Source organism: Sandaracinaceae bacterium (assembly GCA_016706685.1).
Lineage (GTDB): Bacteria > Myxococcota_A > Polyangia > Polyangiales > Houyiibacteriaceae > JADJJE01.
Genome location: JADJJE010000022.1, coordinates 1 through 57,671, shown reverse-complemented (window position 1 = coordinate 57,671; position 57,671 = coordinate 1). Strand labels below are relative to the sequence as shown.

The 57,671-nt window shown below is 70.6% G+C and carries 41 protein-coding genes and 1 tRNA gene; 22 read left to right on the top strand and 20 right to left on the bottom strand.

The window, feature by feature from the left end:
* Positions 1 to 3,651 precede the first annotated feature (3,651 nt).
* The 3 genes from IPI43_24125 to IPI43_24115 are packed head-to-tail and all read right to left on the bottom strand — an operon-like array spanning position 3,652 to position 16,633.
* Positions 3,652 to 7,719 carry a hypothetical protein gene (locus IPI43_24125; protein ID MBK7777177.1) on the bottom strand — a complete coding sequence of 1,356 codons (4,068 nt, stop codon included), beginning with the start codon at positions 7,717 to 7,719 and terminating at the stop codon, positions 3,652 to 3,654.
* Entirely contained in the window at positions 7,716 to 15,005 is a 7,290-nt protein-coding gene (locus IPI43_24120) for an SDR family NAD(P)-dependent oxidoreductase (GenBank protein ID MBK7777176.1), read from the bottom strand. Before IPI43_24120 ends, IPI43_24125 begins: the two co-directional genes overlap by 4 nt.
* Before the next feature lie 5 nt (positions 15,006 to 15,010).
* Positions 15,011 to 16,633 carry a PfaD family polyunsaturated fatty acid/polyketide biosynthesis protein gene (locus tag IPI43_24115; GenBank protein ID MBK7777175.1) on the bottom strand — a complete coding sequence of 541 codons (1,623 nt, stop codon included), beginning with the start codon at positions 16,631 to 16,633 and terminating at the stop codon, positions 15,011 to 15,013.
* 244 nt (positions 16,634 to 16,877) lie between these two features.
* Here IPI43_24115 and IPI43_24110 point away from each other — a divergent pair, with 244 nt between their 5' ends.
* Positions 16,878 to 17,555, top strand: a complete 678-nt coding sequence (locus IPI43_24110) for a TetR/AcrR family transcriptional regulator (GenBank protein ID MBK7777174.1) — start codon at positions 16,878 to 16,880, stop codon at positions 17,553 to 17,555.
* Positions 17,555 to 18,499, top strand: coding sequence for a sterol desaturase family protein (locus IPI43_24105; protein ID MBK7777173.1), 945 nt, complete (start codon positions 17,555 to 17,557; stop codon positions 18,497 to 18,499). The genes IPI43_24110 and IPI43_24105 overlap by 1 nt, the downstream gene beginning before the upstream one ends.
* A gap of 286 nt (positions 18,500 to 18,785) precedes the next feature.
* Here the strand turns inward: IPI43_24105 and IPI43_24100 are convergent, their stop codons facing one another.
* Positions 18,786 to 19,115, bottom strand: coding sequence for a hypothetical protein (locus IPI43_24100; protein ID MBK7777172.1), 330 nt, complete (start codon positions 19,113 to 19,115; stop codon positions 18,786 to 18,788).
* A gap of 68 nt (positions 19,116 to 19,183) precedes the next feature.
* Here IPI43_24100 and IPI43_24095 point away from each other — a divergent pair, with 68 nt between their 5' ends.
* Positions 19,184 to 19,456 carry a hypothetical protein gene (locus IPI43_24095; GenBank protein ID MBK7777171.1) on the top strand — a complete coding sequence of 91 codons (273 nt, stop codon included), beginning with the start codon at positions 19,184 to 19,186 and terminating at the stop codon, positions 19,454 to 19,456.
* 19 nt (positions 19,457 to 19,475) lie between these two features.
* Here the strand turns inward: IPI43_24095 and IPI43_24090 are convergent, their stop codons facing one another.
* From IPI43_24090 to IPI43_24075, 4 genes are read right to left on the bottom strand one after another with little or no spacing between them, the layout of a single operon-like run.
* Complete coding sequence (locus IPI43_24090) at positions 19,476 to 19,952, bottom strand: flavin reductase family protein (protein MBK7777170.1); 477 nt, start codon at positions 19,950 to 19,952, stop codon at positions 19,476 to 19,478.
* A gap of 59 nt (positions 19,953 to 20,011) precedes the next feature.
* Entirely contained in the window at positions 20,012 to 20,893 is an 882-nt protein-coding gene (locus tag IPI43_24085; protein ID MBK7777169.1) for an alpha/beta hydrolase, read from the bottom strand.
* A complete protein-coding gene (locus tag IPI43_24080; GenBank protein MBK7777168.1) occupies positions 20,823 to 21,893 on the bottom strand; it encodes a response regulator in 1,071 nt (356 codons plus the stop codon). The genes IPI43_24085 and IPI43_24080 overlap by 71 nt, the downstream gene beginning before the upstream one ends.
* Positions 21,894 to 21,905: 12 nt before the next feature.
* A complete protein-coding gene (locus IPI43_24075; GenBank protein MBK7777167.1) occupies positions 21,906 to 23,219 on the bottom strand; it encodes an AgmX/PglI C-terminal domain-containing protein in 1,314 nt (437 codons plus the stop codon).
* Positions 23,220 to 23,308: 89 nt separating this feature from the next.
* On the opposite strand from IPI43_24075, the gene IPI43_24070 reads away from it, so the two are divergent.
* Both IPI43_24070 and IPI43_24065 read left to right on the top strand, forming a co-directional pair.
* Positions 23,309 to 24,526 carry a response regulator transcription factor gene (locus IPI43_24070; GenBank protein MBK7777166.1) on the top strand — a complete coding sequence of 406 codons (1,218 nt, stop codon included), beginning with the start codon at positions 23,309 to 23,311 and terminating at the stop codon, positions 24,524 to 24,526.
* A 104-nt stretch (positions 24,527 to 24,630) separates the two neighbouring features.
* Positions 24,631 to 25,899: an SRPBCC family protein gene (locus IPI43_24065; protein ID MBK7777165.1), complete on the top strand. Its 1,269-nt coding sequence runs from the start codon at positions 24,631 to 24,633 to the stop codon at positions 25,897 to 25,899.
* A gap of 14 nt (positions 25,900 to 25,913) precedes the next feature.
* Here IPI43_24065 and IPI43_24060 read toward each other — a convergent pair whose 3' ends face one another.
* Positions 25,914 to 28,220: a hypothetical protein gene (locus IPI43_24060; protein ID MBK7777164.1), complete on the bottom strand. Its 2,307-nt coding sequence runs from the start codon at positions 28,218 to 28,220 to the stop codon at positions 25,914 to 25,916.
* Positions 28,221 to 28,531: 311 nt separating this feature from the next.
* On the opposite strand from IPI43_24060, the gene IPI43_24055 reads away from it, so the two are divergent.
* The gene (locus IPI43_24055) at positions 28,532 to 30,139 is read left to right on the top strand and encodes a hypothetical protein (protein MBK7777163.1); all 1,608 of its coding nucleotides are present in this window, start codon (positions 28,532 to 28,534) and stop codon (positions 30,137 to 30,139) included.
* Positions 30,140 to 30,156: 17 nt separating this feature from the next.
* Complete coding sequence (locus IPI43_24050) at positions 30,157 to 30,414, top strand: YheU family protein (GenBank protein ID MBK7777162.1); 258 nt, start codon at positions 30,157 to 30,159, stop codon at positions 30,412 to 30,414.
* A 186-nt stretch (positions 30,415 to 30,600) separates the two neighbouring features.
* On the opposite strand, the gene IPI43_24045 is transcribed toward IPI43_24050, so the two are convergent.
* Both IPI43_24045 and IPI43_24040 read right to left on the bottom strand, forming a co-directional pair.
* Complete coding sequence (locus tag IPI43_24045) at positions 30,601 to 31,182, bottom strand: RecX family transcriptional regulator (protein MBK7777161.1); 582 nt, start codon at positions 31,180 to 31,182, stop codon at positions 30,601 to 30,603.
* Entirely contained in the window at positions 31,179 to 34,946 is a 3,768-nt protein-coding gene (locus IPI43_24040; protein ID MBK7777160.1) for a DEAD/DEAH box helicase, read from the bottom strand. The genes IPI43_24045 and IPI43_24040 overlap by 4 nt, the downstream gene beginning before the upstream one ends.
* Before the next feature lie 483 nt (positions 34,947 to 35,429).
* On the opposite strand from IPI43_24040, the gene IPI43_24035 reads away from it, so the two are divergent.
* Positions 35,430 to 37,256 carry an ATP-binding cassette domain-containing protein gene (locus IPI43_24035; GenBank protein MBK7777159.1) on the top strand — a complete coding sequence of 609 codons (1,827 nt, stop codon included), beginning with the start codon at positions 35,430 to 35,432 and terminating at the stop codon, positions 37,254 to 37,256.
* Between the two features lie 23 nt (positions 37,257 to 37,279).
* On the opposite strand, the gene IPI43_24030 is transcribed toward IPI43_24035, so the two are convergent.
* Entirely contained in the window at positions 37,280 to 37,606 is a 327-nt protein-coding gene (locus IPI43_24030) for a hypothetical protein (protein MBK7777158.1), read from the bottom strand.
* A gap of 122 nt (positions 37,607 to 37,728) precedes the next feature.
* Here IPI43_24030 and IPI43_24025 point away from each other — a divergent pair, with 122 nt between their 5' ends.
* The 6 genes from IPI43_24025 (at position 37,729) to IPI43_24000 (ending at position 43,465) form a co-directional block, all read left to right on the top strand.
* Entirely contained in the window at positions 37,729 to 38,886 is a 1,158-nt protein-coding gene (locus IPI43_24025) for a glutathione S-transferase (protein MBK7777157.1), read from the top strand.
* A gap of 98 nt (positions 38,887 to 38,984) precedes the next feature.
* A complete protein-coding gene (locus IPI43_24020; protein MBK7777156.1) occupies positions 38,985 to 39,836 on the top strand; it encodes a hypothetical protein in 852 nt (283 codons plus the stop codon).
* 13 nt (positions 39,837 to 39,849) lie between these two features.
* Positions 39,850 to 40,713, top strand: a complete 864-nt coding sequence (locus IPI43_24015) for a hypothetical protein (GenBank protein ID MBK7777155.1) — start codon at positions 39,850 to 39,852, stop codon at positions 40,711 to 40,713.
* Entirely contained in the window at positions 40,710 to 40,982 is a 273-nt protein-coding gene (locus IPI43_24010; protein MBK7777154.1) for a type II toxin-antitoxin system RelE/ParE family toxin, read from the top strand. Before IPI43_24015 ends, IPI43_24010 begins: the two co-directional genes overlap by 4 nt.
* Before the next feature lie 156 nt (positions 40,983 to 41,138).
* A complete protein-coding gene (locus IPI43_24005) occupies positions 41,139 to 41,873 on the top strand; it encodes a hypothetical protein (GenBank protein ID MBK7777153.1) in 735 nt (244 codons plus the stop codon).
* Entirely contained in the window at positions 41,873 to 43,465 is a 1,593-nt protein-coding gene (locus IPI43_24000; GenBank protein MBK7777152.1) for a hypothetical protein, read from the top strand. Before IPI43_24005 ends, IPI43_24000 begins: the two co-directional genes overlap by 1 nt.
* Positions 43,466 to 43,504: 39 nt before the next feature.
* Here IPI43_24000 and IPI43_23995 read toward each other — a convergent pair whose 3' ends face one another.
* The 6 genes from IPI43_23995 to IPI43_23970 are packed head-to-tail and all read right to left on the bottom strand — an operon-like array spanning position 43,505 to position 49,108.
* Entirely contained in the window at positions 43,505 to 44,365 is an 861-nt protein-coding gene (locus IPI43_23995) for a TIGR03619 family F420-dependent LLM class oxidoreductase (GenBank protein ID MBK7777151.1), read from the bottom strand.
* Between the two features lie 54 nt (positions 44,366 to 44,419).
* Entirely contained in the window at positions 44,420 to 45,211 is a 792-nt protein-coding gene (locus tag IPI43_23990) for a hypothetical protein (GenBank protein ID MBK7777150.1), read from the bottom strand.
* A gap of 50 nt (positions 45,212 to 45,261) precedes the next feature.
* Entirely contained in the window at positions 45,262 to 46,407 is a 1,146-nt protein-coding gene (locus IPI43_23985) for an ADP-ribosylglycohydrolase family protein (GenBank protein MBK7777149.1), read from the bottom strand.
* Entirely contained in the window at positions 46,388 to 47,329 is a 942-nt protein-coding gene (locus IPI43_23980; GenBank protein ID MBK7777148.1) for a WYL domain-containing protein, read from the bottom strand. The genes IPI43_23985 and IPI43_23980 overlap by 20 nt, the downstream gene beginning before the upstream one ends.
* Positions 47,322 to 48,311: a WYL domain-containing protein gene (locus IPI43_23975; protein ID MBK7777147.1), complete on the bottom strand. Its 990-nt coding sequence runs from the start codon at positions 48,309 to 48,311 to the stop codon at positions 47,322 to 47,324. Before IPI43_23975 ends, IPI43_23980 begins: the two co-directional genes overlap by 8 nt.
* Entirely contained in the window at positions 48,308 to 49,108 is an 801-nt protein-coding gene (locus tag IPI43_23970) for a methyltransferase domain-containing protein (protein MBK7777146.1), read from the bottom strand. The genes IPI43_23975 and IPI43_23970 overlap by 4 nt, the downstream gene beginning before the upstream one ends.
* 187 nt (positions 49,109 to 49,295) lie before the next feature.
* Between IPI43_23970 and IPI43_23965 the strand changes: the two genes are divergently transcribed.
* The gene (locus IPI43_23965) at positions 49,296 to 50,420 is read left to right on the top strand and encodes a hydroxymethylglutaryl-CoA synthase family protein (GenBank protein ID MBK7777145.1); all 1,125 of its coding nucleotides are present in this window, start codon (positions 49,296 to 49,298) and stop codon (positions 50,418 to 50,420) included.
* Positions 50,421 to 50,430: 10 nt separating this feature from the next.
* Here IPI43_23965 and IPI43_23960 read toward each other — a convergent pair whose 3' ends face one another.
* Complete coding sequence (locus IPI43_23960; GenBank protein ID MBK7777144.1) at positions 50,431 to 51,111, bottom strand: hypothetical protein; 681 nt, start codon at positions 51,109 to 51,111, stop codon at positions 50,431 to 50,433.
* A gap of 241 nt (positions 51,112 to 51,352) precedes the next feature.
* On the opposite strand from IPI43_23960, the gene IPI43_23955 reads away from it, so the two are divergent.
* The 7 genes from IPI43_23955 (at position 51,353) to IPI43_23925 (ending at position 56,056) form a co-directional block, all read left to right on the top strand.
* The gene (locus tag IPI43_23955; protein ID MBK7777143.1) at positions 51,353 to 52,180 is read left to right on the top strand and encodes a hypothetical protein; all 828 of its coding nucleotides are present in this window, start codon (positions 51,353 to 51,355) and stop codon (positions 52,178 to 52,180) included.
* A 63-nt stretch (positions 52,181 to 52,243) separates the two neighbouring features.
* Positions 52,244 to 52,549, top strand: coding sequence for an acyl carrier protein (locus tag IPI43_23950; protein ID MBK7777142.1), 306 nt, complete (start codon positions 52,244 to 52,246; stop codon positions 52,547 to 52,549).
* 5 nt (positions 52,550 to 52,554) lie between these two features.
* On the top strand, positions 52,555 to 52,992 hold the full coding sequence (locus IPI43_23945) for a hypothetical protein (protein MBK7777141.1): 438 nt from the start codon (positions 52,555 to 52,557) through the stop codon (positions 52,990 to 52,992).
* Between the two features lie 334 nt (positions 52,993 to 53,326).
* Entirely contained in the window at positions 53,327 to 53,719 is a 393-nt protein-coding gene (locus IPI43_23940; protein ID MBK7777140.1) for a PaaI family thioesterase, read from the top strand.
* Positions 53,716 to 55,464, top strand: coding sequence for a thiamine pyrophosphate-binding protein (locus IPI43_23935; protein ID MBK7777139.1), 1,749 nt, complete (start codon positions 53,716 to 53,718; stop codon positions 55,462 to 55,464). The genes IPI43_23940 and IPI43_23935 overlap by 4 nt, the downstream gene beginning before the upstream one ends.
* 12 nt (positions 55,465 to 55,476) lie before the next feature.
* On the top strand, positions 55,477 to 55,971 hold the full coding sequence (locus IPI43_23930; protein ID MBK7777138.1) for a hypothetical protein: 495 nt from the start codon (positions 55,477 to 55,479) through the stop codon (positions 55,969 to 55,971).
* Between the two features lie 13 nt (positions 55,972 to 55,984).
* Positions 55,985 to 56,056, top strand: a tRNA-Gly gene (locus IPI43_23925).
* 100 nt (positions 56,057 to 56,156) lie between these two features.
* Here the strand turns inward: IPI43_23925 and IPI43_23920 are convergent.
* Positions 56,157 to 57,317, bottom strand: a complete 1,161-nt coding sequence (locus IPI43_23920; protein ID MBK7777137.1) for a site-specific integrase — start codon at positions 57,315 to 57,317, stop codon at positions 56,157 to 56,159.
* Positions 57,318 to 57,671 lie beyond the last annotated feature (354 nt).

Sequence of the window (57,671 nt, the reverse complement as noted above, 5' to 3'; positions counted from 1 at the left end):
TCTGGCTCGCCCTTCAGTGCCTCGCGGCCCGTCGGGAGGCGCAACTTAGCGTATGGGGGGGGTGAGTCAAGCTCGTGCGAGAGATTTCTCACCGATAGAGCTAACTCCACGAGATTCAGCGGGTTTTCGCGGCCTCCGGGGCGAAGAAAAGTGCCGCGAGTTGGGTCATCCAGGGGCCGAATTCGGATGCCCGGGCGCTGGCCTCCTCTAGGCTCGGGGCGGCGCAGACGGATCGCAGAGGAGATCCGTCGGGAGCGTGCTCGGCGACCACCCTCATGAGGACGTCGAAGTGGGCTGGAGCCCCTTGATGCACCGCCCCGCCCAGGGCCTCTGGGGCAGCCGGCTGCTCGTCGGCAGTGGTGGGCCCCAGCTGGTTGATGGCGGCCAGGATGCGCTCGCTGCGGGCCTTGTAGGTCAGGGCCCGGAGCTCGTCTGGCAGGATGGGGGCGCCCAGGTGGTAGGCCTGACGCCCGAGGCCCACGGGGTACTCGAGGCGCTCGGTCACCGGCTCGAGCGGCAGGCCGTGGGCAAAGCGCACGGGAATGACCGGCACGTTGGCCGCCAGGGCCAAGTCCACGAACACACCGCTCATGGTGCTGACGGGCTGACGCGCTCGAAGCGCCCGCGTGCCCTCCACGTGCACCATCAGGCTCTTGCGCTCGCCCTCGATGCCGTCGCGCAGGCCCGCGACGATGCGCGGCAGCGACGCCGGGTCCTCGCGCTGGAAGTGGGCGATGACGCCCGGGTCACGCGCACCCGGGTGGGTGAAACAGTGCGCGATGAGCTTGCCCAGCCACGACTCGCGGTGCTCGACCTTCGCGAGGGTCAGGCAGGGCACGCCCTGGAGGGCGCCCGCCAAGATGGAGAAGAGCAGCGACTCGATGCCCGTCTGGTGGTTGGCCAGGTAGAGCACCGGCTGGCCGTGGAGCGCCGCGTGCGCGGCGGGGTCGTCGACCGTGACTTCCGAGATGAAGCGCTCGAGGAGGGCGAAGTAGAGGTGCTCGACGGGCCAGTCGCTGAGGCCGAACCAGCCGCGCCAGAACGTGCGGAGCGTGTCCAGGTCGAGCTGTGGCGCTGCGCTCGAGGTGACCACGGCGGTGCCCTGTTCGGCGGTGACGTGAAGGGGGAAGCGTGTGACCGGCTTGCGTGCGGCGCGACCACCCACGGCATCGAAGGTCACGCGGCAGGGGTGGTCGTGGGCCAGGCGCGCGACGTGGTCCTTGATGGCCACCTCACGAGCGCCCTCCCCCTCCGCCAACGCATAGACGCTGGCCACGGTGCCGGGTAGCCAGTCGGATCCGCGCACGTCTTCCTCACGGCAGCGCGTGACACCGTCGGTCGTGACGCTGAGACCCAGCCCGCCCGTGTACTCGCGGTCCCGCAGGAAGGCGCGACGCGTGGGGCCGTCCACCGAGCCGAGCGGCCCCTTCGGGAGCAGCACCTCGCGCAGCAGCATGTCCACGAGCAGCGCGCCCTGCGCGTCGAACGCGAGGATGCGGGTGCGCGGGAAGCGCCGTGCGGTGTCGTCGCTCGCGAACGGCAGCGCGCGCGCTTGGACACACACTTGCCCGGTGGTCGGCAGCTTGCGGTGCGAGCGGAAGTGGTCGAGCCCGTAGGGGTACGCCACCAGGTCGTGCCCTACGCTCGGGTGCCAGCGATGCATGGCGTCGTGTGGGATGCCGTGCGTGAGCGCGTCCAGCACGCCTTGGTTGGCGTAGCCGCGGGGCACCGTGCCACGAGCGGCGTCGAGCCACGTGGTGGAGCCGTTGTCTCCCAGCTCGAGAGACTGCACGTAGTGGAACGCCGGCCCGTGGAAGAGCGTCCCGTCCGCGTAGGGGTCGGGCATGCGCTGCGGGTTGATCAGCGGCTCGAGCGTGGCGGGGGGCTCCACCAAGCTCTCGTCCGTGCCGAGCAGGCGCGCGCTGGCCACGGGCTCGAAGCGCGAGAGGCGAGCGTCACGCGCTTCACGGAAAGCGGAGAGGCGCACCCGGTCTCCATCGTAGTCCACGCGAACGCGCGGCGGCGCGCTAGCCGGCGTGGGTAGCCAGCGGTGCACCTGCACGTCGGCGAACACGCTGACGCCGCTCGCGGCCATCAACCGGTCCACCATGGACATCATGGGCAGCGCGGGGACGGTGAACGTGGGCTGGTGATCACCCAGCCAGCTCAGCACTTTTGGGTCGAGGGTTTCCTCTTGGGCTGGTGTGTTGCTGCTCACGACGATGCGCATGCCGATACCGGGCGCCTCGTAGATGCGCTTCCCGTCCACCCACAGCGACGCGTTCGCGAGTGCGTAGCGCGCGCCGTCCGGGTCGGTGCCGACCTCGGTGATCTCCATGGTGCTGCTGATGACACGGTTGGTGGGGACCACCTGGCCACGGTACTTCCAGCTGTGCTGGCGGCCGATGGCGATGGGCTCGAAGCGCGCATCCGGGATGCCCGCGCCCATGCCCTGCTCGAGCATGTGGAACTGCAGCAGCTGGCACATGGCCTCGATGCCGAGCGAGCCCGGCTGCACCGGGTCCTGGAAGAAGTGGGCCTTGAAGAACCACTCGTCGGGGTCGACGTCCTTCTCGGCGCGCAGCGTGCCGAGCCCCGCCTTTCCGCCCTTCGGGTCGTAGTGCGTCACGCGGTCCAGCATGAGCAGCATCGGGTTCGCGAGGCGCAGCGTGCCGGCGCCACAGCGCGAGCGGTCCTGCGTGAAGTCCACCAGCACGTTGGCGGGGGCGTCGATCAGCGCGCGATGGTCCGGCGTGATGGGCAGGCCCACCTGGTTCACGAACGCGGCCTTCGGGAAGAAGCCGAAGACGGTGTCGAGCTCGTAGCACTCGACGTCGCCGATGTAGCAGCGCACCGAGAAGGACTCGATGATCATGCCTGCCGACTGCGAGACGTTGGTGATCTTCACCACGGTGCGGAAGGTGCCCGAGCGCGGCAGCACCTCGGCCTTGATGGTGGCCTTGCCGTCGAGGTTGCGGAAGAGCAGGTCTTCTTCCGTGGTGAGCGCGCTGCCCACGAAGCTGGCGAGCCAGCCGCAGGGCTGCAGCGCCGCCTCGAGGAACACGCAGAAGGGCATGGTGGCCGCGCCGTTCTCGCGGAAGTACCACTCGTCATCGGGGAAGTCGTACTCGATCTCGATGATGGCGCCGGCCTTCACGGCACCGATCTGGCCGTCCACGCGCGTGACGCGGGTCATGAAGTGGTAGGGAGGCCCAGGCAGGCGCGCGACGCGGCGGGTGCCGTCGAACACGCGGTACATCTCACCGAAGGCGTCGGAGGGCTTGCCCCAGGCGCAGGCCAGCAGCGAGGCGTAGTCGAACTGGAAGCCGTTGGCGCTGGCCACGGGCTTCGTCTCCACGTAGTCGCGCAGCAGCTCGGGCATGCTGGTGATGGGCCAGTCCGGCACCAAGCGCAGGCCCATGCGGCGCGCGTGGAAGGCGCCGAGTCCGTCGATGGTGCAGAGCAGGTCGGCGTAGAGCGTGGGCACCGGTCCGTCGTGCACCTCTTCGACGAAGATCTCGTAGACCAGGTTCTTGGAGCTGGGCAGCACCTGGCCGCGGCAGAGCAGCTTGAAGGCTTCCTCCGGCACGGGCTCGAAGCGCCAGCCGTCGCGGTCGGCCGTGTAGCCGAGGGCCGCGAGGTAGAACGCCATCATCTGGACGCAGCCCTCGAACATGAGGGTGCCCGGCATGCACGGGTCGTTCTTGAAGTGCCCGGTGAAGAACCAGTTGTCGGCCGAGATGGCCTGCGTGGCGCGCAGGTAGCCCCGCTTCCAGGGGCCGCCCTGGGGGTCGAACGAGGTGACCTCGTCCAAGAAGAGCATGGGGGCCGCCTGGATCTTGGGCGTGCGGTTGTGCGTGAGCAGGCGCTCGTAGCCCGGCCCGAAGCAGGCGTAGGCGTTGCCCTCGCTGAAGGCGCGGATCTGGTCGCCGCTGAACGCGGTGCGCGCGCTCGGGATGGCCGGCGCATCCACGCGGGCTTGGTCGCGTGGGACGACCTTCTGGTCCTCGGGCTTCCACAGGATGCCGGCCGAGTCGGCGAGCTCCTTGGTGGTGAAGAAGCCAGCCTGGCCCTGACGCACGCTGAGTGCGGGGCGCTCGTGGCCCTGCCGTCGCGCAGCACGCAGTCGTAGTGGAAGAAGAACAGGCGCACGTCGCCCTGGTTGGCGTGGCCGTCGACGTCGATCTCGTAGACCAGCGTCTCGCCGGGCTTGGGAAGCGAGCCATGATAGGTCAGCTCGCAGCCGAGCAAGCGGTAAGCGCGCTCGCCGCGGTTGAGGAAGTCCACACCGAGGTAGCTGATCAGGAAGAGGTCCGCCTGACCCGACTCGATCATGATGCCCGCGGGCATGTAGCCCTGGTTGAGCCACCACGAGTCTTCGCGGACGTCGGTCTCGGTCCAGACGGTGCCCTTCTTCATGCTGCCGGCCTCGGCGGCGATGCCCGTGACGCGGTCGGCCAGGAGCAGCGGAGGCTCGGGCATGCGGACCTGCACCGAGTGCACGTCTTGCTGTGCGAAGAGCGGCCCGAAGATCTGCGAGATGGTGCCGCCGGCGTGGACCTCGAGCGCCGCGCGGTCGAAGCTGGGGCCGGTGGGCTTGCGCAGCAGCGAGGTCTGGCTGGGCGCGACCGTGGCTGCGGCCGCGGACGCTGGACGTGCCGGCGTGGCGCTGGCGGCGGGCGCGGGCTGCGGCGCCGCGGGGCGAGCTGCCACGGAAGCGGCCGCAGGCGACGAGGCGACGGGCGCAGGCGAAGCTGCTGGAGCGGGCGCGGGAGCTGCCGACGCAAGAGCCGCTGGCCGTGGCGGAGTGGCAACCGGCGCGGCGCTGGACGCGTGGGGGGCGGGCTGCGTGGCCGGAGCGTGGTGCAACGCGGGCGCGGCGAACGACAGCGGGGCGTTGATGGCCGGGGCCGAGCTTCGCGCCTGCACCAGGCCGACCAGCGCGTGCTGGCGGAGGGCGAGGAACTGCTGATGGAGCGCCGCTTGCTGCGCGACGAACTGCTGGTGCACCGCCGCGACGTGCTGCGGATGCGCGGCGAAGAGGGCGAAGTCGTGGGGCGCGAGGGCAGCGTTGGGTGCGCCGTACGCTGGCACGGACGCGACGGGGGTGGGCACCACGGAGGGAACGTTCACGGCGACGCTGGCCGCCACGGGCGCGGTCGCACGGACGGGTGCAGCTGGGACCGTGGGGGCAGGCGTGAGGGCTGGCACGGCGGACGCGCTGGGCTTGGCACCGACGCTCGGCAAGGAGGGCGCGGGGGGCATGGTCTGCATGGAGTGATCCTTCGCGCGCGTAGGCGCGGCGGTGTCAGGGAGCAGCCGGGGGATGCTCGGGAGGTGCGCGGGGAGCGAGAGGCTGGGGCCCGCCGAGGGCGGCGCGGCGAGCGCGCTGGCGAGGGCCGTGGACGCATCCCCAGGCAGGACGCGCACGACGCTCGTGGCCCCGAGGAGGCCGTCGAGGCGCAGCCGGACGGGCCGCTGCGAGGTGCGCGCGCGCAGGGCAGCGACGACGACGTCCAGCAGGCCGACGGCCGCATGGGCGTGCCCGAAGAGGGACGCGGCGCCCGCGTTGGCGTCGGCGAGTTCAGCATCGTCCAAAGGGAACGTGTCCAGCAGCGCAATGCAGGGCAGACCGGCCGCGCGAGCGCTGGACGCTCGCATGAGGACGCACACCACCGCTGCATCGCCGGCGGACCGCACGGCTCCCGTGACGCTAGCTAGGGCAGCCTCGTGCACGGGCTCGCAGCTGAGGTCCACGGCCCCCACCAGCGCCATGTCCAGCTCGCCGGCGCGCAGCATGCGGGCGCCCACCTCGAGCGCGCGCACGCCCGAGAGCTCCTCCGCGCTGATGGCGAAGCCGGGCCCGCGCGCGTCGAGCTGCCCGCTGAGGCGGTTGGCGGGGATGTTGGGCATGGTGCCGAGCACGCCGGCCGCTTCGAGCACGGGCGTGACGGAGTCCTGCGCGGCACGCACGCGCTCGGCCGACCAGCCCAGCTGCGCGCCCCACTCGGCCAGACGCCAGCGCGCCCCGTAGCGCGCGACCTCGGCGTCGCACTGGCAGCCGATCAACACGCCCACGCGCGTGGCGTCCGAGGCGTGCGCCTCGACGTGGGTCCATGCCTCGCGCGCGGCGGCCAGCAACAGCGTTTGTTGCGCGAGCGTGGCCTCGAGGTCGCGCGGCGGCGTGCGCAGTCCCTTGAGGCCGATGTCCACGTGGGCAGCGCGCGGCGTGCGCGGGCTGCCCGCGTCCACGTCGGCCACGAGGTCCGCGACGCTGTGGCCGTCTCCCACGCGCGCCCCGAGTGCGACGAGCGCCAGCGGCTCACGCTCCGTGGGCACGAGAGCTGCCGCGCGCGCCTGTGCCATGAGGGCCTGCGCGTGCGCTGGGCGGTACTCCTCCACGATCACGTGCGCGTTGTTGCCACCGAAGCCGAACGCACTGACACCGGCGAGACGCGGCCCCTCGGCGTGCCAGGGCTCACGACGCGGCAGCACGCGAAACGGCGTGCCGGCCAGCGCCGGGTGGGGCTTGTCCACGTGCGGCGTGGGCGGCAGCTCGCCGCGGCGCATGGCCTCCACCACCTTGATGACCCCCGCCACGCCCGCGACGGTGATGAGGTGCCCGGTGTTGGCCTTGAGCGAGCCGAGACGCACCTGCGTGGCACCCGCGAAGACCTCGGACATGCTGGCGATCTCGGTGGCATCACCCACCTTGGTGCCCGTCGCGTGGCACTCCACGTACTGCACGCTGCGCGGGTCGATGCCGGCACCTTCGTAGGCAGTGCGCATGGCGCGCACCTGACCCTCGGCGCTGGGCGCGAGCATGCCGCGTCCGCGCCCGTCGTTGGAGAGCCCTGCGCCGCGGATGACGCCGAGGATGTTCCGTCCGTTGGCGAGCGCGTCTTCCAAGCGCTCGAGCACCACGAAGCCCGCGCCCTCGCCGGGCACCAGGCCGTCGGCCTCCGCGTGGAACGGGCGGCTGCGGCCTGTGGGGCTCTGCGCACCGAGGGCGGTGAAGCCCACGTGAATGAACAGGTCGTCGGCGCGGTTGACGGCGCCGGCCAGCATGCGGTCCGCGCGCCCATCGTGGAGCGCGTCGCAGGCCAGCTTGATGGCGTAGAGCGATGAAGCGCAGGCAGCGTCGAGCGCGAAGCAATCACCACCGAGCGTGAGGGCCTGCGCGAGCACCTGCGCGGGCAGGCCGCTCATGAACCGGTTGCGCGGGTCCACCGGCGCGCGCCCCACGGCCGCGGTCAGCTCGGGGAAGTGCTGCTGCTCGGCGTACCGGGACAGCGAGTCGCTCGGGAACGAGAGGTTGCCGAAGATGGCCCCGGTGCGGGCCTGGGAGTCGCCCGCCACGTTGGCCCCACGCAGGGCCTCGCGCGCGGTGTGCAGCACCCACAGGAACAGTGGGTCGAGGCCGGCTAGATCGGCGGGTGAAAGCGCGAAACCAGACGCGTCGAAGCGCCCCTCGAAGCCGGTGACGTAGCCGCCACGGTCAGAGTACGCGCGGTCCGCGCTGGACCCGCCGGGGACCACCAGCGCCCGCTCGGGGGCCAGCTCCCAGCGGCCCGCCGGCACCCGGCCGAGCAGGTCACGAGCCTCGAGGACGGCCGTGATCAGCTCTGTGGGGTCGAGCGCGCCGGGCAGCACACACGCGTGCCCGACGATGGCGATGGGAGAGAAGCGCATGGTGGTCTCGGTCGCGCGCGAGGTCACGGGAGGACGTGGGTCTCGACGCCCTCGAGCGACGCCACGAGCTCGCCACCCGCATCGACGAACGACACGTCGGTCACCGCCTTCGCGCTGGTGGCCTCGCGGGCGTGCAGCGTGGCGCGCAGCTCACCGGCGGGGGCGCCGGGCTTGTAGACGTGCAGCGCGCCGAGGCCCGTGGGCAGCGAGGCGCGGCCGAGCGCGTGCTCGGTCCACAGCAGCGCGAGCTGCAGGCCCCCGTCGAGCAGCGCCGGGTCGGTCTGCCACGTGTCGGGGAGCCAGGCCTTCTCGTGTGTGCCCACCAGCAAGGCGGACAGGCCGTCGGTGCCCAGCTGCACGTCGCGCACCACGCGAAAGTCTTCTCCGTGGAAGAGCACGCCGCTGCCGTCCTCGGCGTAGACGCTGGGGCGGATGGGGCCGAGGCCCTGCGGAGGCGCCTTGAGCGGACGGGGCGTGGGGCGCTGCGGCTCGAGCACCGCGGTGGCCATGTAGTGGCGCGTGCCGCTGACCGAGCGCAGCTCGAGCGCGTAGAGCGCGCCCACGCCGTTGCTCATCTTGCGGGCGTGCACCTCGAAGCGGTCACCGGCGCCGTCGAACTCCGGCAGGGTGATGCCCTTGAGCACCTTCACGTCGCGGCAGCCCACGAAGAGCAGCTCCGGGCACGCCGCACGCGCCGCACGCGCGAACCACTCGAGCACGAGCACCACGGGCACCACGGCCACACCCTTCACGCGGTGGTGGTCGAGGTAGGGGTGCGTGACGCGATGCACGCGCAGGTTGAAGACCTTGTCACGCTCGGCGCCGCCCACGTCCAGCAGCGACTCGGGGCGAGGCTGACCGCCCAGCACGATCTCCACGGGGGCCGTGCTGGTGCTGACGCGCAGCTCGTCCACCAGCATGCGCGCGCCGACCTCGAGCGGGATGAGCGGCACGCCCATGGCGTCGAAGTGCGCCTTCAGCTCGGGCGTGACCATGCCGCCCTCCCACGGGCCCCAGTTGAGCGACTTGACGCTGAGGTCGCCGCCGCGCCGCAGCTTCTCGAGCGCGGCCACCTTGTTGAGCGTCTCGTTGGCCATGGCGTAGTCGCACTGGCCCTGGTTGCCGCAGCGACCGGCCACCGACGAGAACATGACCAGCGCCTTGAGCGGGTCGCGGCGCGTGGCCGAGAGCAGCACGCGCAGGCCGTCCACCTTGGTGCGGAAGACGCGCTCGAACTGCTCCACGGTCTTGTCATCGATGCGCTTGTCGGCGAGCAGACCCGCGCCGTGGACGACCGCCGTGATGGGGCCCCACTCGGCGCGCACGCTCTCGAGCGCGCTGGCGATGCCGGCCTCGTCGAGCACGTCCACCGGCACGTAGCGCACCAGGCCGCCAGCGGCCTCGATGTCGGCGAGCGTCTGGTGCACCTCACGGGCGCCGCGGATGGCAGCCACCTGCTGGCCGAGACCTGCGGGGGTGATGGCCTCGCCGCGCGCCTTGGCGTCGCCCAGGAGCGCGCGCTTGAGGTCTGCATCGGCAGTGAGCCCACGCACAGAGGCGGGCTCTTCGGTGAGCGGGCTGCGACCCAGCAGCACGAAGCGCGCGCAGGTCTTCTGGGCCAGCGCGACCAGCGTGCGCGCCGTGACGCCGCGGGCGCCGCCGGAGGCCAGCACCACGTCGGTGGGCCCGAGGCGCGGCGTGGCATCGGCGTTCGGGTCGAGGTCCTCACGGTAGCTCTCGAGCGTGTGGCGCTTGTCGCTGGCCGTGGGGGTGAGAGCCACCTCGATCTCTAGGCCGCCGGCCAGGAGCTCTTGGGCGATGAGCGCGCCGACGTCGGCCGCCGGGAGCTCACCGAGGTCCAAGTCGATGGCGCGCGCGCCCACGTCCGACCACTCGAGCGCGGCGGTCTTCACGAGGCCCGGCAGACCACCGAGCCACGCGCGCGGCGAGCCGCCGAGGCCGAAGTCACCCCCGGTGTCCTGCACGGTGACGAACACCGAGGGACGCTGGCTGGCACCCGCGGCCAGGCGCTTGGCAGCCAAGAACGCCTCGCGCTGCACGGCGAGCGCGGCGTCCACGTCGGCCATGGCAGAGAGGCCGCCGAGGAAGATGACGCCGTCGACATCGGCGGCGAGCTCGGAGACTGCATGGACGACCTCGGCCCGCACGCCCTGGGAAGCGAGCTGCGCCGCGAGGGCCTCGGCGACGCCGGTGCCCTCCGAGGTGATGGCCAGCCGCTTCACGCGGTAGAGGCCGGGCAGCGAGAAGCCGAGCGCGGGGGCGCTGACTAGGCGCAGGGGAAAGCGACCGAGGGCCGCCGAGGGGACGCTGACGGCGACGGGCGCCGCGACCGACTGGCTGACCGCTGGGGCACTGGACGCAGCGCTCGCGCTGCCGCCCATGTACGTCACGATCTCACCGAGCGTGCGCAGCTTGGCCATCTCGCCCGCGTCCACGTCCGGAAGACCCGGCTCGCGCTCGCGCATGGTGCTCAGGATCTCCACCCGCTTGATGGAGTCCACGCCCAGGTCCGCTTCGAGGTCCATCTCGAGGCCCAGCATCTCCGTGGGGTAGCCCGTCTTCTCCGACACCACCTGCAGCATCAGCTGGTGAAGGTCGCGCCCGGCCGCCTTCGGAGCCGCCGCTGCCACCGGGGCCGCCACGGCCGCAGGGGTCGCGCTCGCGCTGCCGCCCATGTACGTCACGATCTCACCGAGCGTGCGCAGCTTGGCCATCTCGCCCGCGTCCACGTCCGGAAGCCCCGGCTCGCGCTCGCGCATGGTGCTCAGGATCTCGACACGCTTGATGGAGTCCACGCCCAGGTCGGCCTCGAGGTCCATCTCGAGGCCCAGCATCTCCGTGGGGTAGCCCGTCTTCTCCGACACCACCTGCAGCATCAGCTGGTGCAGGTCGCGCCCGGCCGCCTTCGGAGCCGCCGCTGACACCGGAGCCGCCACGGCCGCAGGGGCCGCGCTCGCGCTGCCGCCCATGTACGTCACGATCTCACCGAGCGTGCGCAGCTTGGCCATCTCGCCCGCGTCCACGTCCGGAAGCCCCGGCTCGCGCTCGCGCATGGTGCTCAGGATCTCCACCCGCTTGATGGAGTCCACGCCCAGGTCGGCCTCGAGGTCCATCTCGAGCCCCAGCATCTCCGTGGGGTAGCCCGTCTTCTCCGACACCACCTGCAGCATCAGCTGATGCAGGTCGCGACCGGCTGCCTTCGGGGCCGCCACAGCAACAGCCACAGGAGCCGCCGCAGCGCTCGTGGCGACCGGACCGCTCGCGCCCATGTAGGCCACGATCTCGCCCAGCGTGCGCAGCTTGGCCATCTCGCCCGCGTCCACGTCCGGAAGCCCCGGCTCGCGCTCGCGCATGGTGCTCAGGATCTCCACCCGCTTGATGGAGTCCACGCCCAGGTCGGCCTCGAGGTCCATCTCGAGGCCCAGCATCTCCTCGGGGTAGCCCGTCTTCTCGGACACCACCTGCAGCATGAGCTTGTGGAGATCACGCCCCGGCGCAGCCGACTTGGTCGCCGCCACGGGAGCTGCGGCCGCAGGAGCCACGCTCGCGCCGACCGGCCCGCTCGCGCCCATGTAGGCCACGATCTCGCCCAGGGTGCGCAACTTGGCCATCTCGCCCGCGTCCACGTCCGGCAGACCGGGCTCGCGCTCGCGCATGGTGCTCAGGATCTCGACGCGCTTGATGGAGTCCACGCCCAGGTCGGCCTCGAGGTCCATCTCGAGCCCCAGCATCTCCTCGGGGTAGCCGGTCTTGTCCGACACCACCTGCAGCATGAGCTTGCGCAGGTCACGACCGGGCGTGGGCGCGGCCGCAGCGGGCGCGGCGACGCTCTTCGCGGCCACGACGGGCGCCGCTTGCACGGGCGCAGGCGCTGCAGCGCGCACGGGCGCTGGGGCCGCCACAGCGGGAGCCGGCGCTGGCGCCGCCACGGTGGGGGCCGGAGCGACGGGGCCAGCCGCCGCGGGTACCACATGCACGGCAGGAACGGGAGCCGCGAAGACCGGCGTTGCGAGCGGCGCGAACGCCGGCGTTGCGACCGCCGTGGGAGCCACCACACCCACGCCCGCGAGCGTGGTCATGCCGAACACCGAGGTCTGCGCGGACTGCAGGAACGCCGAGTGCGACTGCGCCATGGCCGACTGGAACGCCGAGTGCGCCTCGGCGGTCTGCTGCTGGATGGCTGCATAGGCAGCGAGCCAGTCGGAGCTGGCCCCCACGGGGCTGTGCGCCATCACGGGAGCGGCGACGGGCGCGGAATGCACCGGCTGCGCCACGGGCACGGGCTGCGCCACGGGCGCGGGCGCCACGCGAGCCACGGTGGGCTCGGTGTGAGTCACCACCGGCGCCGAGGCACGAGCCACGGCAGGCGCGCTCGGAGCGGCCACCTTCGCAGGAGCCGCAGCCACCACCGGCGCCACCACGCGCTCGGGGTTGGGCTTCGGCAGCGCCGCCGCGCCGCCCTTCGGCGGGTATGGCTTGTCGTAGTTGGAGCCGTTCAGCTTGAGGGCCATCTTGGGCTTCACGCGCAAGCGCGGATCCTCGGCCACACGCAGCCCCGCGGACAGCGGCGCGAGCGTCATGGGCACGCCCGCCGCCACCAGCTTGGCGAGCGACTGCACGAGCGCCTCTTCGCCGTCCTTGCCCTTGCGGTCGAGGGCGATGGCGCTGTGCGGCACGTCACCCAGGATGCGGCCCACCAAACCCGTGAGCACCGAGCCCGGCCCCACCTCCACGAAGGTGCGGCAGCCAGCGGCGTGCATGGCGCGCACCTGCTCCACGAAGCGCACGGGCTCCGCGATCTGCTGGCCCAGGATGGCGCGCGCGGCGGCCGGGTCCGCCGGATAGGGCGCGGCCTCCGAGTTGGCGTACACGGGCACGCTCGGCGCCGTGAACGCGATGTCCGCCAGGAACTCCTTGAACGGCACCGTGGACGCGGAGACCACCTTGCTGTGGAACGCCGTGGCCACCGAGAGGCGCGTGGCGCGCAGGCCGTCGGCCTTGAGCTTGGCTTCCACCGCGTCGATGGCGGCCGTGGGGCCCGAGAGCACCACCTGCTCCGGCGCGTTGTGGTTCGCGATGACCACGTCCTCGCCGTAGGCTTCGAGCTTGGGGCGCAGCACCTCCACCGTGGCCGTGACGGCCAGCATGGAGCCGGGCGTCTGCGCCGCGTCGCGCATCAGCTCGCCACGGCGACGTGCAATGCGGATGGCGTCGCTCTCGCTGATGGCCCCTGCGGCGGCGAGCGCCATGACCTCACCGAAGCTGTGGCCGCCCACGGCGGCCGGCGTGACACCGAGCGCGCGCAGCAAGCGCAAGAGCCCGAGGCTGTGCGTGCCGATGGCGGGCTGCGCCCACTCGGTGGCGGTCAGCTTGTCCGCCGCGCGCTTCTGCTCGTCGGTGGTGAACTGCGAGCGCGGGAAGACCACGTCGTGCAGCTTGTCGCTGGCGAGCGCGAGGCTGGCCGCCGTGTCCCACGCGGAGCGCACCTCTTCGAACGAGACCGCGACCTCGCGACCCATCTCGATGTACTGGCTGCCCTGCCCCGGGAAGAGCAGCGCAACACCGCCGTCGTGGACACCCAGGCCGAAGGACACTCCCCCCGGGCGGTCACTCGCCACGCCCTTGTCGGCCAGCTCGGCCGCCTGCCGCAGCTTCTGCACCAGCTCGGCCTCGCTCTTGGCCACCACGGCCACGCGCGCGCCGTGCTGCGAAGCGGCGGCGTCGAACGCCAGCTGAGACGCCTGCGCCAGGAACATGAGCATGCCCGCGTCGGTGCAGGCCTCCACCTCACCCGCGAGCGCACGGCACTTGGCCGCCACGTCGGCCGCGCTGCCACCGGTCACCACCACCAGCTCGCTGACATAGGCCCGCGTGCGGTCCTGCCGCGCGCTCGCGCCCGTGTACTCCTCGAGGGCGATGTGGAAGTTGCTGCCGCCGAAGCCGAACGAGCTGACCGACGCGCGGCGCGGGTGATCGCTGCCGCGCACCCACGGGCGCGCCTTGGTGGGCAGGTAGAACGCGCTCTGCTCGAGCTTCAGCTTGGGGTTGGGCGCATCCACCTTGGTGGTGGGCGGCAGCACCTTGTGGTGCAGCGCCATGACCGCCTTGATGAGACCCGCCGCGCCGGCCGCCGCCTTGGTGTGGCCGATCTGCGACTTCACGGAGCCGAGCGCGCACCACTGGCGGTCTTCGCGACCCGCCTCGTTCCACACGGTGTCGAGGCCGCCGAACTCGGCCGCGTCGCCCGCCTTGGTGCCCGTGCCGTGAGCCTCCACCAGCTCCACGGTGTCGGGGCCATAGCCCGCGAGGTCATACGCGCGGCGCAGCGCGCGAGCCTGGCCCTCGGGGACCGGCGCGTAGACGCTCTTGCTGCGGCCGTCGCTGGACGTGCCGATGCCGGTGATCACGGCGTACACGCGGTCGCCATCGCGCTCCGCGTCGCTCAGGCGCTTGAGCGCCACCATGGCGATGCCCTCGCCCAGCATGGTGCCGTCGGCCTGGTCCGAGAACGGACGGCAGTCTCCCGACGGGCTCAGCGCGGGCGTCTTGCTGAAGCACATGTACATGAAGATGTCGTTCATGGTGTCGGCGCCGCCCGCGATGGCGAGGTCGCTGTCACCGAGACGAAGCTCGTTCACCGCCATGGACAAGGCCGAGAACGTGCTGGCGCAGGCCGCGTCCGTGACGCAGTTGGTGCCGTGCAGGTCCAAGCGGTTGGCGATGCGGCCCGCCACCACGTTGCCCAGCACGCCCGGGAAGGTGCTCTCTTGCCACGGCGTGTACTCCGCCGAGATGCGCGCGCAGACGTTCTGCACTTCGCTCTCGGGCAGGCCCGCGTCACGCAGCGCCTTCACCCAGATGGGGCGCTGCAGGCGGCTGACCATGGAGCCCAGCAGCTCTTGCGCCGAGGTGACGCCGAGCATGATGCTCATCTTCTCGCGGTCCATGTCCTGGAACTGCCCGCGCGCGGCGTCTTCCAGCACCTGCTTCGCCACGATGAGCGCCAGCAGCTGGTTGGTGTCGGTGGCCGGCACGATGTTCGGCGGCACGCCCCACGCCATGGGGTCGAAGTCCACGTCCGGCAGGAAGGCGCCACGCTTCGCGTAGGTCTTGTCCGGCACGCTGGGATCGGGATCGTAGTAGTCCTCGATGAGCCAGTGCGACGCGGGCACGTCCGTGATCAGGTCCTTGCCCCCGAGGATGTCACGCCAGAAGCCGTCGGCGTGGATGGAGCCCGGCATCAGGGAGCTGATGCCGACGATCGCGATGGGGCAGTCGTTGGTCTTGGTCATGGGGTTCACGCGAGAGGTCGGGGGGAGAAGTCGAAGGCGGCCGCGGGCATGGGCACGCCGTAGGAGCGGAGCTGCTGAGCGCGCGTGATGACCGCGGCGCCCTCCAGCAAGTTGAAGGCGATCTGGACGGCGTCACGCGCGCTGGGCGCTTCCAAGAAGCTGCCGCGCACCCAGTCGTTGAAGGCGCCCTGCGCGGGGCCACACCAGATCTGGTAGTCCATGCGGCGCGTCTCGTCGCCGCTGATGGCCCACTTGGAGGACAGGCCCAGGTACCAGCGGAACACCAGCGCCATCTTGTGCTTGGGCTCACGCTCGGCGCGCGCCACCTCGGCGGGGTTGCGCGTGAGGAAGAAGTCGCGCGTGCCCTGCCACACGGTCTGCCAGGGCTGCCCCAGGATCTGCTTCTCGAGCGGCGCGCGCACGTCGTCGGGCAGCGCTTCGAGGCTCTCGTAACGGGTGTAGATCTCGTAGAGCTTGAGCGCGCGTGGCCCGAACAGCGTGCCGCGCTTGAGCACCTGCACCTTGACCCCCAGCTCGAACATGTCGGCCGACGGCGCCATGATGACATCGCCCATGGCCGCCTGCGCCAAGAGCTGCTTGCCGTGCTCACAGAGGCCGCCCTGCAGCGTGCCCTGGTTCACCGAGCCGGTGAGCACATAGGCCGCGCCCAGCGAGAACGCCGCCGCGATGGCCGACGGAGTGCCGAGGCCGCCCGCCGCACCCACGCGAATGGGCCGCGTGTAGCCGTACTCGCGCGTGAGGTCGTCGCGCAGGCGCATGATCACCGGGAACACCGCCGTGAGCGTCTGGTTGTCCGTGTGGCCACCCGAGTCGGCCTCCATGGTGACGTCTTCGGCCACCGGCACGAGCGCGGCCAGCTCGGCCTCTTCGCGCGTGAGCTGCCCCTTGCTGACCAGCGCGTCCAGGATGGCCTTGGGGGCCGGCATCAAGAAGCGCCGCGCCGTCTCGGGCCGGCTGATCTTGGCGAACACGTAGTTCTGCCGCTCGATGCGACCCTCGGGCCCACGGCGCAGACCCGTGCACGCGTAGCGCACGATGGGCTCGGTGAGGCCCATGTAGGCCGACGCGGAGACGCGCCGCACGCCGCGCCGGATGTACAGGTCCGCGATGGACTCCTCGAGGTCCGGCTCGTTGGGCGAGTGGATCAAGTTCATGCCCCACGGCAGCCGGTCGCCGAGGCGCGCGGTCAGCGTGTCGAGCGCCGCTTCCACGCGCGGGCGCACGAGCCCGGCCGAGCCGAAGAACCCGATCATCCCGTTCTCGGCCATGGCGATGACCAAGTCCGTGGTGGCGATGCCGTTGGCCATGGCGCCGGCGATGTACGCGAAGCGCGTGCCGTGCACCTCGTTGAACCCGCGGTCGCCCAGCCACTCGGGGTACAGCGCGGGCAGCGAGCCCAGCAGCGGGAACGTGGGGTGGCCGTTCAGCTCGCGGGTGGAGAGCGCGTCACCCTCGAGGGCGACGCCCACGGTGCCGCTCTGCGGGTCACGGACGATGAAGGCAGGACGACGGAATGCGTGCGCAGCCGCGACGAGCGCGGAGGCCTCGAACGCTGGGGGGGTAGACGTCCGTACGGCCCCGAGGGGGATCAAATCGGCGACGGTCATGGAGCTCCGGAGCGCGGCGCACATCGCACCACACCACGCATCTCGACTTAGCCCGAGAGGCCAATTGCTTTTGTCACCGTTCGGTCATTTCGCGTATCAGCCGCGTAAATCACTGTGGAATTCGGCGCGCCTACCCTACCTGCGCGCACACCGCCAGACCCCTCACAGGCCATCTCGGCGACTAAATCATCACCGACAAAGAAAGTGACTTGTCACTTTCTTTCCGCGCGACTACAGTGGGCTCATGAGTTCGCCGAGCAACGTCCCGAGCCAAGCCCGCAGCATCGCCACCCGGGCGCGTCTGCTGGCGTCCGCCGTGGACGCGCTGGTGGCCGATGGCTACGCGGGCGCGTCCACCACCTCCATCGCCAAGCGGGCGCAGGTCAGCCAGGGGGCGCTGTTCAAGCACTTCCCCAGCAAGCACGCGCTGCTGGGTGAGGCCCTGCAGCAGTTGTTCACCGAGCTGGTGGAGGAGTTCCGCCAGAAGCTGGTGCGTGACGCGCGGCCCGACCGCTTGGGCGCGGCGGTGGGCATCCTCTGGGAGATCTTCTGCTCGCCCAAGCTGCAGGGCGCCTTCGAGCTGTACCTCGCGGCGCGCACCGATGCGGAGCTGGCGGCGCTGGTCACCCCCGTGCTCGCGGCGCACCGGCAGAACCTGCTGGCCGAGGCGCGCGCGCTCTTCCCGGCGGCCGCGGATCACAACCCCGACTTCGACCCGATGATCCTCAGCATCATGAACATGATGCAGGGCGCCGCGCTCGCCGCGAGCGTCATCCCCACCCACGAGAACGGCGAGCGTGAGCTCGCGCTGATCGAGCGCATCGCCCGCCAAGAGCTGATGCGGGGCGCCGTGGCCGCCAACGCCGCCGCCCGCGCGAAGAGTGAAGCAAGCAACCGAGTCCCCGCGAAAGGAAGCGTGTGATGGAGCCCATCTACTACGTCATCCCGTTCTTCATCGTCTCCATGCTGGTGGAGTGGCGCCTGTTGGTGCACCGGCAGCGTGAAGACGCGGCCAGCGGGCTGATTGGCTACACGGGCAAGGACAGCGCGGCTTCGCTCGCCATGGGTCTCGGCATGCTGGGCGTGAACCTGGGCGCGAAGCTGGTGGCGGTCGCGCTCTACCTCTTCCTCTACCAGTTCCGCGTCTTCGACATCCCCTTCACGTGGTGGGGCGTGGTGCTGCTCATCGTGGCCGAGGACTTCTGTTACTACTGGTTCCATCGCAGCCACCACGAGGTGCGCGCGCTGTGGGCGGCCCACGTCAACCACCACTCGTCCACGCACTACAACCTGTCCACCGCGCTGCGCCAGAGCTGGACCACGCCGCTCACCGGGCCGCTGTTCTGGATCCCGCTGCCGCTGCTGGGCTTCAGCGTGGAGATGATCGTGCTCGCGCAGACCATCAGCCTGGTCTACCAGTACTGGATCCACACGGAGCTCATCGGCTCGATGGGCTGGTTCGAGCTGGTCTTCAACTCGCCGTCTCACCATCGTGTGCACCACGGCCGCAACGCGCTGTACCTGGACCGCAACCACGCCGGCATCCTCATCATCTGGGACAAGCTCTTCGGCACGTTCCAGGCCGAGCTGCCCGACGAAAAGGTGGACTACGGCCTGACCACCAACATCGAGACCTACAACCCCGTGCGCATCGCGTTCCACGAGTGGGCCGCCATCTTCCGCGACGCGGCGCGCGCCAAGACGCTGCGCGGCAAGCTGGGCGCGTTCTTCATGCCGCCCGGCTGGCAGGAAGACGGGAACGGACGCACCGCGAAGGTGATGCGGAACGAGGCGCAGGCGGCGCGAGTCGCGTCGAACCAGGGCGTGCCTGGTGCCGTTGCGCCGGCGCTGGCCATAGGTACATGAGCGCGCCGACGGATGCAGCGGCGCGATCTGCACCATGTGGCGGGGAAAGTCGCGCCGGCGTACAACGGTCCGCGCAAGACGACTGACAGGCGTGCTCGCCGTGCGCCGCAGCGAGGACCTTCATGACACCACGACCCCGAGCATCGATGGTTGTAGCGTGCGCTACGGCGCTTATCGTGCTCAGCACGAGCACGCACGTAGCTGCCAGTGAGTCGAGCGAAGCTGCGCGTCTCTCGGCGCTCGCCAGCATCGACCGGGGCGCCAGCCGGGAGGTCGTCCGTTTGCTTCATGACGTCGAGCTCGCGGTTCCATCCGTCATCGCCGCCGTGGCGGCGCCCGCGGACAGCGACGGACGTGTCATCTTGTTGGTGTATCGGATCTCGCGGCGCGAGGCGTGCTTTGTCAGCATGGGACCCGTCAGCCCCAGCGAGCGCGCGGAAGTGAACGAGATCTGCAACGCAGAGCGCGGCACCGATCGGTTCGTCACGGCCGTGCGCTGTGCTCCCGGATCGCAGGGTGGGTCGAGCTGTGCCTCGGCGCGGATCATCTGGAGCGCGTCCCTGCGGAACCGCTCGGCGCTCGCTTTCTCGGCGGTGCGGCTCCAGCGCCAGAACATCGACGCGGATCCAGAGCCTCGAGACGGTCGTCGATTGGGTTCGCGAGGAGTCCACCACGGACGGTGACGTGAGTGACATTGCGTATCACGAGACGCTCGTGGTGGACGCGGACGGCGCGGTGATCGCGCGCGGTCTTCTCTCGTACAGCCAGGACATCGCACGAGTGGGCGGGTTCTTCTTCGAGACGCACGTGCGAGAGACCGGCGTCACCTTCGACGTGGCGCGCTGCGACCTCCGCGTGAGCGGATGCACCCCCGAGATGACCAGACTCGCCCGGCTGGTTCGCGAGCCGATACGAACTCCCGAATCGACGGGCGCGGCCTCCTTTTCGGCCCGGTGACCCGCGCGCTTGCGGCCCCTCAACCGACGTCGCGGTAGGCCCCGTCGTAGTAAAGCAGCGGCCGCTTATCCGCGACATGCGCGACCTCCACGTAGCCGATGTAGATGGTGTGGCTGCCGTGGTCGTGGCTGTGCTCCACGCGGCACTCGAGGTTCACCAGCGCGCCGTCGATGAGCGGCACGCCACCGAGGCCCGGGCGCCAAGCCACGTGGTCGAAGCGCGAGTCCTCCAGCTTGGACGATGAGAACACCGCGCTCACGTCCTGCTGGTCCGAGGCCAGCACGTTCACCGTGAAGCGCCCACCCTCGCGGATGACGGCGTGGGTGCGCGAGTTGCGGTTGGCGCACACGAGCACCAGCGGGGGGTCGGCCGAGACGCTCGAGAAGGCGGAGACCGTCATGCCGTGGGGCTTGTCGCCGCTCTTGGTGGTGACCACCGTGACGCCGCTCGCCCAGCGGCGCAGGCCTTGCTTGAAGAGTTCCGGATCCACCGCCATGTCGCTCGCTCCGCGTGAGAGGCCCCAGCGGGCGACGCCGTGGAGCAGTAGAACATGTTCTACTTATGGCGCAGACGCTGAACGAAGTCGAGCACCACCTCCCCGAACGCGTCGTTCTTGTCCCCGGCCACCATGTGGGCGGCCCCCTCGAGGTCCACGTACTCGGCGTGCGGGCAGCAGCCCAGGAACTCCCGGACGCTGTCCTCACTGACCACGTCGCTCATGCGGCCGCGCACCAACAGCACGGGGACGTCCAAGCGCTTGGCGGCCTCGAGGCGGTCCTCGATCAGGCTCTGCGCCTCGCTGTCGGAGTAGCGCCCGGGGGTCCAGGCGTTGAGCACCTGCGGATCCCAGTGCCAGCGATAGCGGCCGTCCTCGCCGCGGCGGAGGTTCTTCTCGAGCCCGCTGCTGCGCTGCGGCTTGGGACGATGCGGCAGGAACGACGCGACGAACGCGGACACCTCGTCGAGCGATGCGAAGCCGTCCTTGCGTTCCTGCATGAATTCGATGATGCGCATCACGCCCTCGCGCTCGAGGCGCGGCGTGACGTCCACCAGCACGATGCCAGACGAGACCGCCGCCGGGTGACGAGCCTCCACCGCCATGGCGCTCAGGCCACCCAGTGACGCCCCCACGATGATGGGCTTCTCGCCGAGCAGCGGCAGCAGCGCGTCGAGGTCATCGGCGAAGCGCGGGAAGAGGTAGTCCCCGTCTTCGGCCCACGAGCTGTCGCCGTGACCGCGGTGGTCCACGGTCAGCGTGGGGAAGCCGGCCTCGGCAAGGCGAGCGGCGGCGCCTCCCCACGCGTGCCGGGTCTGACCGCCACCGTGCAGGAACAGCACCAGCGGCGCCGGGGCGCTGGGGGCTGCGTCAGCGGCGAGCTGGGGTTCGTAGTAGTCGCCGGCGAGCGTGATGCCCGTCGAGAGAGGGAAGCGCTTCAGTGTGGGGGTACCGCGAGGTACTCTCCCAGTCCAGCATGCGGTCGATCTTGAGCTTCAGCTCCGCGTAATGGCGGAAGTACTCGTCGTGGTCACCGCGGAAGGCTTGAATTACGCGACGGTCCAGCTGCATGCCACCCAGCTCGGCCACCAGCTCGTCCACCTTGGCGATCAAGTGCGCGGCGCCCTCGAACGGGCGGATGACGTCGATGCTGCGCCCTTCGGCGTAGCGCTCCATGCGCCCCTCGGGGCCCGGGTCGCTGTACAGCAGGCCCAGCGTCTCGGCGCGCCGCGTCTGCACGGCACGAATGACCATGGTGCCGCGCAGGTCCATGAGGTTCTCGCGCACCACCACCAGGTCGAAGTTCTCGCTGCTGGCCTTGTCGAGGGCCGCGCCGCCGTTCATCTCGGCGCCCACCTCCCAGCCCTTCCCCTGGATCAGCCCAGCCAGCTCTTGGATGAAGCCCTGGTCGCTGTCCACGAACAGCACGCGCGGCCGGTAGTTGGCCATCGCCCCCACGGAGACGTCGTGATAGACGTGCCGCGCCATCTTCAGCAGGATGCGGAAGGACTCGTCCAGCACGGAGCTGACCTCGGTGAGGATGCCCGTGTCGCCCTGCTGGATGCGGTGGCGGCCCATGGCCACGGCCACGCGCTGCTTCAGGTAGTCCACCTGCTCGGGCTTCTTGAGCACCACGTCCATGGCGCCCTCGCGGAAGGCGTCGATGGCGAGCTCGAACGTGCGCCGCACGGTGACCACCACGATGGCGGTCTTCGGGCTGCGCTCGCGGATGAGGCGCACCAGGTCGAGGCCCGCGCCGGCGCGCTCGACGTCCACGTCCACCAGCGCCGCGGGGAAGAACTTGCGCACCACGTGGTCGCGCGCGTCCGAGATGGTCTCGACCGCGGTGCACACGTAGCCTTCGCCCTCGAAGAGGCGCTTCATGCCGTCGCGGTGGGCGGGGGTGCCGTCCACGATCAGCAGCTCGTCGCCGTGGGCCATGCGGGTCCTCTCTCAGCGTGAGAACGGCAGGTTCATCATGACGCTCTCGCCGCCCGGGGGCGGAGACAGACGCCACTGCCGGACCTCGTTCTGCAAGCACGTTCCGAGGCTGTCGTCACTGGTGGTGTTGCGCGCCACCCGGGCGGCCGAGACCGCGCCGTCGGGCCCGATGGTCATGCCGATGGTGACCGACCCGGACAGCGAGGGGTTCACGCGCGTGGCGCGGTCGAAGCAGGTCTGCGCGCGCGCGGCGTAGTAGCGGCGGATCAGGAAGCGCACGCGGCCCGCGTACATATCCATCTCGATGTCGCGCTCGCCGGGCTCGGCGTCGCCGCCGGGCGGGGGGTCCTCGGCGGGCTCGGGCTCCTCGTTGCCGTCTGGGGCACCGGTGCCATCCGTCCCTCCCGTGCTGCCGGTGGAACCCGTGGAACCCGTGCTGCCCGTCGAGCCCGTGCTACCCGTGCCGCCCGTGGAACCCGTGCCGGTGGTGGACCCCGTTGCGGTCATGCTGCTGGACCCCGTGCTGCCCGTAGAGCCGGTGCTGCCCGTCGCCCCCGTGCTGCCGGTGGTGCCGGTAGGGCTCATGCTACTAGCGGACCCCGTGCTCCCGGTCGCGCCCGTTCCGCTGGTGCCGGTTGTCGCAGCCACGGCCCCTGTGCCGCCCGTGCCCCCGGTGCCCGTTCCCCCGGTGCCACCGCCGGTACCACCGGGCTCCTCGTTGGTGCCCGACACAAAGTCCACGCCGGGCAGCTCTTCGCCTTCGGGCACGGGTGTCCCGATGATGAAGGGGTCGTCCGGGGAGGCGCCGCCGGTAGGCTGGGCGGCCGGGTCGCTGCGATCGGCGAAGTGCATCATGAGGGCGCCGAGCGCCATGAGCGCGACCGAGGCGAGCGCGATGGCCCCCCACGTGCGGCGGCTGGAGCGCACGCCGATGGCCTCGAGCGACACGCTCATGGTGTTGTTCATGGCGGACGGCAGGTAGCCCGTGGGCCCCTGGAGCTCGGCCGTGTGGGGCGCGAAGTCGTACTTGGGCGCAGCGGCCGCAGACCCTGCAGGAGGGCGGGCCGCTGGACTCGCGGTGCTGGCGGCGGCACCTGCTGCGGGGCTGGCCCCTGGCGCCGTCATCAACGGACCCTGCACGGTGGCCGCGAGCCCGAGTGGCACGTTCTGGGCCTTCGGGTCCGCGTTGGACGGCAGCCCCACGCCCAGCTGGGTGGCGGCTGCGATGGGTCCCCCGGGAGTGCCAGCCGCCGCGATGCTGGACCCACACATGTTGCAGAACCGCGCGTCGTCGGTGTTCTTGGCGCCGCAAGCTTGACAGTACATCACCGCGAGGATGCCACGTCCGCGCCCGAAACGACCAATCCCGCGCAACCATCGGGGTCTTGCTGCGGTGCATCGGATAGAGTGAAGGGGTGAGCAGCACCCCGACGGACGCCGCGCTGATCCTGGTCGACCCCGAGCGCACCACGCGAGCGTTCGTGGGCAAGGCCTTGCGGCGCGCCGGCTACCTGGTGGAGGAGACCGACTCGGCGGACGCGGCGCTCGAGCTCTTCGAGGCGCTCCCGCAAGCGCGCCTGGTGGTGGTGGACGCGGACGTCCTGGCCGAGGCCGACCTGGCCGGCCGGCTGCGCGCCTCGGGTCGCCCGCTCTACATCATCGCGGTCACCCGGCAGGGCGCCCGCGACGACACGCTGGACGCTCTCGACGCCGGCGCGGACGACACGGTGAGCCGGCCGGTAGACCACATGGAGCTGGTGGGCCGCCTCAAGACCGGCCTGCGCACGCTAGAGCAGCTGGCGCCACGCCGCGTCATCGAGGCCCTCGAGGAGGTGCTCGACAGCGGAGAGACGGGCGAGCTGACGCTGCGCTCCGGGGGGGTGTTCGGGCGCGCCCACATCGTGGAGGGTCGCCTCGCGTGGGTGCAGCTCTCGTCCAACCCGGTGTCGCTGCCGGAGCTGGTGGGGCCCAGCGTACCCGCCGAGGATCTGCGGGCGGTGCTCGATGACTGCCGGTCGAGTGGCCGTAACTTCTGCACCGTGTTGGTGGAGTGGGGCCTCGCCGAGGAGGCGGCGCTGAGGCAGCAGCTCGCGCGCTGGCTGCGGGCTCGGCTCGACAACCTCGAAGCCATGAAGCGAGCCGAGGCGGTCTTCGTCCCCAGTGCGCAGCGCTACCCCAAGGAGTTCACCTACTCGCTGGCCGAGCTGGGGCTCGAGCATCACGCGGCGAGCAGCCGGCCACCGGTCACGGACACCGACTTCGACGTGTCGCTCGATGGGATCACCGGCATGTGGTCCACGCCGAACTGGCTCACGAGCCTGAGCGACCTGGTGCACGGCGCGCTCGCGCTGTCGGGCGTGACGGGCGCGGCCGTGCTGCACGCGCCCACGGGGCAGACGCTGTCCCGAGACGGCACCACGCTGGACCGCGACGTGCTGGGCACCCTGCTGCGCGCCTGGGGGAGCTCGCCGGAGGGCGACGCGCTCGAGTGGCTGACGCTTCGCAGCACCGCCAGCGCCCACCACCTGATGGACTTGCCGGGGCACCCTGGCTGCCTCCTGGCAGTACGTATCCAGCGGTCGGAGGAGGGACCAACGCTTCACGCCGACCTCGAAGCGCTGCGGACCCGCTGACGGGCTGCTACACGGAGCGCATGCGCATTGAAGCAACGCGGACGGAGCAACGTCTGAGCCGGGTGCCGCCGCGTCCGTGCTCTGCCCTCGCCCCCCTACGCACCGTGCCCCATCCGGGGTGGGCGCGCGCGCTCGGCGTGTTGGCGCTGCTGGCGCTGAACACAGTCCATGCTGGGGCTCGGGCCCAGGCACCGGCCAGCCCCATCGGCGCGGACGTGGCGCGCCTGCGTGCGCTGCTGCCGGCCGAGCGCGAGGTGCTGATGCCGCACCTGGACGACGGCCCGGTGATGCTCACCGAGTTCAGCAACGAGCAGACCGAGCTGCCCGCCATCACCCTGATGGCGCGCATCCACGCCCCCGCAGCCCTGGTCGCCGACGTGGTCAGCCACCCCGAGAACTACGGCGCGTTCATGCCCGCCCTCGACGAAGTGGAGGTGCGCACGCGGCAGGGCTTGCAGGTGGCGTACAGCTGGCACTGGACCGTGGCCATCTTCACGCTGCGCGGCGACAACGTGATGACGGTCTACCCGGGGCACCCCACGCGTGGGCACCTGATCGAGGTGACCAGCACCAACGGGGACCTGGGCGTGGGGCGCTTCCTGTTCCGCATCTACCCGGAGACGCCGGACTCGTGCGTGCTGGTCTTCGCCACCCGCATCGACATGCGTGACGCCAACTACCTCAGCCAGCAGATGGCGTCGGGGGGCAACAGCGTCAACCGCACCATCAACATCGCGCTCTCCATGACCATGCTGCTGGCCACCATGGACGAGGCCCAGCGGCGCCACGGCTACACCGCGCCCGCGCCCACGCCGCGTCCGCTCGCGCGCCCGACGTTCGACGACATCAACCGCTATGCGGCCCTGCTGGGCCGTGGCGACCTGGTGTTCCTGCACCTCGAGGGCAACACGCTGCACGGCGTCTCTTCGCTCGCGCGGAGCGGCACTTCGGTAGAGCGCATGCGCCGCATCATGCTGTCGCCCGAAGAATTCGGGGAGTCGCTGATGGAGGGCAGCCGCTCTGCCACCATCGACGTCACGGAGCGTGGCACACGCTTCAGCTGGGTGATCCCCGTGCCCCTCGTGAGCGTGGGCGGCGAGATGGTGCTGCGCGAGACCGAGCCGGGCGGAGCCGTCGAAGTGGACGGCCTGAGCGGTAGCCTCGAGAGCGCGCGCTTCCGCTTCGACACGCACGCCTTTCCGTGGCGCGAGGCAGCCATCATCGGCTGGTCCGCCTTCGACCCGGGCGAGACCACCCGCCTGATTCGGCGCGTGATCGACGGCAACCCCTACTTCAGCCATGGGCTGGTGGCCGCCGTGCAGGTCATGATCATCCGCTCCCTGCGCACCCGCTCGCAGCGGATGGCGCAGTAGCCGTTCGAGTCACCTCAGCGCCGCCGGCCGCGCCCTGCCCGCGTGAGGCCAGCGAGTCCGAGCAAGAAGAGCGCAGCCCAGACCGGGGCGCTTCCGCGCTGACCCACGGTGACCGAGCAACCGCCGCGACCACCGAGGCCCGCGTCGGCGTAGCAGCGCTGGGCGCAGCGCTCGGCTTCGATGGCGAGACCCACACCCGGGTCGCACACCTCGCCGTCGTCCACGATGCCGTCCCCGCAGAACGCGCGCTCGCAGGTGGGGCGACAGGCGTTCTCGGCGGTGGCCGAGTTCCCTTCGCCGTCGTCGCAGGCCTCGCCCGTGTCGAGCACCCCGTCGCCGCACGTCGCTGGGCGACAGACCGTCCGGCAAGCGTCGGGCACGGTGTCGCTGTTGGTCTCACCCTGGTCGCACTCCTCGGCCGGGTAGTCGATGACGCCGTCACCGCAGCGGTTGGTACACTGGCTGGGGTTGCCGGGCGGCTCGAAGCACGCCCAGCCCGGCTCCACGAGGCAGGTCGCGTCGCAGCCGTCACCCACCTCGGTGTTCGCGTCGTCGCAGCCCTCCCCGAGGCCACGCACGCCGTCACCGCAGGCGCGGGTGCAGAGGCCGGTGCTCTCCACACGCGTGAAGCCCGGCACGCACTCGCACTTGGGCTCCGTGCCCAGCTGGTTCATGCAGACTTCGTTCGCGAGGCAGGGGTCGTCCACCACGCACTCGTCCACGTCGATGCAGTTGGTGCCGGTGCCTTGAAAGCCGGTGCGGCAGGTGCACTCGAAGCTGCCCGTGGTGTTGGCGCAGTCCGCGAAGGGCGAGCAGTCGTTCGCGCCGGACGAACACTCGTCGATGTCCACGCAGGTCTCGCCGTCACCGTCGAACCCGGGGTTGCAGGCGCACGTGTAGGACGCGACCGTGTTGGTGCAGGTGGCCTCCGCGGCGCAGTTGTCTTCGTCGTTGGCGCACTCGTCCACGTCGGTGCAGCCGGTGCCGGAGGCGCGCCCGTTGCCCGTGTAGCCCGCGTTGCAGGGGCACTCGAAGTCGCCCACCGCCGCGCTCGGGTCGTTGCACGTGGACCGCGCCACGCAGTCGTCCAGGTTGGCGAGGCACTCGTTCTGCAGCACGCAGGTGGTGCCGTTGTTCTGGTAGCCCGCCGTGCAGGTGCAGTTGTAGCCAGGCGCCGCCCACGAGACGAGCGGGATCTGGGCGCAGCTGCCGCCCACTCCGCAGGGCTGCGGCGCGGCGCACTCGTTGGTGTCCGTGCAGGTGACGCCGTTGCCCGTGGTCCCGGGCCTGCACGCGCAAGTGAACGAGCCCGGCGTGTCCATGCAGGTGGCGTTGGCCGAGCAGTTGTTGGCGCCGGTCATGCACTCGTTGATGTTGGTGCAGTTCGTGCCCGCGACGCGGCCGTTGCCGGTGTAGCCCGCGAAGCACGTGCACTGCGCGTCCCCATTGGCCAGCGCCGGCGTGGGGTCGAGGCAAGTGGTGAGGCCCACCGTGCACGGCGTGGGCAGCGTGGTGCACTCGTTGGTGAGCACGCACGTGGTGCCGTTGAAGCCGTAGTTGGTGGCGCACGTGCACGAGTACCCAGGCGAGCTCCACGAGCCGATGGGGGTCTGCGAGCAGCTCACGCCGTTGGGGCCGCAGGGGTTCGCGGCACACTCGTTGATGTCCGTGCAGCCGGTGTTCCCGAGGCCCGTGCGCCCGTTGCCGCTGTAGCCGGCCGGACAGGTGCAGGTGTAGTTGCTCAGGGCGCTCGAAGGATCGAAGCAGGACGCCGAGGCGTGGCAGTTGTCCAGGTTGGCCAGACACTCGTTCTGCAGCACGCAGGCCGTCGAGCCCACGTTCAGCGAGTAGCCCGACGGGCAGCCGGTGCAGTAGTACCCCGGGGCGGCCCAGCTCGCGAGGGAGTCCTGATTGCAGACCCCCGGCGAACACGGGTTCCCGGAACACTCGTTGATGTCCGTGCAGCCCCAGTTGTGCGCGCTGGTGCCGGCGACCCCCGACGTGCCCGGGCGGCAGCGGAACTCGAAGTAGTAGCGCTGGGATGACGTGTGGTACGAGCGGCACTGCACGTTCTCGGCGCAGTTCTGGTAGCTCCCCCACGCGCTGTAGGTGGTGGCTGCCACGGAGTACGCGCACGTCTCCATGTTGCAGCTGGCCTCGGTGGCTCCCTCGGGCCAGCCCGGCAGCGTCTGGGCGGTGTTGATCTCGTAGGTGTTGGTCCACGAGTCGAGGTCGGGGTTGCTGCCGGTGGTGGCGGCGTACCCCGACGAGTAGTAGCTGGTGCCGTAGGGGTTCAAGCAGGGCGCACGCGACGGCACCATGCTCGCGCAGTCAGACCCACCCCCGGCGTCCACGTGACAGGTCTGGCAGACATATGGCCGGGCACCGAAGTCCCCGACGTTGCCGTAGCCCGGAAGGGCCATCGCGGTGCTGGGGAGACCCAGACACGCCCACATCAGCAACAGCGCAGGCGCCGTCCGCAGCACCCGACCGGACCCCGAAGAACCAACAAGCACAGCCATACTCAGCTCCTGAGCCAGAATGAAGCACTTTTTCGGCCGCACGGAAAGGGTCAGGCCGCAATCGGGGCAATAGAAAGGACCGTCTTCCCTCGGGCTGCTAGGCTGACCGCGTGAAGATCCTCAGCCTCGCGGTGGCTCTCGGGCTCGTCTCATTCGGGTGCGCTTCACTCCCCCCGCCGGTCACGGGCGGCGAGTCCGAGGTCCAGGCCGCCACCCGCGACATCGCTGGCCGCGTGCTCTACGCCGCCCGCCAGCCCACGCCCACGGGGGCGTCGCGCACCGAGACGCTGCGGCCCTCGCGGCGCATCGCGGTCGACGCCGTGGACCCCACTGGCGCGGTGCTCGCTTCGGCCGTCACGGACGACGACGGCCTCTTCGCGCTGCGCGTGAGCGGGCCCGACGTGACGCTGCGCGTGCGCGCCTACATCGCGGTGGACGGCTTCGACCTGGCCGTCACGCGCGACGCCTTCGGGCACCAAGTCCACGAGCTGATCGTGGCGTTGCCGCCCGAAGGCTCCCGTGAAGCGGCCGGCGGGGCGCGTGCCGTCGAGATCAGCATCGGCGACGAGACCGAGATGGCGGGCGCGCTGCACCTGCTGGACACCGTGCTGCGCGGGGCGCTGGCGGTGCACGCCTGGACCGGAGAGCGGGTTCCCCCCTTCTACGCCTACTGGGGCCGCGGCGTGACCACCGAGTGGAGCTACTACCGCGCGCAGCGTGTGGCCGGCAGCGGGCGCTACAGCGTGGAGCTGCTGGGCGGCGAGCCGGGGCGCCAGGGCAGCACGGACACCGACGAGCACGACGAGGCCATCATCCTGCACGAGTTCGGGCACTTCGTGATGGACGTCATGACCAGCGACTCGTCGCACGGCGGCACCCACCCGGGCGGCGTGCTGCTCGATCCGGGGCTCGCGTGGGAAGAGGGTCGCGCCAGCTGGTTCGCGTGCGCCGTGCTGGGCAACCCCATCTACGTGGACACCATCGGCCTCGAGCCGCAGGGCTCACTGCGCCTCGCCGAGAACCTGGAGTCGCAGTCGGCCGACGGGCCACGCGGGATGGGGTCCGAAGCGGGCGTCATGGAGATTCTCTGGGACCTCTCGGACGGCGGCCCGAGCGACCTGCCCTTCGCGCTGCCCGACACCGACAACGACGGCGTCGCGCTCGGGCCCGCCGCGGTGTTCGGCGCCATGCGCACGCTCGCCCAGCAGCCGGGCGCCTACCCCGACGTCACCACGTTCCTCCGGCACCTGGTGCGCACCAACCTGGCCAATGGACTGACCGTGAAGAACCTGCTGCTGGCGGGCGGTCACCCCGAGTCCATGCTGCCGCTCGACGACGTGTCGCCCTGGCCCATCGACATCGCCCTCGGCAGCACCGTGGGGGGCAAGGTGGACAGCCTCACCAACCCGGCACCGAGCGGCGGCGCGCCCCGGCCCGGCAACGGCCGAGACGCCGTGCAGGTCTATCGCGTGCACGTGCCCACCGCGATGTGGCTCACCCTGCGGCTGCGCGTGTTCGGCAGCGGCGGCCAGAGCGACCAGACCGACGTGGACCTCGAGCTGCGCAACCTGCGCGCCGACCAGCTGGCAGCCAGCCGCAGCGAGACCCCGGCGGAACAGGTGGTCAGCTACGTGGAGCCCGGCTGGTACATCATCTACGTGCGTGACGGGGGCTCGCCCAACCGCGCCAGCTACGAGCTGAGCGTAAGTGGCCGCTGAGCGACGATAAGGGCCCCATGCAACACCCACACGACGAGTCCCAGGAGCCCCGCGAGTCCCACGAGGCCATCCTCATCCCTTGGCAGCGACTCAGCGAAGACGCCCTCGTCGGCGTCATCGAGGAGTTCATCACCCGCGAGGGCACCGACTACGGCCACCAAGAGGCCACGCTCGACGACAAGCGCGCGGCCATCATGCGGCAGCTGCGCGAGCGCCGGGCGGTCATCGAGTTCGACCCCGAGAGCGAGACCTGCACGCTGCGCACCGCCCGCTGAAGGCGGGCTCACCGCCGCGAAATCACAGGAATTTTCCGGCCGGCGGCAGAATTAAGATCGGGCCTTCGCGACAGCAGCACCATCCCCCCAGACCGTGCAGGCAACGTCACGAAAGCCCGTCTCGCCATTATGCTCGCGGGGCGCCGATTGCCAAGCACTTTATTACAAAAGTGAAATGGCGCGGGCTCAGGCGTCGACCGTTGTCATCATTTCATCAATCATTTCAGCAGATTCACAATCGATGACGCGAATTGCAATTTCGTAAGAGAAGCCCGCACGACCCAGCTTGGCGAGCTCCTTCTGCCGGGCCTCGCGGTCACGGGGTTCGTGGGCGTCGCGCCGAAAGGGGCCGAGCTTGCGGCTCCGGGCGAAGCGGCAGGCCGCCACCAGATCGGGTGACGGTCCGTCCCCCTGCAGCTGAGCGAGGGCGGCATCCACCAGCACCGAGGGGACGCCCTTTTCGGCCAGTTTTGCCCGGATCTTGCGTGAGCCGTTGCCCATGCGCGAGAAGCTCCGGGCGCGCTGAGCGGCGTAGGTGGCGTCATCCAGCAGCTGCAGGCGGACCAGCTCGTCCAGCAGCGCGTCCACCCAGCCCACGTGCTCGTCGCGCTCGCCGCCGTGCTCGGCCAGGCTGCGGTCCACGCGGCGCACCAGCAGGCGCCGCAGGTTGGACCGGCTGCTGCTGCGCTGCTCCAAGTAGTGGAGCGCCACGTTCTTCAAGTACGCCGGCGTGACCCGCTTCGGAGGCCGCTTGGCCCGCGGGGTCATGTGCGCGGCTGCCCCGCGATGAGCTCGTGCAGCTCCACGGTGCTGAGCTTGCCGGCCACGTTGGCGCCCTCGAGCAGGCTCTCCGCCAGGTCGCGCTTGCGCGCGTGCAGCGCCAGCACGCTCTCCTCGATGGTGTCCTGCGCCACCAGGCGCACCACGGTCACGGGCCGCTCCTGCCCGATGCGGTGCGCGCGGTCGCTGGCCTGGTCTTCGGCGGCCGGGTTCCACCACGGGTCCAGGTGGATGACGTAGTCCGCCGCCGTGAGGTTCAACCCGGTGCCGCCCGCCTTGAGCGAGATGAGGAAGAAGGGCACCTGCCCCTGCTGGTAGTCGTCCACCAGGCGCGCGCGCTCGGGCTGCGGCGTGGCGCCGTCGAGATACAGCGAGGGGATGCGCGCCAGCTCGAGGGCCTCGCGCACGATGGCCAAGTGCGACGTGAACTGGCTGAACACGAGCGCACGGTGGTCCTCTTCGCGAAGCTCGCGGGCCAGGCGCATGAACGCGGCCAGCTTGGACCCCGGCACCGGCGAGTCCGGGTGCACCAGGCGCGGGTGACAGGCCATGCGGCGCAGGCGCGTGAGCGCGGCCAGCAGCTCGAAGCGCTGACCTTCGTCGTCGGCCAGGTGGCGCAGGGCGTCGCTGCGCTCGGCCTCGTAGAGCGCGCGCTCCTCGGGCGACAGCTCCACACTGTGAATGACCTCCGTGCGCGGCGGCAGCTCGGGCGCCACGGCGCGCTTGGTGCGGCGCAGGATGAACGGCCGCAGCGTCTCGCGCAGGGCCTCGCGCTGGCGCGAGTCGTCGTCGCGCTCGATGGGCAGCGCGTAGCGCTCGCGGAAGTGCGACCACGTGCCGAGCAAGCCCGGGTTCACCACGCGCATGAGGCTGTAGAGCTCGCCGAGGTGGTTCTCCACGGGCGTGCCCGTGAGCGCCACGCGCACCTGCGCGTTGACCGAGCGCACCGACTTGGCGCGCTGGGTGCGGGCGTTCTTGATGGCCTGCGCTTCGTCGACCACCAGCACCCCGAAGCGGGTGTCGCCCATCAGCTCCACGTCACGCGCGAGGGTGTCGTAGCTGGTGATGAGCACCTGGTTGGGCTCGAGCTCTTCCAGCAGCTTCGCGCGCCGAGCGCCGCGGTACATGATGGGCACGAGCGTGGGCGCAAAGCGCTTGAGCTCGGACTCCCAATTGGACGTGACCGAGGTGGGCGCCACCACGAGCGCGGGGCCCTGGTCCACGCGCGCCAGCAAGAGCGCGATGGTCTGGACCGTCTTGCCGAGGCCCATCTCGTCGGCCAGCACGCCGCCCACGCCCCAGGTGGCCAGGCGCGACATCCACGCGTAGCCCTCGGCCTGGTAGTCGCGCAGCGTGGCGTTCAGCTCCGGCGGCACCGTGGGCTCGAAGTCCTTGGCCACGCGGCCCGCCTGGATCATGGCGAGCGAGGCTTCGTCGGCCTCGAAGCCCTCGGCCTGGAGCGCGTCGGCCAGGCGCGTGAGCGCGGCGCCGCCGATGGCCAGCTGGTGGTGGTCCTGGAAGACGGTGGCGTCGATCTCTTCGAGCCGCGCGCGGAGCTGGGCCTCGATGCGCGCGAAGCGGCGACCCGACACGCGCACGAAGCGGCGGCCGGCGCGGATGGCGTCCAAGAGCGCCTGCAGCGGGATGGTCTCGCCATCCACAGTGACGTCGCCGCCGACCGCGAACCACTCTTCGGCGCGCTGCACGCGCACGTGCAGGGTGGCCGCCGTGACGCCGCCGCGCAGCTCCCAGGGCATGGCCTCCTTGGGCCACTCCACGTCCACGGTCTCGCTCGCGTCGCGCAGGCGCTCCAAGAGATCCAGGGACTCGTCCAAGCGGTCGAGACGGAACGTGTACTCGGCGTCGGCGCGCGCGTGGTCCAGCTTGAAGCGCTCGCGCGCGGCGTCGGCCGCCGTGCGCTCGGCCTCGAGGTCGCGGCGCACGTGGAGCCGCCCGCTCTCGTCGGCGCCGATGCTGAACGCGGGCCCACGGCCGGGCGAGAACGCAGGGCCACCGGGCGCAGGCCGACACAGGAAGGTGACGCGCAGCGACTCGTCGCCGGTGGGCTCGAGCCGGGCCACCAGGCGCGCATGCGCAGGCACCGCGCGGCCGCGCATCTTCTCGGGCAGGCGCACGTCCAGCGCGTCGCTCTGCAAGCGCAGCAGCACGGCGATGACGCGGTCGAACGCCTCTTCGGGGATGACCGCCGGGTGCGCCGCCGCGGCCAGCACGATCTCGCGCAGGCTGGGGGGCACCTCGGCCACGGCCACGCGCCGCTGCGCCGCGTCGTCGTGCACGAACACGGTGGGCACGCGCGTGCTGGGCTCGATGCTCTTGGTGCCCACGCGGATGGCCACGCGGGCGCCAGCGGGCACCAGCTCGAGCGCGATGGTGAGCGGCACGGACACCACGTCCACGCGCACTTCCGGGTCGTCCAGGCGGTAGACACGCGGGTGCCCCGCCAGGAGCGGCAGCACGGCGTGCGTGTCCAGCAGGTGCGGCGAGCGACGGGTCTCCAGCTCGAACTCGCGCACGGCAGCCACGGCCGCGCGGTCTTCGGGCGCGATGGCCTCGGGCGCTTGCTCCAGCAGCTTCTCGGCCGCGATGCGACGGCCCGCCGAGTAGCCGCGCTTGCCGCGCTTCTGCAGCGCCAGCGTGACCGACTCGCGCTCGTCCGGAGCCACGCGGAACACCACGCGCTCGGCGCTGGGACCGGCCAGCAGCGCGGGCACGTGCGACTCGAGGCGCGTGAGCAAGCGCGTCCAGCTGGGAACCGCGATCAAGCGACCGAGCGCCGGGCGCAGCAGCGAGTACGGGTCGTGCACCAGGTCGAGGGCGTAGTCCACCACGTGCAGCACGTGCTCACAGGGAGGCGCGCCCGGCCCCATGCAGCGGCACTCCACGCGCAGCGGGGAGTCCTCGAAGTCGATGAACAGCACGCGCGTGCCACGCGGCGCGAACGTGTTGGCGCGGGACTCGAGGCGCAGCGCAGGCGGCTCTTCTTCCAGCTCCAGCACCGCGTCACGCGGCGGCAGGCTGGTCTTGCCCGGCAGCTGGCGCAGCAGCTCGCGGCGCAGGTCCTTGAGGCGCGTGCCCAGGATGCGCAGGCGGGCGTCCTCGGGGCGCGTCTCCCACAGCTCCTCGCGCCACGCCCGCAGCCGGCGCGCCTCCACCGTCTCGCGCAGCCAGTCGATGGCCGCCGACTGCAGCACGGCGAGTTCGTCGATGCGGAAGCGGCGCTCCGTGGGGCGCATGTTGCGCAGCTCGCGCAGCGTCATGGCCGACGAGCTGGCCAGGTTGCTCTTGAGGGACGTGGAGCCCGCCACGCGGTCCACCAGCACGGCGAGCGGGCTGTCCAGCAGGCGATCGAGGCCGTGCTCCGCGATCCACGCGTTCACGGAGTCGGCATCGGCGGCCGGCCGCGCGACCACCACGTCGGCGGGCAGGCGTGCATCGAGGCGCGTGACGAACAGCTCCTCGGTCTCGCCCAGCTCGTGCAGCGCGGCCAGCAGGCGACGCGTGTCGATGTCCCCCGGGTCACGCCCGAAGGCCTCCGTGATGCGCGGATGCGCGAAGAACGACGCCATGTCGCTCAGCTCGAGGCGCCGCGCCATGTAGCCGAGGGCGCTCGACAGCTGGGGATTGCCCAGCATGGACGCCACCACGTCGACCGGCAGCCCGAGACGCTCCCGGTTGGCGGGCCGCTTCCAGACGTTGGCGACCTCCTTCAGGCTAGGCGTGGTGGGAGACATGGGGGGCGCATGGTACGGCCTGGCGGGCCGGCTGCCACCTAAGTTCGTCAAAGCGTGTCCGTTCTGCGAGGGCGGAGCCCGAGCGGGGGGCCCCGGGGACTCCGCCAGGAGTCCACTTCCACCTACGTCCACGTTGTCGTTGTCGTTGTCGTGGGCGTGGGCGTGGTCGTGGGCGTAGGCCTTGACGGCGACGGCGACGTGAGCGCCTTCGGTCACCGAGCGCATCGGGGGTGAGCGGGATCGGCACGCCGCTGGCTGTGTTGCGTGCGGGTCGTCTCGGTGGCGGGCACGTTGACGGGAAGCGTCGCCGTCGCCGTCGCCGTCAAAGTTCGCGACAACGCCAAGGACCACGTCAACGTCAACGCTCACGAGGAGGGGATCGTCGGCTGCCGGGCTAGACTGCGTTGCGGCGCTCTCGCTGGGCATGCATGCTCGGAACGGAAAGAACGCTAACGCTTTGACCGAGCCGACGACGCAGTCCCGTTGACCCACACCCCTGACACGTCTGACTCGGCTGTGCCGGAGGTGCTCGCGTCCGAGCGTATTGCCCAGGAGGGGCCCGCCAAGGCGCGTGGCGTGCGGCGCATCGGCCGGCTGTTCTCGTTGCTGCGGCCGCACTGGCCGCGCTTCCTGCTCGCGACCGTGGCGCTGCTGCTGGGGGCCAGCATTGGGCTGGTGTATCCGCAGGCGGTGCGCTTCGCGATCGACGAGGGGGTGCGCGGCGGCTCGCGCGAAGTGATGCACCAGGTGGGCGCGGGGCTGCTGGTGCTGTTCGTGGTGCAGGCCGGCATGACGTGGTTCCGCCACTACATGATGAGCTGGCTGGGCGAGCGCGCGGTGGCCGACATGCGGCGCAAGGTGTTCGACAGCCTGCTGCTGCAGGACGCCACGTTCTTCCACTCGCGCCGCACGGGTGAGCTGGTGGGGCGGCTCGCGGGCGACGTGGCCATCATCGAGGGCGTGGTGGGCTCCGAGCTGAGCATGGCCATGCGCCACTCGGTGCAGCTGCTGGGTGGGCTGGTGCTGCTGTTCGTGGAGAACGCCAAGCTGGCCATGGTGATGCTGGCGGTGATCCCGCCGTTGACCGTGGCGGTGGTGCTCTTCGGGCGGCGCATCCGCGCCATGAGCCGCGCCGTGCAGGACCGCCTGGCCGAGACCAACGCGCGCGTGCAGGAGTCGCTCGGCGCCATCACCACGGTGCAGGCCTTCGGGCGCGAGGCCCACGAGTCCACCGCGTATGGCGAGACGGTGGAGCACGCCTTCGTGGACTCGCTCAGCCTCGCGCGCTGGCGTGCGTCGTTCATGTCGGTGGCCACGCTCTCTGGCTTCTTGGCCATCGGCGTCATCGTGTGGCTGGGCGGCCTCATGGTGGCGGACGGCTCGCTCAGCGCCGGCAGCCTCACGGCCTTCATGCTGTACACCGGTGTGGTGGCCGTGGCGCTCGGCAGCCTGGTCAGCATCTGGGCGGCGCTGCAGCGCGCGGCCGGGGCCACCGAGCGGCTGTTCGCGCTCATCGATCTGGTGCCCTTGATCCGCGAACCGGCCACGCAGCGCCCCCTGCCCGAGAGCGCGTCCGCGCGCGGCGCCGTGCGCTTCGAGGGTGTGTCGTATCGCTACCCCACGCGCCCCGACCAGCCCGTGCTGGTGAACGTGAGCATCGACGTGGCGCCCGGCACCAGCCTGGCGCTGGTGGGCCCGAGCGGCGCGGGCAAGAGCACGCTCACCGCGCTGGTGCCGCGCTTCTACGACGTGGACGCAGGCACCGTGCGCGTGGCTGGGGTAGACGTGCGCGAGCTGGCACTCCACGACCTGCGCGACCTGATCGCCATCGTGCCGCAGGAGCCCGTGCTCTTCTCCGGCACCATCGCCGAGAACATCGCCTATGGGCGCGAGGGCGTGACCCGCGCCCAGGTGGAGGCGGCGGCCCGCGACGCCAACGCGCACGACTTCATCCTGGGCTTCCCCGACGGGTACGAGACCCTGGTGGGCGAGCGCGGCGTGCAGCTCTCGGGCGGCCAGCGGCAGCGCGTGGCCATCGCGCGCGCCATCGTGAAGGACCCCCGCATCCTGATCCTGGACGAGGCCACCAGCAGCCTCGACGCCGAGAGCGAGCGCCTGGTGCAGGCCGCCCTCGAGCGTCTGATGCAGGGCCGCACCACGCTGGTGATCGCGCACCGCCTCAGCACCGTGCGCAACGCAGACCGCATCTGTGTGCTGGAGGCCGGGCGCGTGGCCGAAGAGGGCACGCACGACCAGCTGATGGCGCGCGGCGGGGTGTACAGCCGCTTGGTGCTCCACCAGCTGAGCTGACGGACCGCAGGGCGCGCGGAGGCTCAGCGCGGACGCAGCGCCCAGCCGCAGCCCGCGTTGACCGGTGCCAGCTCGGCCTCGGTGGGTGGAACGGTCATGAAGAGCGGCTCCGTGCGCTCGAAGCTGGCGCCCACGTTCCCACCCACGTTGCAGGTGCAGGTGACCCGCGTCGAGCCCTCCGCGACCGGCTCGCAGCGCACACCGCGGTCCTGGCCGTCCCAACATTCGACGAAGTCGAGTTCCGTGGTCGCGCCGCCGACTCCGAATGCCGTGTTCTGACAGACACCGTCGAAGCTACAGCCGAAGAGGCCGGCGAGGGCACAGAGGAGAGCGAGGTGTGCGACGCGCATCCCCAGAGGGTACGTCGACCGGCCCAGAGTCTTCCACCCGAACCCGTGTGCACGAGCCGCTGTTCGGCCGACAGCCAGCGGTGCTACACCAAGGGCGCCGCGCCCACCGAGGAGTGCGCGCGATGGACCTGCGAGCGACCCCACCCACCGTCTACGTCATGGACATCTCCTACTTCAGCGGGAAGGTGGAGGCCTACCTGCGCTACCAGGAGGTGCCGTACCGGCGCGTGGAAGCGAGCCTCGCGCCGCTGATCCTCGAGGTGGGACGCGCGACCGGCGTGATGCAGGTGCCCGCCATCCGCCTGGCCGACGGTCGCTGGCTGCGCGAGTCGAGCGCGATGCTGCGCTGGTTCGAAGAGCAGCACGGCATGGTGCCCGTGGTCCCGCGCGACCCGGCGCAAGCGTTCTTGGCGCGCCTCATCGAGGACTACTGCGACGAGTGGCTGTGGCGCCCGGCGATGTGGTGGCGCTGGATGCCGGAGGAGTCGTCGCGCCACGTGGGTGAGCGCATCGCCCGCGAGGTGCTGCACGAGCTGCCGCTGCCCACGCGGGCGGTGGCGCGCGCGTTCGCCGCCCGGCAGCGCCAGGCGTGGCTCGGCGGCGATGGCATGCACCGGGGCGTGAGCGACGCGGTGCGCGACATGTACTTCGAGGAGCTGCGCACGCTCACCGGGCTGCTCGAGGAGCGCCTGTTCCTGCTGGGCGGTCGCCCCAGCCTCGTGGACTTCGGCTACTTCGGGCCCATGTTCCGGCACTTCTACTGCGACCCCGACTCGGGCCGCGTCATGCGCCGGGAGGCACCGCTGGTGCACGCGTGGGTGGAGCGCGTGTGGGCCGCGCGCGCCAGCGCCCTGGGCGATGTCCCGCACGCGAGCGCGCCCATCGAGGGCGCTGCCTTCGACCCGCTGCTGCGCCGCATCGGTGAGCGCTACCTGTTGTATCTCCGCCGCAACGCCGAGGCGCGCCGCGCGGGCGAGGCCTCGTTCGACCTGCCCCTCGACTTCGGCACGCTGCGCGGGGTGCGCACGCACGCCTTCCGTTGCGCGTGTCGCAACCAACTGCGCGCGGACCTCCTGGCGCTGCCGGAGCCTGCGCGTGATCACGTGGAGCGCGTCATGGCGCCCCACGGCGGGCTGGGCGCGCTGACCGATCTGCCCCCGGTGCCGTCGGGCACCGAAGAGCCGCTGCGCTTGCCCATGGCACCGCGGGAGCTTCCGCCCGCCCCGCTGGTGGCCCGGATGGTGGCGTCGATGCTCGGCCGCGAGCCCGCGCGCGACTGACGGAGACGCTGAGACGCCCTCGACAGCGCCGCTTCCGTTCGGCATGTTGTGGAGAGTCGAGGGGAGCGCGCCATCCCGGTGCCTCCGTGGAGACACCCATGACCTGCAGTCCCGGCTTGGCCCACCGTCCTCGTCTCGCCGCCCTGGCGCTGCTCAGCGTGCTCGTCGGCTGTGGTGGAACCGGGGATGCACCGGTCGACTTGGGCCCGGGTCCGTCCGACCTGCCCAGGGACAACGTTGGCCCCGCCGTTCGCTACCGCATCACCGAACTCCACATCCCTACCCTCGCCGAGGCCAACGCCGACGTTCCCGTCGGGCACAACGTGGATCGCGTCGGCGACACGTGCGGCGTTCCCGACTTCGACGGCGGGGTAGACAACTCCTTGATCGACCTGTCGGCGGCGCTCGCGGACTTCGCGCCACCCGCTGAAGGGTTGATTCTGCAGGCGGCGATCGACGCCGCGCTCCACTGTGCGGAGGACGCCGAGCCCACCGAGTGCACGCGCCTCGATCTCTTCGTGAGCGTGGCATCCGGCACTGGACTCACCGTCGTCGAGATCGAGGACGGTGCGGGCACGACTCTCGCCGGCCCCTTCGTGGGCAGCCTCGATGGAAGCGGAAACCTCCGGGCGGTCACCTCGCAGCTCGACCTCACGATCCCCTACCACGCAGCGAGCGGTCCGGTGGACGTCCGCCTCGACATCGTCAGCATGATCCTGACCGCCAACCTCAGCGACAGCGCCATGACCAACATCGTCCTCGGGGGCGCCCTCCCGAGCAGCGCGTTCGAGGCGATGCTGATGGAGGTGCTGCCACTCTTGGCGGACGAGCCGACGTTCGAGGACGTCGAACCGATCCTCGCCAACCTCTACGACGTTCAGCTTTCGGGCCAGTGCTCCGCGTTATCCGTGGGCTTCACGGGGACCGCCACGCGGGTGCCCACGCCCTGAGGTCGTTTGCGCCATGACCCGCCCCCACCGCATGCCACCTCCGTCCGCGCTCGCCGCCCTGGCGCTGCTCAGCGTCGTCGCAGGCTGCGGAGCGACGTCGGAGGCGCCCGCGGACATGGGCCAGCCGGACCTGCCCCTCAGCATCAACCCAGACGACTACGGCCCTGCGGTCCGCTACCGCATCACCACGCTTCACATCCCGCACCCCACCGAGGTCGCCGCGGGCGCTCGTGCGGGTCACGACGTGGACGGCACGGGTGACGTCTGTGGCATGCCCGACTACCCGGGCAATGTCGACAACGCCTTCATGGACATGGCGTATCCCGCCATGGCGGGGACCGACCCGGTGTTCATGCCGGAGGAGGTGATCGACACCGCGATCAACTGCCCCACGGACGCGGAGCCGACCTCATGCACGCGCCTCGACCTCATCCTGAGCGTGAGCACTGGCGTGGGGCGTGCGCTCATCCACATCGAGGACGGTGAAGGCGCGGTCCTCGCCGGACCGTTCGCTGGCAGCTTGGCGGCCAACGGCGACTTCCGTGGCGTCACCGCGCGCTTCGACCTGGGGATTCCGTACCACTGGGAGGGCGGCGTGGCGGACTTCCGCCTGGACCTGACGAACGTCATCCTGACGGGCAACGTGGGCCCGAGCGCGATCAGCAACATGGTGCTGGGGGGCTTCGTGGTGCGCAGCGCGCTCGAGGAGATGTTCATGGCGCTCTTGCCCGCGTTCGGCGACGTCCGCTTCGAAGACATCGCACCCATCGTCGAGAACCTCTACGACGTGGAGCTCGAGGGCGACTGCTCCGCGCTGTCCGTGGGCTTCACGGGGTCCGCCGAGGTCTTGCCAGTCTTTGCCATGGGCTTACCCTGACGTTCTATGTAAGCGAGGGTGCGAAGCAAGCCGCGATCGGCTCGATCGATGCGTTGGAGAGCGCCTACGCCCACATCGCGCGTCACTCCGCCACGGGCTCCGCTCGCTACGCGCACGAGCTCGACGTGGCAGGCCTGCGCAGCTGGCCACTCGGCCGCTTCCCCTACCTCGTGTTCTACGTGGAGCGGGCGGACCATGTGGACGTGTGGCGCGTGCTGCACGCTGAACGGAACATTCCGGACTGGATGCGCGAGCCTGAGGTGACCTGACTCGACGGTCGTTTCACTCGTTGCACAGCGCGGCTCGATCGCCATTGATGACGCTGGATCTAGATGCTACTTCGCGGCACGCCAATCCGTTGGTGACTTACGCGAGGAGGGTCCATGACCGAGTCGAGAGCGATATTCGTGGTTGCGATGGTTCTGGTGCTGCTCACCCCTTGGGTGGCGGAGGCGCAGGAGCGCGACGAGGACGCAAGGCAGATCTTCCAGGCGGCGCAGCTGCTGTACGAGGACGGCGAATTCGAGCAGGCCGGACGCATGTTCGAGCGCGCCTACGAGCTCTCTCAGCGCACCTCGCTGCTCTACAACGCGTACCTCGCGTATCGCGACGGTCAGATGCAGGCGGACGCCGCGCGCGTGCTGCGGCAGTACCTGGACCAGCCGGACGCGCAGGATCGCGAGCGCCTGACGCCGCGCCTGGCGGCACTCGAGCGCGCCAACGCCGAGGGAGCCGTTGCGCCGGACGCAGTGAGCGAGCCACCCGTCGAGGCATCGTCGTCAGAGGATCCGGGTGACGCTGACGCGTCCGAGTCGTCCCCCAACGTGGCGGGCCCGGTGCTGGTGAGCGCCGGCGGCGCCATGCTCGCCGTGGGTGCGGTGATGGGCGTGTTGGCCAGCAAGGACGCCGACACGCTCGCTGACCGCTGCGTGGACTTCGTGTGTTCCCCCGATGACCGCAGCCTGCACGACCGCTCGCAGCGGCGCGGCAACGCGGGAACGGCGCTGCTCATCGGCGGCGGCGTGAGCGCGGTGGCCGGGGTGATCCTGTGGATCGTCATGGGCGGCGGCGACGACGCGGACGCAGAGCCCGCCCGCGCGCGGCTCGACTTGGGGTGTGATGGACGGGGCTGCGCGGCAGCCGTGAGGGGGACCTTCTGATGCGACACAGCACACCGATGTTCTTGCTGGCCCTGCTGACCGCCGTGGTCCCGGGCTGCAACTGCCTGAATGACCTCGACCGCTACAGCTTCGAGGGCGACGACGACATGGGGCCCACGGACCAGGGGCCCGACACGGGAGAGGACGACGACCTGGGCACCGACGGTGGCCCACTCACGGAGTGCACGGGCCTCGATGCCCCGCTGGACTATCGGATCGAGACCCTCGACATCCCCATCACCAGCGATGTGCTCGGCGACCGAGCACTCGGCCACGACGTGGACGGAGCGGGGTCGGCGTGCAGCGTCACGGACTTCGTCGGCGACGTGGACAACTCGTTCATGGGCCTGGCCGAAGCGCTCCCGGCGCTCAACCCCGCCCTGCCGGTGCGCTTCCAAGCAGACATCGACCGCGGCCTGTCATGTCTGGACAACGTGCCGTCCTGCAAGGCACCGCGCTGGACCGTGCGTGTGGAGCGAGGCACGGGCTGCGCCCAAATCACCATCCTCCACGGCTCGACGGCGGCGGTCCTCGCCGGGCCCTTCGTGGCCAGCGTCGACGGCTCGGGCAACGTGCGTGGCGAGTTCGACACGCTGGATTTCGAGATCGCCCACTACGTTCCGGGCAGCCCTACTGATTCGATTCCGTTCGTGATTCGCGACGGAATCTTCTCGGCGCGCATGAGCGAGCTGGCGCTGAGTGACATCGTGATTGGGGGCACGCTGCTCCAGTCGGAGCTCGAGGCCACGTTTGCGTTGGTGGCCGGGGACCTGAGCGATGGCTCCATCGAGTACGCCGACATCGCCGCCCTCTTGACGGACCGCTACGATGTGAGCGTGGGGGGCTCGTGCGAGCGCATGTCCATCGGCCTGCGCGCGACGGCTGCGCGCTGCCCCGGGACTTCTGCCCCAACCGTGTACCGTCTCACCACGATTCACATTCCGACCGGAGTAGAAGCCAACAATGGGGGGACTGTGGGTCATGATGTGGACGGAGTGGCGATGGCCTGTAGCCACCAAGACTTTCCCAACCAGGTCGACAACGATTTCATCGACTTTGCGGAAGATGCGCTTCCCGACTTCGACGCGAACATCGACCTCCAGGCATCCATCGACGCATCCCTCGGGTGCGCCATGACCGGAGCCAGCTGCGTGCGACAGGACATCTTCGTCTCCGTGGCCACGGGGGATGAGTGCGCGGTGGTCGCCGTCGCGTACGCTGCAGACAGCACTCAACTCGCGAGTCGCGTCGCGAGCCTGTCGGGTGGGGAACTGCAGGTTCGACTTCCGTTCTGGTACCTGGCGGTCCCCATCGTGCACAACACGGCGACCACCTACCAGAGCATGCGAATGGAGGATGTGATCCTGACAGCGGACGTCACGCCTTCCGCCCTCTCCAACGTGGTGATCGGCGGTCTCATCCCAGACATCGAGCTCGCGGGCTTCGTCCGCAGTCTCCTCGACACCTATGACAATGCCAACACCGACTTCATTGTCACGGAGTTCCTCCCCAACTTCCACGACATGGTCTATTTCGACGGCTGCAACGCGCTATCGATCGGGGTCACGGCCACGGGCACCGCGGTTCCCTGAGACCCCGCGGTGCCGTGAGGGCGCGGTGCGCGCCCGCCCTCACGCGCCCGTGTGCTTGGCGATCACGTCGATCGCCTCCTGGTAGTGGACCTTGCCGGTGGAGAACAGCGGCACGATCAGGCGGCTCACGCCCAGGTCCTCGAACTGCTTCACCGCGTCCGGCTGGGCGGCCACGCGCCAGGTGCCGGTGATCTCGATGCTGCCGTAGTCGCGGCCCACCTCGGCCGCGATGGTGCGCAGGTCAGCCAGCTGCTCGGCCAGCTGCTCGGGGCTGCCGCTGGGCGCGTACCAGCCGTCGCCCAGCTGAGCCACGCGCTTGAGGGCTTGCTTCGACGTGCCGCCCACCAGAAGCGGGGGGTGCGGTCGCTGCGCGGGCGTGGGGAAGCTCTTGAAGCCGCTCCAGTTGAGGAAGTCGCTCTGGTGCTCCACCACGTCGCCGCTCCAGACCTTCTTCATGGCCACCATGTAGTCGTTGAAGCGCGCGCCGCGGCGCTCGAAGGGCGTGCCCATGGCCACGAACTCCTCCTCGAGCCAGCCGATGCCGAGGCCCAGCAGGAGGCGCCCGCCGCTCAGCACGTCGATGCTGGCGGCCTGCTTCGCGAGCAAGAGCGGGTTGGTCTGCGGCAGGATGTTCACCCCCGTGCCGAGGCGGATGGTCTTGGTGACCGCGGCCACGTGCGCCAGTGAGATGAGCGGGTCGATGAACCAGCCCTCGGGCGAGATGGGCATCTTCCCCGACTTGTCGTACGGGTAGCGCGACTCGTAGTTCATGGGGACCATGGCGTGCTCGAAGGTCCAGACGGACTCGATGCCCGCGGCCTCCGCGTACTGCGCCAAGGGGATCATCTGCGTGGCCGCGTCGGGGCCACCCACATTGAGAGGGACGATGCCGATCTTCATGGGCGCGAGCGTACGCGCCCCTTCGCGTGAGCGCGAGGGGACTGGGCGCGCGCGTCAGTCGAGCGGCAGCCGCAGGTAGAACTGCTGCGCGTGGTAGGTCTCGCCGAAGCCTCCGGGGCCTGCGACCTCGTCGGTCATGATGGTGCCCGTGGCCCGCAGCGTGCCGGCTTCGAGGGCGGCGCGGCCCAGCGCCTCTTGCGGGCCCGAAGCGCCCACGCCCGTGAGGTCCAGCGCCGACACCAGCTCGCTGTCCTGCGTGTTGAGCGTGACCACGGGCAGGTTGAAGCACGGCTCCAGCACGCAGAGCATGCCGTTGTCCGACAGCTGGTGGAAGCTCGCGTCCAAGGCCGGCACGGTGAGCGGCGTGCCCCACTCGCTCACCCACGCCGCGCTCACGCGCAGGACGCCGAACACGCCGCCGACGCCGTAGCTGCGCTGCTCTTGAACGCCGTCCAAGAGGAAGCCGCCCGTGCCGCTGGTGGCGCGCTGTTGGTCCGCGGGGCTCAGCCCGCTCGCGGCCCAGTCGAGATCCGCCACGTAGCACTCGCTCGCGCGGGTGCCGTCGGCGCACAGCGTGTCCGCTTGGTTGACGGCCTGCAGGAAGTAGCCGCCACAGTTGGGCGAGGGGCAGCGGCGTCCGTCGTGGCGCGCGAGATACGCGGCGGCGGGCAGCGGGACGCCCAGATCCCCGACCACATCGCCATCCTGCGTGGCGGCGTCGCCGAGGCCCGCGTCACGGCCGCTGCCGCCACCGCCACACCCGGCCTGTGCCAGCGCGAGCCCGGCCAGCACGAGCGCCGCGCCGCTCGGACCCGTGCCCCGCGACCACCATCCACGAGAAGTCATCCGCACAGGGTGCCAGTCCCGACCGGCGCTGGCACCTGCGGAGACGCGGCTCAGTCGTCGAGACCCCCCTCGTAGGGCTCGTCGTCGTCATCATCGTCCTCGTCGTCGAGGTCGTCATCGACGCCATCATCCAAGCCGTCATCGTCCAGGTCATCGCCCGTGGACTCCCCGCCTGCGCCACCCGCCGAGGCTTCTTCTTCACCCGACGCCAGCAGCGAGAGCGCCAGCCCCTCGGCGCCCGTGGGCCACAGCCAGCTGGGGCGCGGGCGCTTCACGCCGTCTTCGTCTTCTTCGGGCTCGCAGCGGTCCACGCACGCACGCCAGCGCGCGGGGACGGCATGCACGCCGTGCACGGCACCCAGCAGCGCGCCCGCGATGACCGCGTTGCTGTCGCTGTCGCCGCCGCGGCCCACGGTCTCCACCAGGGCCTCCTCGAACGAAGCGCTGTGCAGCAGCACGTGGAAGGCGTTCTGCAGCGCGATGCGCACCCAGCCCTGCTTGTCGAGGAAGTCTCGCGGCGGGCCCTCTTCGGCGTCGCGCAGCGCACCGCGCACCAGCGGGTGAGCGTCGATGCGCGCCGCGTAGTCCTGCGCCGAAGCGAAGAGCGCGCGCGGGTCGGTCTCACCGCGAATGGCGCGCGCCAGCGTGACCGCGAAGACCGCGCTGGCCTGCTTCACGGCGGGGTGTGGGTGCGTGAGCGCCGCGTCTTCCATGGCCGCGCGCGCCACCCACTCGTCGCCGCGCCGCGCGCCGAAGATGGCGATGGGCGAGACACGCATCATGGCCCCGTTCGCCTGGCTGGACTGGTTGGCCCCGCGGCGCATGGCCGGCGCCACCTCCTCGTCGTGCTGGTAGGCGTGCTGCCCCGCCTTCACCGCCACCTCCACCGTGCTGCCGATGTCGAAGGGGTCCGACTCGTACCAGCGCAGGTAGTGCCGCGCGGCCGACTCCTCCACGTAGTCGCCCTCGTCCAGCAGCGACCAGGACAGCGCCAGCGCCATCTCGGAGTCGTCGGTGGGCTGCCCCGCCAGCGTGTCGAAGGTCCCGCCGTCGTGCATGTCGCGCACGCCATCCGGGTAGGCGGCCTGAATCTCGGCGGGCATCTTCCACTCCACCAAGCTGCCCAGGGCATCACCCGTGAGCTGTCCGTACCAACATCCCATCGCGCGAGCGCGCTCACCCTTGTTCATGACCATCTTTCTTCACGTCATAGCGCCCTAGCAGCGCCCTCGTCTCACTCAGGAACGCCTGCCGCGCGGGCTCCGGTCCCTCTAGCACGGCGTCGCCGCCCTGGGTTCGCAGCCAGGAGAAGACGCGCGCGGTGGCGCTGGCGCCGAACGGCCGCGCCTCGCCGCGCACGCGCAGCTGCAGCGTGACCTCGGGGGTCTCCCGCGCGTCGCTGGCCCCCGCCCCGAACAGCCCATCGCGCGTGTAGCGGCTGGCGTCGAAGCCCACGGGCGGCGTGAACGTGGCCTCGCTCAGCGCCACGCGCTTGAAGCGCTCCACCTTGAACGTCTTGTGGTCGTCGGCCACCACGTACCACGCGCCGCGCTGCTCGATGAGCGCCATGGGGTGCAGGCGCCGCTCGCTGAGCGCGTCTCTCCCGGCCGTGTAGTACTCGGCCTCGCACACGCGGTGCTCTCGCACGGCGCGCTCCAGCAGCCGCAGGTGCTCGTGCTGCTCGGTGAGCTCGCCCTCGGCGAAGACCACGTCGTCCACGCGCGCCACAAGCTCCCGCGCGCGCTCGCTGCCCAGCGCGAGCAGGCGCTCGGCCAGCGCCTCGGCGTCACTCGCCAGGCCCGGCACGGGGGCGTTGCGCAGCGGCGCCAGCACCAGCAGCAGCGCCAGCATCTCTTCCGGGCTGAAGCGCGGCGCGCGCGTGAACTGCTGCGGCAGCGCCACGTGCAGGCGCTCGCCCTCCATGTACAGGTCCACCAGCTCGTCGGGCGTGCCGTCGGGCGTGCCCACGAAGGCCACCTGGTCCACCAGCTTTCCGAGCGCGCGCCGCTCGATGCCGAGGCGCTCGCACACCTCGTTCACGGGCACGCCGTCAGGGTGCTGCGCCAGCCACGGCACCAGCACCAAGAAGCGCCCGAGGTCGCCCGTGAGGTCAGCCACGCGCGCCCTCCCCGTGAGCCGCCAGCACGGCCTCGAGCTGCGCCACCAGCGCCGCACGCGCCACCTTTGGCGACAGCAGCTCGGCGCGCGGCCCGAGCGACAGCACCTGCTGCACCAGGTGCGGCAGGTTGGTGGTGGTCAGCTCGAAGACACCATCGGCGCCGGGCTCGCCCCATGGCGCGCGCATCAGGAAGGCCACCTCCGGGTCCACGTGCACGCGGCAGGTCAGCGGCTCGCTCACCTCGTAGCGCAGCGGGTTCATCACGCTGTAGTCGGCCGCGCGGAAGCCCGTGGGGATCTCGTAGTCCGGCTGCGTGGGGCGCTTGTCGTTCACCACCAGCGACGCGATGCGCGACACGCGGAAGACGCGCGTGGTCTGTCGCCGGTGGTCGAAGCCGCACAGGTGCCAGACGCCGCTCTTCGAGAACAGGGCGAACGGATCCACGTCGCGCTCGCTCGGGGCGCTGCCCGGCTTCTGGTACACCAGCGTCACGCGCTTGCGCCGCCCGAGCGCCGCGCTCAGCTGCTCGAGCTGCTCGCTGACGGGCTCCTCGTGCGAGCGCCCGGGCATGACCAGCGGCGCGTGCGCGGGGTCGTCGCTGCCGCTCGGGTCCAGCTTGGCCAGCGCCAGCCGCAGCGCCGCGCGGTGCGGGAAGGCCTCGCTGCCCAGCGCCGCGCGCGCCGCCACCGTGAGGAGCGCGCGGTCACGCGGGCCCAGGTCGATGGGCGGCAGGTAGCTGGCGTCGGCGTCCAGCCAGTAGCCCTCTTGGCCTCCGTGCTCCGCCTGCTCCTCGCTCACGAAGCGCAGCACCAGGCCGATGCCCGCGAGCTCCGCCTTGTCGCGCTCGAACTTGCGGCGCGTGGCGTCCGGGCTGCCGTCGGCGTAGTCCGGGAACAGCTCGCGCAGCGCGTCGAGCGACACGGGGGCGCGCGCGGTCTGCAGCACGTGCACCAGGTCCAGCAGGCGCTCGAGCCGGTTCATCGCGCGGCCGCGGGGGTGTCGAAGCGCGCCCACAGGAAGATGCGCTTGAACGTGAAGAGGTAAGGCATGTCGGGGGGTCCCAGGATGCGCCGCAGGCGCGCCTCGTAGGATGCCAGGAACGCGCCGTACGCTGCCTCGTCATTCAGCGCAACGCGGATGGGATGCAGCGCCGTGCCGCGCACCCACTCGATGACCTCGAGCGGCCCCGCGAGCGCGTGCGGGAACACGCGCAGGTGCACGTTCAGCTGGCTGGCGCCGAGGCCGTGCAGGATCTCCACGTAGCGCTCCACCGTCTCCACGTTCTCGGCGGAGGCCACGCTGGGCAGCGGCCCCGGGAACAGCGCGCGCTGCTCGCCCACCGTGATGGCGATGGCCTGGTAGGCCGGGTGGTCGCCGTTGCACGGCAGCTGCACCGCCAGCTGTCCGCCTGGGGCCAGCTGCGCGCGCCAGTGGGCCAGCACGGCCGCGTGGTCGGGCGCCCAGTGCAGCGCCGCGTTCGAGAACATGACGTCCACGGGCGTGGGGCTCACGAAGGTGGCGAGGTCGCCTTGCTGAAAGCTCACGCTCTCGTCGGCGTGCTCGGCGGCGCTCTGCAACATGGCGTCACTCGAGTCCACGCCCACCACGCGCGCCACACCGAGGCGCCGCGGCAGCTCGCGCGTGAGCTCTCCCGGGCCGCACCCCAAGTCGTACGCGAGGCCAGAGCGGCAGGGCTCGCACAGCGCCACCAGCGCGTCGAAGGGTTGGCGTCGCTCGGCGGCGAAGCGGCGGTACTGGGCCGGGGACCAGACGTCCATGGCCCACGATGATGAACCCTTCGGCCTGGCCCCGATAGGGCCCAGGATTCATGACATGGGGTGCCCGCGTGGGTGCATGTGCGCGCAAGCATTGATGTTTTTCACCGATTTCAATATCATGTGAAAGCTATTGTGATTACAAGAGAATTACGAACACGCCGTGCGCGGCGATGCTAGATCGAGGGCTATGAGCACGTCATCCGTTGGAATCTCCGCCCTGGGCGTCCACTTCCCCTCCGCCGCCTTGCCCCTCGCCGAGCTGGGCGCGCTGCGCGGCGTGGACCCCAACAAGTACCTGTCCGGCCTGGGCTGCCACGAGATGGCGCTGTGCCCCGCGGGCACCGACGTGGTGACGCTGGCGGTCACCGCCGCGCGCCGCGCGCTCGACAGCTGGCAGGGCTCGCTGAGCGACATCGGCATGATCGTGGTGGGCACCGAGACGGCCAAGGACATGAGCCGCCCGCTGTCTGCTTGGGTGGCCGAAGAGCTGGGCCTCACGGGCGCCGTGCGCTCCTACGAAGTGAAGCACGCCTGCTACGGCGGCACGCTCGCGCTGCGCCAGGCCGTGGAGTGGCGGCGTTCCGGAGCCGCGCGCGGCAAGTCGGCGTTGGTCATCGCGGCCGACGTGGCGCTCTACGCGCCGGAAGACGGCGGCGAGCCCACGCAGGGCGCCGGCGCCGTGGCCATGATCGTGGGCACGCCGGACATCGCCGAGGTGGAGCTGCACAGCTTCCCGTACAGCCAGCCCGCCTTCGACTTCTGGCGCCCCGTGGGCCAGGCCTTCCCGAGCGTGGAGGGCCAGCTCTCGCTCGACTGCTACAAGACCGCCGCCGAGAGCTGCTTCGCGGACTACGTGGCCTTCCAACAGAGCGAGGGCGGGGCCGCCGGCGAGAGCCCACGCGCCATCCTGAACGCGCTGCACGCGGTGTGCTTCCACGTGCCCTTCCCCAAGATGGTGAAGAAGGCCGTGGCCGCCGTGGGCGAGCGCTTGGGCTTGGGCGAGGGCGAGACGTCTGCGTTCTTCGAAGACAAGGTGGCGCCCACCATGCGCGTGAACGCCCGCGTGGGGAACTGCTACACGGCCAGCCTGTGGGTCTCGGTGGCCAGCACGCTCGCCGGGCTGCCCAAGGGCACGCGCATCGGCGCGTTCTCGTATGGCAGCGGCTTCGGCGCCGAGCTGTTGACCCTGAGCGCTGGGCCGGCTGCGAAGGCGGGGGCGTGGATGCCGACGGCCGAGCGCGACCTGAACGAGCGGCAGATGCTGACGGCGGGCGAGTATGCGGCGCTGCGGGCGGGGCACGCGAAGCACTGAGCAGGCGTGGTCAGGGGAGGGTGCGGCGACGGCGGACGCGCCACACGAGGGCGACCATGAAGGCCCCCGCCAAGGGGCTTGGTGTGCCGCTGCCCACGGTCGCTCGGCAGGAGCCCCCCGCGTGCTCCTCGCCCTCATCGAGGGCGTCGTCGCCACATGCCACCGCGGCGGGCGCGGACCACGCGGTGGTGGGTGACTGGCGCCCATGCACATCGAGCGAGACCAGCGCCTCACCGGGCGGGACGTACCAGATGCCCCACTGGCGAGCGGAGCCCGTGTGCGCCGTGCCGTAGGGCAACACGCCCGCGAGGAGCCCGTTGGCGTCGACCCACGCGGCCGCGATACCGTCTCCCGAGATGGTGACGGGCGTGCTGAGGACGCTCTCCCGCGAGCAGCAGGCGGTGGAACCACCCCAGCAGACGTCGCAGAAGGAAGCCTCGGCGACGACCTCGGGTGCGCTCGGCGCGCTGCTCGGTGCCTGATCCTCCACCGTGTAGGAAGCGACCTGGGAGAGCGGCAGGATGTTGGAGCCGCGCGACGCGAACACGATGACGTCGGTGAGGGCGGTGGCGTCGAAGCTGATCACCGCGCCGTTTCGCACGAGCGCGAAGCTGAACGGAACCGGCGCGCCCGCCCCGTCGGTGACCGCGAAGACGCCTTCGAGGCTGGATGCCCCGTAGCCCGAAATCATGAGCACGAGCTGAACCGGACCAGCTGGCAGCACCGCGCCGCTCGCTGGGCGCGCCGAGTAGGACGGCAGCGGGGGAGAGCAGGCGGCCGCCGTCTGGACAGAGAGCGATGCCGCGACGGCCAGCGCGGCTCCGATCATCGCTGCTCCTGGCCAACGGCGTGGCGTGCGTCCCTGCATCGCTGCAGGGTAGCGGAGCCCGCCGAGTGTTGCCATCGCGCTCGCCATCCACGAAGCTGTGTTCATGCACGTGAGGCTGGGGACCACGGTTTGGACTGCGACTGCGCTCATCTTGGGCGCCTGCGAGGCGAGCCCCCCCGACGCCCAGCCCCAGCCCGACGCGGGGGTGCCCAGCGTCGGCGTGATGCTGACGCCCGTGCAAGCGTGGAGCTTGCGCGTGAGCGACATCGACTTCCGCGGAGATGGTGGAGACCTGCCGGGATACGAGCTCGAGGACCGATACGACCCGTGCGGGGATGAGACGTTCGGCATCGACAATGCCTTCGCCGAGATGGTGGACGCGTATGCGGCGCTGTCCACAACTCGGTACCCCAGCCTGGACCTCGAAGCGCTCGCCCACGAAGCCCTCGCTTGCAGCGCAGGCCCAGACTGCGCACCACTCCGCTTGCTGGCCCACAGCAACGACACCGGCGCGACGTGGGTCGGCCAAGAAGGTGTGGGAGTTGCGTGGGGCCCGCTGGACGCCGAGGGCGGCGTGCTGCTGAACGGACGTGGGCGTGGGGACGCCACCCTCGAGATTCCAGCGCTGGACGTGGCGGGTGATGTCGTCGCGCTGCCGATCGCGATCCATGAGGTTCGCCTGGGCGTGCGGACGGCACGAGCCGACCTGATCGAGATCCTGGTGGGCGGGTGGATGGACGAGGCGGGCTTCGTTGCGCTGGCCGAGGCGCTGCAACGGCTCGGGGCATCGGGCGAGCTCCTGGATGAGTCCGGCCAGATCTTCGAGAACCTGACGGACATCCGGTTCGCTTCCGGCGGTGTGTGCCGCTACACCGGGCTCTCGGTCGGGTTCGTGATCCGCGCCACGCCGGCCGCCAGCGCCCTCCCCTGAACCGCCGCCCCCTTGCCATCGTCGCCTCTCTCTGACAAGTCTGTCCCCCTCATGAGCCGAACGATGACGCGTGACGAAATTTTCTCGGAGATCGTGGAGATCCTCTCCGACACCTTCGAGCTCGAGAAGGCCCAGATCAAGCCCGAGTCCACGCTGTACGAGGACCTCGACCTCGACAGCATCGACGCCGTGGACATCTTCGTGCAGCTGCGCGACATGACCGGGCGCCGGCCGGACCCCGAGACGGCCAAGCAGATTCGCACCGTGGACGAGCTGATCACGTTCGTGGAGAACGAGATCGCGGCAGCGGCGCGCGGCGAGGCCGAGCCCGACGTGACGCTGCCCGGCGGCGGCGGCAGCAACAGCTGAGCGCGATGGGGGAGCTCACCCACCTGCTGGCGCGCATCCCGCACCGCGGGCCCATGTGCTTCATCGACGACGTGATCTCGGTCACCGCCAGCTCCGTCGAGACCACCATGACGCTGCGCGCGGACCACATCCTGGCCGTGGATGGGCTGGTGTCGCCCATTGCGGCCATCGAGCTGTTTGCGCAGAGCGCGGCGGTGCTCATGAGCCACCGCACCAGCGGCACGGACCCGAACCCCGTGGCGGGCGCGCTCTTGGGCACGCGCGGCGTGGACTTCCTCGTGCCCAGCATGCGCGTGGGCGACGTGCTGCGCGTGGTGGCCACCGAGAGCTGGGGGGCTGGGGCGCTGGCTCAGTTCGATTGCGAGCTGTTCCGTGGTCCGGACAGCGAGCTGTGCGCGCGCGGGACGATCAACGTGGTGGGCGAGGCGCTGCCGCCGCGTTGAAGCGGTGGGGTGGAGGCTGGGGATTCCACTCATCTCGCAGGCGGCCGAGTCGCCTTGCTGCAAGGTGTTGTGGGCACCGATGGCTCGAGTCTGAGGATTCAACACATCTTGCTAGGGGGCCGAATCGGCTTGCTGCAAGGCACTATGGGCACCCCGGGTTGAAACCTTTCAAGCCGGGGTGCCAATTCCCCTTGAAACAGGACCGATTCATGCTGACAAGAGCCTGCCAAGACTTGTGTCGAGTGATCAGGCTCAAGCCATGGGTGCCAATCGAGCGCCGCCCCCGGAACTGGGCTCGCGCGCCCACGACGGATCGGGCAGGATGCGCCGCATGGTGGACACCAACACACACCTCGCCATCGACGCCACGTGGGTGGGGCGGCCGCTCTCGCTGAGCGAGGGGCAGGCGCAGGCCACGCTCACCACGCACGCGGGCATGGCGGCCGACGCGCGCGGGCTGGTGCACGGCGGCTTCGTGTTTGGCCTGGCGGACTACGCGGCCATGCTGGCCGTGAACGACCCGTTCGTGGTGCTGGGATCTTCGGAAGCGCGCTTCTTGAAGCCCGTGGTGGTGGGTGACGTGGTGGTGGCCAGCGCGGTGCGCGAGTCCACGGCCGGCAAGAAACACATCGTGAAGGTGACGTGCACGCGCGCGGACGAGCCCGTGTTCGAGGGCACCTTCACCTGCTTCGTGCTCCCAGGGCACGTACTAGGAGACAAGTCATGAAGGGCACCAACGGCGGCAAGCTCATTGCGGATGTGCTGCGCAAGCAGGGCGTGGAGTTCGTGTTCACGCTGTGCGGCGGGCACATCTCGCCCATCTTGGTGGAGAGCCAGCGCGCGGGCATTCGCGTGGTGGACATGCGCGACGAAAAGAACGCGGTGTTCGCCGCCGACGCCATGGCGCGCATGACGGGCGTGCCCGGGGTGGCCGCCGTGACCGCGGGCCCGGGCGTGACCAACACGCTCACCGCCATCCAGAACGCGTACATGGCGCAGTCGCCGCTCATCTTGCTGGGCGGGGCCACGGCCACCGCGCTGCGCGGGCGTGGGGCGCTGCAGGACATCGACCAGATCTCGCCCATCCAGTCCATGGTGAAGATGACGCGCCAGGTGAAGCGCGTGAAGGACCTGGTGCCTGCCCTCGAGGAGGGCTTCGAGGTGGCGCTCGACGGCGTGCCCGGGCCCGTGTTCATCGAGTGCCCGGTGGACTTACTCTACTCGCAGGAGCTGGTGCGCGGCATGTACGGCGACATGACCGGCGGCGGCAAGAGCGACTCGCTGCCCATGAAGGCGCTGCACGCGGTGGCCATGGCGCACTTGTTCCGCACCTTTCAGGGGGCCGACAAGGTGGTGGCCAAGACCCCCAAGCGGCCGCCCGTGCCCAGCCCCGCGCGCAACGAGGTGAAGCAGATTGCGGCCATGCTGGAGAACGCGCGCAAGCCCGTGGTGGTGATGGGCAGCCAGAGCGTGGTGGAGAGCATGGAGGCCCACCAGGTGGCCGACGCGCTGCGCACGCTGGGCGTGCCCGTGTTCCTGGGCGGCTGTGCGCGCGGGCTCCTGGGCCGCAGCGGCAGCGACATCCAGTTCCGGCACGCGCGCGGAAAGGCCCTGAAGGAGGCCGACTTCGTGCTGGTGTGCGGCTTCCCGTTCGACTTCCGCATGGGATACGGCCTGGGCATCAACAGCAAGGCGCAGGTGGTGACCGTGAACCGCAACCCGGTGGAGCTCACCAAGAACCGGCGGCCCACGCTGGCCGTGCTGGCCGACGCCGGGCGCACCCTGCAGGAGCTGGCGCGCGTGGCGCGGCCTTCGAAGCTGGCCTGGGAGCCGTGGTTCGCCACGCTGCGCAAGAGCGAGCAGAAGCGCGACACCGAGATCGAGCAGCAGGCCGCGGTGAAGACCGAGTACATCAACCCGCTCATGCTGTGCCGCGCCATCGAGGACGTGATGTCCGACGACGCGGTCATCGTGGTGGACGGCGGCGACTTCGTGGCCACGGCCAGCTACATCGTGCGCCCGCGCAACCCGCTGTGCTGGCTGGACCCGGGCGTGTTCGGCACGCTGGGCGTGGGCGGCGGCTATGCAGCCGGCGCGGCGCTGGCGCGGCCCTCGGCGGAGACCTGGCTCTTCTGGGGCGACGGCAGCAGCGCCTACAGCCTGGCCGAGTTCGACACCTACGTGCGCCACGGCCTGCCCGTGATCGCCGTGATTGGCACCGACGGCAGCTGGGCGCAGATCGCGCGCGACCAGAGCCACCTCCTGGGCAGCGACTGCGGCACCGTGCTGCGTCGCACCGACTACCACAAGGTGGCCGAAGGCTACGGCGGCGTGGGCCTGCTGGTGAAGGACCCGGCCGACGTGCCGCGCGTGCTGGCCGAGGCCAAGGAGCACGCCAGGAACGGGCGCCCCGTGTGCATCAACGCGTGGATCGGCGCCACCGACTTCCGCAAGGGCTCGCTGAGCATCTGACGCGCGGTGGTGTTGAGTGCGCGCAGCCGGGGGGTGTTGGTGGCCTTGGTGGTCACCGCCGTGCCTGTGGCGTGGGGCGTGGAGACGGGGCTGCGGGCGGTGCTGTTCCCGCCGGAGTTCGAGGAGCTGCGCGGGATGCTGCGGCCGGAGTTGACGGTGGTGGCGCGTGGGCTGGTGGTGGTGACACTGGCGCTGGTGTGGCCCACCTGGGCGCTGATGCGGTGGCTGGCGCGGCGGCGGTTGCGGATGCTGCCCGGGCGGCGGCCTGACTTGCGGGCGGGGGTGCGGCTGGTGGCGTTCCTCGGGGCGAGCAGCGTGCTGCAGGTGCCGGGGGTGATCGCGACGTTCGCGTTCATGTTTGGGGCCGAGGTGCGGCCTGTGGCGGGGGTGGTGGTGACCGGGACGCTGGGGTTGCTGGGGCTGGGTTGGGTCACCCTGCGGGACTGTGTTCGCGAGGGGCCGGCGGGGGCTGAAAAAATCCTTGACGGCCCCCCGTCGGCACCGTAGATAAGCGGCCCTCGCGGGAATAACTCAGTGGTAGAGTGCAACCTTGCCAAGGTTGAAGTCGTGGGTTCGAATCCCATTTCCCGCTCCCAGATTTGCTTGTGATTCCGGTCGGTTAGTTTGCGCTAGCCGGCCGTTTTCGTTTGGGGCTTTTGGAGGTCGACCCTTTGCTCGACCCTTTTGACGGACTACGGCGCTACGGGCACAGCGAGGCCGATGAGGCCCGCGATGGCGTCACCGCTGGCTCGGGCCTCGACGGCGCCCACCATGCTGTAGTGCTCGCGCATCCTGTCGGTCTGGTGACCGATGATGCTCGCCGCGACGACGGGGTCCACCGGGGCCAGCCGGAGCAGGTCGGTGGCCGTGTGACGAAGACCGTGGATGGTCACCTTGCGAGTGACGCCGATCTTCCGGAGCACCGCTCGGTGGCGACCGCTCTCCGAGCCGTTCGAGCGGACCTTCCCGTTCGAAGACGGGAAGACCCAGCCGGCGCTCAGCCCGGGGGCCTGGGTGGCCACCAGCTGTAGGCGATGCTCTCGCAGCACCCGAGCCAGGTGAGCCGGAAACGGGACGCGCCGCGTGCGGTTCGTCTTCGTCTCCTTCAGCTCGCCGCGCACGTGAGAGCGGCGCACGGTGAGGGCGCCGCCTGCCTCGGCCGCCGACACGTCGTCCCAGCGCAGCGCGGTGGCCTCACCCCAGCGCATGCCCGTGAGGGCTAGCGTCAGGATCAGGGGGTAGCGGTCCGGGTAGGTCTGCTCCCACGCGATGAGGTACTGGCGCAGCTCAGCGACGCTGAGCGCGTTGTCCTCGTCCGCGTCGGCGCGCAGCTTGAGCGGCTTCACGTCCTTCGCGATGTTCCGCGCGATGAGGCCGTCACGCTCGGCGTAGCTGAGGATGCAGATGAGCTGCGTCCTCCACGAGTTCACGGTGTTGGGCTTGTGGCGCTTCACCTCGCGCAGCATCCACTGCTCGATGTCCTTTGGACGAAGGGCGTCGAGGTAGAGGTCGCCGAGGCCCGGCACGATGTGCAGGTCCAAGGCGGTGGCGTACTTCTGCGCCGTGGACCTGGCGAGGTCACCGCGTGCGAGCGAAGTGCTCAGCCACGAGTGCGCGCAGGTCCCCACCGTCAGGCGTTCGACCTTCGTGCGGTCCTCCGCCATCCCCTGCTGGAGCTGTACGCGCAGCGCCTCTCGCTCGCTTCGAGCGGAGCGCAGGCTCCCCTCGAACTCCTGGCACTTCGCGTAGCGCTTCCCCGTCGTCGAGTCTGTGATCCGGACCCGGAGACGGAATGTGTTCTTGTTCAGTTGGCAAATGCCGGGCTCGACCCGGCGCTCTTGGTGATTCGTCATGATGGAGTTCTCCCGTCACGACGCCCACGCTCGGTCTCACCCGCAGCATAGCTATCGCATCGGACTTGCGAAACACGAGGGTGCGTCCCCGCCTGCCAACGGCCTGGAGCTCGCCTCGGCGGACGGCCATGTGCACGCCCGCGCGGGTGCGGTAGCCGAGCAGCTCGGCGACCTGCCCGGTGGTGAGGTAGGTCTCCCCGAGGTACTCTGCGCGCAGGGCGTGCGAGCGCGGCCCCGTCACGGCATCCGTGTCGGGTTCTGGGCGGCGCTCGGGCTGTGCCTCGCTTGGCATAGGGCGCGGAATAGCAAGGGAGGCTCGGCGTGGCGCTTGCTGTAAGTCCCCTCTTGAGCGCA

Excerpts from the sequence above, each read along its gene's own strand:
- IPI43_24120 (MBK7777176.1), bottom strand. The coding sequence starts at position 15,005 with ATGACCAAGACCAACGACTGCCCCATCGCGATCGTCGGCATCAGCTCC.
- IPI43_24115 (MBK7777175.1), bottom strand. The coding sequence starts at position 16,633 with ATGACCGTCGCCGATTTGATCCCCCTCGGGGCCGTACGGACGTCTACC.
- IPI43_24110 (MBK7777174.1), top strand. The coding sequence starts at position 16,878 with ATGAGTTCGCCGAGCAACGTCCCGAGCCAAGCCCGCAGCATCGCCACC.
- IPI43_24105 (MBK7777173.1), top strand. The coding sequence starts at position 17,555 with ATGGAGCCCATCTACTACGTCATCCCGTTCTTCATCGTCTCCATGCTG.
- IPI43_24100 (MBK7777172.1), bottom strand. The coding sequence starts at position 19,115 with ATGTTCTGGCGCTGGAGCCGCACCGCCGAGAAAGCGAGCGCCGAGCGG.
- IPI43_24090 (MBK7777170.1), bottom strand. The coding sequence starts at position 19,952 with ATGGCGGTGGATCCGGAACTCTTCAAGCAAGGCCTGCGCCGCTGGGCG.
- IPI43_24080 (MBK7777168.1), bottom strand. The coding sequence starts at position 21,893 with ATGGCCCACGGCGACGAGCTGCTGATCGTGGACGGCACCCCCGCCCAC.
- IPI43_24075 (MBK7777167.1), bottom strand. The coding sequence starts at position 23,219 with ATGTACTGTCAAGCTTGCGGCGCCAAGAACACCGACGACGCGCGGTTC.
- IPI43_24060 (MBK7777164.1), bottom strand. The coding sequence starts at position 28,220 with ATGGTGCCGTCGCGTGCGCCCTGCTTGAACCCCTACGGCACCAGCTAC.
- IPI43_24050 (MBK7777162.1), top strand. The coding sequence starts at position 30,157 with ATGCAACACCCACACGACGAGTCCCAGGAGCCCCGCGAGTCCCACGAG.
- IPI43_24045 (MBK7777161.1), bottom strand. The coding sequence starts at position 31,182 with ATGACCCCGCGGGCCAAGCGGCCTCCGAAGCGGGTCACGCCGGCGTAC.
- IPI43_24040 (MBK7777160.1), bottom strand. The coding sequence starts at position 34,946 with ATGTCTCCCACCACGCCTAGCCTGAAGGAGGTCGCCAACGTCTGGAAG.
- IPI43_24030 (MBK7777158.1), bottom strand. The coding sequence starts at position 37,606 with ATGCGCGTCGCACACCTCGCTCTCCTCTGTGCCCTCGCCGGCCTCTTC.
- IPI43_24025 (MBK7777157.1), top strand. The coding sequence starts at position 37,729 with ATGGACCTGCGAGCGACCCCACCCACCGTCTACGTCATGGACATCTCC.
- IPI43_24020 (MBK7777156.1), top strand. The coding sequence starts at position 38,985 with ATGACCTGCAGTCCCGGCTTGGCCCACCGTCCTCGTCTCGCCGCCCTG.
- IPI43_24015 (MBK7777155.1), top strand. The coding sequence starts at position 39,850 with ATGACCCGCCCCCACCGCATGCCACCTCCGTCCGCGCTCGCCGCCCTG.
- IPI43_24000 (MBK7777152.1), top strand. The coding sequence starts at position 41,873 with ATGCGACACAGCACACCGATGTTCTTGCTGGCCCTGCTGACCGCCGTG.
- IPI43_23995 (MBK7777151.1), bottom strand. The coding sequence starts at position 44,365 with ATGAAGATCGGCATCGTCCCTCTCAATGTGGGTGGCCCCGACGCGGCC.
- IPI43_23990 (MBK7777150.1), bottom strand. The coding sequence starts at position 45,211 with ATGACTTCTCGTGGATGGTGGTCGCGGGGCACGGGTCCGAGCGGCGCG.
- IPI43_23985 (MBK7777149.1), bottom strand. The coding sequence starts at position 46,407 with ATGGTCATGAACAAGGGTGAGCGCGCTCGCGCGATGGGATGTTGGTAC.
- IPI43_23975 (MBK7777147.1), bottom strand. The coding sequence starts at position 48,311 with ATGAACCGGCTCGAGCGCCTGCTGGACCTGGTGCACGTGCTGCAGACC.
- IPI43_23970 (MBK7777146.1), bottom strand. The coding sequence starts at position 49,108 with ATGGACGTCTGGTCCCCGGCCCAGTACCGCCGCTTCGCCGCCGAGCGA.
- IPI43_23965 (MBK7777145.1), top strand. The coding sequence starts at position 49,296 with ATGAGCACGTCATCCGTTGGAATCTCCGCCCTGGGCGTCCACTTCCCC.
- IPI43_23960 (MBK7777144.1), bottom strand. The coding sequence starts at position 51,111 with ATGATTTCGGGCTACGGGGCATCCAGCCTCGAAGGCGTCTTCGCGGTC.
- IPI43_23955 (MBK7777143.1), top strand. The coding sequence starts at position 51,353 with ATGCACGTGAGGCTGGGGACCACGGTTTGGACTGCGACTGCGCTCATC.
- IPI43_23950 (MBK7777142.1), top strand. The coding sequence starts at position 52,244 with ATGACGCGTGACGAAATTTTCTCGGAGATCGTGGAGATCCTCTCCGAC.
- IPI43_23945 (MBK7777141.1), top strand. The coding sequence starts at position 52,555 with ATGGGGGAGCTCACCCACCTGCTGGCGCGCATCCCGCACCGCGGGCCC.
- IPI43_23935 (MBK7777139.1), top strand. The coding sequence starts at position 53,716 with ATGAAGGGCACCAACGGCGGCAAGCTCATTGCGGATGTGCTGCGCAAG.
- IPI43_23920 (MBK7777137.1), bottom strand. The coding sequence starts at position 57,317 with ATGACGAATCACCAAGAGCGCCGGGTCGAGCCCGGCATTTGCCAACTG.